Below are 56,247 nucleotides of genomic sequence, written 5' to 3' on the forward strand. Positions count from 1 at the left end.
GCTGATCGATTTCGTGGGTATGCCGTTTTCCGAGCGGTTCGCGGCCTGCGGACCCCAGGACAACAGGACCGAGGGAGCGGACATGACCATCGGGGGGATCTTCACCGCCATCATCTTCGGCGCGATCATCGGCGCACTCGGCCGGCTCATCGTCCCCGGCAAGCAGAACATGCCGATCTGGCTCACGATCGTCATCGGCATCGTGGCCGCGTTCGCCGGCACCGGGGTGGCGCACCTGTTCAACCTGAAGACCAGCGGGTGGAACTTCTGGGAGACGATCTTCCAGGTCGCGTTCGCCGTCGTCGGCGTCTACCTGGTGACCGCCTTCTGGCCGAAGAAGAGCGGCGGTTACTGACCGCGCGCACCGCGAGACGACACGACACGACACGACACGGCCCGGCCGCGCGGCGGCCGGGCCGCGTGCGGTCAGGGCGCCGCGGGCGGCGGCGGCACGGGCCGCAGCACGGGCCGCAGCACGTCCAGCACCACCGGGTCCTCGATCGTGGACGGCACCACGACCTCGGCGCCGTCGGCGATGCCCCGCATCACCCCGCGCAGGATCTTGCCCGAGCGCGTCTTGGGCAGCGCCGGCACCACCGCGACCTCCTTCAGCGACGCGACCGGCCCGACCTGCTCGCGCACCATCGCCACCAGCTCGTCGCGCAGCTCCGCCGGATCGGGCCCGGCGCCGCTCTTCAGCACCACGAAGGCGCGCGGCACCTGCCCCTTCAGCGGGTCCGCGACGCCGATCACCGCGCACTCGGCGACCGCCGGGTGCGCCGCGACGACCTCCTCCATCGCGCCGGTGGACAGCCGGTGCCCGGCGACGTTGATGACGTCGTCGGTGCGGCCCATCACCCACAGGTAGCCGTCGGCGTCCACGTGCCCGCCGTCGCCGGTGAGGTAGTGGCCGGGGTGGCGGGTCAGGTAGGACTCCACGAACCGCTCGTCGTCCTGCCAGAGGGTCGGCAGCGTGCCCGGCGGCAGCGGCAGCCGGATCACGATGTCGCCGTCCTCGCCCGGCGGCAGCGGCGAGCCGTCGGGTGCCAGCACCCGCACGTCGTAGCCGGGCACCGGCACCGACGGCGAGCCCGGCTTGACCGGCAGCGGCTCCAGCCCGCGCGGGTTCGCCGCGATCGGCCAGCCGGTCTCGGTCTGCCACCAGTGGTCGATGACGGGCCGCTCCAGCATCCGCGCGGCCCACCGGTAGGTCTCGGGGTCCAGCCGCTCGCCGGCCAGGAACAGGGTGTCCAGCGCCGACAGGTCGTACCGGCCGAGCATCAGGCCGTCGGGGTCCTCCCTCCTGATCGCGCGCAGCGCGGTCGGCGCGGCGAACAGCGCCTTGACGCGGTGCTGCTCGGCGACCCGCCAGAACGCGCCCGCGTCGGGGGTGCCGACCGGTTTGCCCTCGTACAGCACGGTGGTGCAGCCGGTCAGCAGCGGCCCGTAGACGATGTAGGAGTGGCCGACGACCCAGCCGACGTCCGAGGCCGCCCAGAACACGTCGCCGGGGCCGACACCGTAGACGTTCTCCATCGACCAGCGCAGCGCGACCGCGTGGCCGCCGTTGTCGCGCACCACGCCCTTCGGGCGGCCGGTCGTCCCCGAGGTGTACAGGATGTACAGCGGGTCGGTGGCCGCGACCGGCACGCACCCGGCGGGCTCGGCGCCGGCGACCGCCTCGTCCCACTCCACGTCGCGCGGGCGCACCAGGTCGGCGTGCAGCTGCGGGCGCTGGCGGATCACGCACCGGTCGACCTTGTGCGACGCCAGCTCCAGCGCCCGGTCCAGCAGCGGCTTGTAGGGCACCACCCGCGTGCCCTCGATGCCGCAGGACGCCGACACCACGACCTTGGGGCGGGCGTCGTCGACGCGGGCGGCCAGCTCCTTGGCGGCGAACCCGCCGAACACCACCGAGTGCACCGCGCCGAGCCGGGCGCAGGCCAGCATCGCCACGACCGCCTCGGGGATCATCGGCAGGTAGATCACCACCCGGTCGCCGCGGTCCACCCCGAGCGCGCGCAGCGCCCCGGCGAACCGGGCGACCAGCCCGGTCAGCTCGCGGTAGCTGTAGGTCCGCGCGGTGCCGGTGACGGGGCTGTCGTAGACCAGCGCGGCCTGCTCGCCGCGGCCCTCGTCCACGTGCCGGTCCAGGGCGTTGTCGCAGGTGTTCAGCTCGCCGCCGGTGAACCAGCGGTAGAACGGGGGCGCCCCGTCGTCCAGCACCCGGTCCGGCGGGACCAGCCAGCGGACGTCCCGCGCGGCCAGGCCCCAGAACCGGGTGGGATCGGCGATGCTGCGTTCGTACGCTGCGGCGTAGGCGCCCATGTCGTCCTCCGAACCTCGGCACGTCCCGATGACGGTTTCGGGGCGTACCCCCTATAGGGCAGGTCCGGCACGCCGCGCGTCAAGGGCCCGCGCCGGGGATCCGCGCCGTCAGGCGTGCCGCGCGTGCCGCAGGCCGTGCGCGACCGCGACCGCGGCGGCGAGCGCGGCGCCCGCGGCCACGATCCAGAAGCACGCCTCGTAGGCGCGCAGCGTGGGGACCTGGGTGCGCGCGATGGTGTGGCCGCTCAGCACCGCCGCGGTCACCGCGCCCGCGATGCTGCCGCCGGTGGTGCGCACCAGCGAGTTGATGCCGCTGGCGATGCCGCTCTGGTCCATCGGCACGTGCTGGACGGCGAGGGTGCCGAGGGCGGCGTAGGCGATGCCGAAGCCGATGCCCTGCACGGCGCTGAAGCCGAGCATGTCGTAGCCGTGGGAGTTGGAGACCGCGAGCCACACGTAGCTGAGGCCGGCGAACACCGACCCGATGGCGAGGGTGAAGGCGGGGCCGATGCGGGCCGCGATCCGGCCGGCCATCGAGGAGAAGACCAGCATCGTGACGGTGCTCGGCAGCATGTACAGGCCGACGTCCAGCACCGAGCCGCTCAGCCCGTACCCGACCTTGTCCTTCGGGGTCTGCACGAAGCTGGAGATCAGGGTGAACGCGGCGAACATCGAGAAGCCGAGCAGGATCGAGGCCAGGTTGGCCGACAGCGACTGCGGGCCGGCCAGCAGCCGCAGCCGCACCAGCGGCTCGGCCACCCGCGACTCCACCACGACCCACACGGCGCAGAGCACGGCGGCGGCGGCGAACAGGCCGAGCACGCCGCCCGACGTCCAGCCCCAGCGGTTGCCCTGGCTGATGCCGAGCAGCAGGCAGACCAGCCAGCCGGCCAGCAGCACGGCGCCGAGGACGTCGGGGCGGCCGCCGGTGCGGGTGCCGACGTCGGGCGCGCTGACGGCGATCAGCACCAGCCCGGCCGCGGCGAGCGCGGCGGTGCCCCAGAAGACCGGGTGGTGGCTGGGGGTGTGGTCGGCGATGACGCCGGTGGCGAGCATGCCGAGGGTGCCGCCGACGCCCATGGTGGCGCTGACGATGCCGATCGCGGTCATCACCCGCTCGCGCGGGAAGGTGTCGCGGATCATGCCGATGGCCAGCGGGATGAGCGCCGCCGAGGTGCCCTGCAGGGCGCGCCCGGCGACCAGGACCGGCAGCGAGCCCGACACGGCGCACACCACCGAGCCGGTCACCAGCAGCGCCATCGCGACCAGCACCATCTTCTTCTTGCCGTACATGTCGCCGAACCGCGACAGCAGCGGGGTGGCCACCGCGCCGGCCAGCAGCGAGGCGGTGAACACCCAGGTCACCGCGGTGACCGAGGCGTCGAAGCGGGCCATCAGGCGGGGGAGCAGCGGGATGACGACGGTCTGCTGCACCGAGACCACCATCCCGGCGGTGGCGAGGGCGAGCAGGACCAGCCCGGGACGCACCGGGGGGCCGGCGGTCTCGGGCTTTTCGGAGACCGCCGTCGTGGCGCCGGCCATGGAACCTCCAGGAGAGGGGGAGCGCGCCGGGGGCCCGGCGACCACGCGATCGTACTCCTTACTTAAGTTAAGTAATATGGCTGTAAGGTGGATCACATGTCGCCGTCGCAGCAGGTCACCGTTCCCATCGAGGTGCCCGGGGAGATCGCCGAGATCGAGCGCGCGCTGACCCGGGTCGCGCATCTGCTCACCCGGGTCCGCCAGCACGACCGCACCGTCGCGGCGGCCGGCGTCCCGGTCGACCGCGCCGCCGTGCCGCTGCTGCGGCTGCTGGCCGACAACGGCGAGCCGATGCGCCCCGGCGAGATCGCCGCCCGGCTCGCGGTGGAGGCCCCGCACGTCACCCGGCAGGTGCAGCGGCTGGAGAAGGCCGGCTACGTCGACCGGGTGCCCGACCCCGACGACCGCCGCGCCCAGCGCGTCCGGCTCCGCCCGGCGGGCGCCGACGCCGTCGAGTGCGTGCGCGCCGCCGGCCGCCGCTGGATGGCCGGCGCCCTGGCCGGCTGGTCGCCCGAGGAGCGCGCGCGGCTGGCCGATCTCGTCCACCGGATGGTCGACGACTTCGTCGCCTACGCCGCCTCCGACTGCGACCACTTCGGCATTTCGGGCCGTCCGGGCGGCCCCGGCCACTGACGATCTCACTCCGCGGACAAGATCGCCTTCCGTGACGGGCCCGGCCTCCCTAGGGTTGGCTGGTGGACCAACGGCGTCTCGTCCCCCGCACCGACGCCGTCCTGGCCGACCCGGACCTGACCGCCGCCGCCGCGCGGCTCGGCCGCCGGATCGTCAAGGACGCCGTCACCGCCGCGCAGCGGCGTGCCCGCGCCGGCCAGATCCCGCCCGGGGCCGTCGCCGCCGAGGCGCTGCGCGCCCTGCCCCCGCACGCCGCCGCCCTGCGGCCGGTGCTGAACGCCACCGGCGTCCTGCTGCACACCAACCTCGGCCGCGCCCCCTGGTCGGCCGCCGCCCGCGACGCCGCCGCGGCCGCGGCCGGCTGCGCCGACGTGGAGTACGACCTGGCGACCGGCCGCCGCGGCCCGCGCGGCGCCGGCGCCCTCGCCGCGCTGCGCGCCGCCTGCCCGCCCGCGCGGGCCGCGCAGGTGGTCAACAACAACGCCGCCGCGCTCGTCCTCGCCGCCACCGCCCTGGCCGCCGGCCGCGAGATCGTCGTCTCGCGCGGCGAGATGGTGGAGATCGGCGACGGGTTCCGGCTGCCCGACCTGCTCGCCTCGACCGGCGCCCGGCTGCGCGAGGTCGGCACCACCAACCGCACCACCGCCGCCGACTACGCCGCCGCGATCGGCCCGGACACCGGGTTCGTGCTGAAGGTGCACCCGTCCAACTTCCGCGTCGTCGGGTTCACCGCCGAGGCCGCCGTCGCCGACCTGGCGTCCCTGCCGGTCCCGCTCGTGGCCGACATCGGCTCCGGCCTGCTCGCGCCCGACCCCGCCCTGCCCGGCGAGCCCGACGCCGCCACCGCCCTGTCGGCCGGCGCCGACCTGGTCACCGCCAGCGGCGACAAGCTCCTCGGCGGCCCGCAGGCCGGCCTGCTCCTCGGCGACCCCGCCGTCGTGGACCGGCTGCGCCGCCACCCCCTCTACCGGGCGCTGCGCGTGGACAAGACCACCCTCGCCGCGCTGGAGGCCACCCTGACCGGGCCGACGCCGCCCGTCACCCGCATGCTGCACGCCGCCGCCGGGGACCTGCGCGCCCGCGCCGAGACGCTGGCCGGGGACCTGGCCGCGCACGGCGTCGACGCCCGCGCCGTCGACTGCACGGCCGCCGTCGGCGGCGGCGGGGCGCCCGGCGTCGCACTGCCCAGCTCCGCCGTCGCGCTCCCCGCGCGCCACGAGGCCGCCCTCCGCTCCCACCGCGTCATCGGACGCGTCGAGGACGGGCGCCTCCTGCTCGACCTGCGCTCGGTCGACCCGGCCGACGACGCCGCCCTCCGCTCCGCCGTGCTCGCCTCCCTGGAAGGGCCCTGATGCAGGTCGTCGCCACCGCCGGACACGTGGACCACGGCAAGTCCACCCTCGTGCGGGCCCTCACCGGCATGGACCCCGACCGGCTCGCCGAGGAGAAGCGCCGGGGCCTCACCCTGGACCTCGGCTACGCCTGGACCGACCTGCCCTCGGGGGAGCGGCTCGCCCTCGTCGACGTCCCCGGCCACGAGCGGTTCGTCACCACCATGCTCGCCGGCGTCGGGCCCGTCCCCGCGGTGCTGCTCGCCGTCGCCGCCGACGAGGGCTGGATGCCGCAGACCGAGGAGCACCTGGCCGCCATCGAGGCCCTCGGCGTCCGGCACGCCGTGCTCGCCGTCACCCGCGCCGACGTCGCCGACCCCACGCTCGTGCTCCGCCAGGCCCGCGAACGGCTCGCCAAGACCGCGCTGCGCGGCGCCGAGGCCGTCGCGGTCGGCGCGCCGACCGGACAAGGCGTGCCCGAGCTCGCCGCCGCCCTGGACCGGCTCGCCGCCCGGCTGCCCATCCCCGACGCCGCCGCGCCGGTCCGGCTGTGGATCGACCGCGCCTTCACCGTCGCCGGCAGCGGCACCGTCGTCACCGGCACCCTGCCCGCCGGGACCGTGCGCACCGGCGACGAGCTGGTCCTCATGCCCGCCGGCACCCGGGTGCGGGTCCGCGCCATCGAGTCGGCCAAGCAGCCCCGCGACCTGGTCGAGGGCGTCGCCCGCGTCGCGCTGAACCTGCGCGGGATCGCCCGCGACCAGGTCGCCCGCGGCATGTGCCTGGTCACCGCCGACGCCTGGACGCCCACCACCTGCGTGGACGTGCGGACCCGCTTCGGGCAGGCCTCCGGCCGCCTGGCCCGCCAGATGACCCTGCACATCGGCTCGGCCGCCGTCCCGGTCCGGCTGCGCCCCCTCGGCCCCGACACCGCGCGCCTCACCCTGAACGCCCGGCTGCCGCTGCACGTCGGCGACACCGCGCTGCTGCGCGACCCGGACCGGCGCACCGTCGCGGGCGTCAGCGTCCTGGACGTCCGCCCGCCCACCCTGGTCCGGCGCGGCGCCGCCGCCGCCCGCGCCCGCGAGCTGGCCGCCTGGCCCGACCGGCCCGACGGCGCGGTCCTGCTGCGCCGCCACGGCATCCTGCGCCGCGCCGACCTGGCCGTCATGGGCTGCGCCGAGCCGCCGCGCGCCGTCGCGCTGGACGGCGGCTGGCTCGCCGACCCGGCGCACTGGGAATCGCTGCGGCAGCGGCTGGCCGACGAGCTCGAACGGCACGCCGCCGACCGCCCCCTCGCCCCCGGCATCCCGCTGGAGACGGCGCGGCTGAAGCTCGGCCTGCCCGCCCGGCAGCTCGTCACGGCCCTGGTGCGGCCGCCGCTGCGCGTGGAGGCCGGCCGCGTCCACGCGCCCGGGCTGCCGCCGCAGATCACCGAGGCCGTCGACCGGCTGCGCGCCGAACTGGCCCCCGCCCCCTTCCAGGCCCCGACGAGCGACCGCCTCGCCGAACTGGGCCTCACCCCGGGCGTCCAGGCCGCCGCGGCGCAGGCGGGCCTGGTCCTGCGGCTGCCGGACGGGATCGTCCTGCTCCCGGGCGCCGACCGGGCCGCCCTGCGGATCCTGGACGGCCTGCCGCAGCCCTTCACCGTCTCCCAGGCCCGCACGGCCCTGGACACGAGCCGCCGCGTGGCGATCGCGCTCCTGGAGCACCTCGACCGCGAGGGCCTCACCCGCCGCCTCGGCGACGGCCGTCAGACGGCGTAGTTGCGCATCACCTGAAGCGCCGCCTTCGCATACGGCCCCTCGGCGGCGAGCGAGGTGTCCTCGGGGCGCAGGCGGCGCGCGCCCACCCGGCAGAACTCGGCCGCCGAACCCCGGATCACCGACTCGCCGTCCCCGAACCGCCACTCCTCCCCGCCGGGACCGGTGAGCTCGCACCGCACCGGGCCGCCCGGCACCCCCGCGACCTTGAACGCGTACGGCAGCGTCCGCTGGGCGAGCCGCGCGATGTGCCGCAGCCGCGCGGTGTCGGGGTAGCCGATCCCGAGCGGGCCGGTGATGTCGAGGGCGTGGGCCCAGTGCTCGGCCATGCGCGTCGCGGCCAGCGTGCGCGGCGACAGCGGAACGGCGGCCCAGGACAGGCGCGCCCCGTCCGGGCAGGCCCGCAAGGCCGCGACCGAAGCGGTCCGCGCGTCCCGCCACCGCGCGAGCACCTCCGCGCCGGACGCGCCCCGCTCCTGCCGGACCCGGCCGTCCATCAGCTCGTCCAGCGGCACGCCCTCCTCCCGGGCGAAGGCCCCGTCCCGCCCGCCGGCCGACAGGACGACCATCTCCTCGGACTGCGTCAGATGGAGCACCACGTCGCAGACCGTCCACCCGGCGGCCGCGGACGGCGCGTCCCACTGCCCGGGCGCCAACCCGGCGAGGACCCCGTCGAGCCGCTCGTACTCGGCGGCCAGATCGTCGAAAATAGCTGTGTCGGCCATCACAGCACCCTACCGAACCAGATTCGGCTTGATGACTGCAGATGTGAGGTCATCGAGATGCTCCGGGCTGCTTTCCGTGCGTGCCCTGGAGCATCCAGCGCCTCATCTGGATGCTCTTCTCGGTGCGCCCCAGTGACTGAGCGGCATCGGGGATCGTCATGCTCCAGATGGCGGCGTCCTCCGCCTCGGTCCATCTTCTGCGAGCTGAGCGGGCCCGCATTCCGGGCGGTCGAGACCAGGTGGATATGGAAACGGCGCGCGCAGCCTTGCGCTCGAGAGCGAGGCAGTCCTTGTAGTACATCCAGTCGGCCATCTCCAGGGCGGCCTCCATGGTGACCATCAGGTTGTACACACCGTCACGCTTGTTGCGGTTCACAACCCGCTGTCGTCCGGTGACCTCGAAGACTTTTTCGCAGAAGTACTCGATCATCGCGGAACTTGCGGTCGTGAAGCCGATGAACGGATATCCCCTTGCCGTGAAGCCGAGCGAGCCGTCGGCATCGACCAGGCCGCGTGTGTAGTCACGTTCGCTGAACGGCGGAACCGGCGGTCGGACCGTCATGGATTTCCGGCCGGGTGGAAGTCCTAGGAGGCTCAGCGCCAATCGTGCCTCAAAGGAGTGGAAGGACCATGTCGCCGACGAGTGATCGCCTTCCGTGAAATTCGTCCTCCTTGTGCGATGGGAAATAGTGGATCGACACGGTATCAACTCTTGAAATTTCTGCAGCAAGGGTGCATCGGAGGCTTTGATCTCGATGGAAACACGTCCTCGATGCCGGGAACCCAGCGAATGTGAACCGTCGGCCTGCAGGAAGCCGAACAGATACGCCATGTCAGGCCTGGTTATATCGAACAGTGATGACAGGGACGTGACGCTCATGGCCTTCGGCCGGGACTTTTCTGGCGGTGGGCGCTCGCTTTTGGGCGTCGCCTTGGTCCACCGCTTGTAGTGCATCCTGCACATCCCGCGTGCTGCGACGGGGCGTTGGCAACCGACTTCGGCGCAGCCGGAAGCAGACATGATGACCTCGCTCTCCTGGGTAACGTCCGTAGAGGGACATGTCATTTTCCTCGGCAGGCAAGATCGCTGTGGTGGATCGCGGTAATCGGCCTCTGCGGCGAGGTGTGCATGTGAGGCTCGGACGCGAAAACAGGTTGACCTCATTCGAGGCTTCTGGCCTCATAGAGGCCGGTTCGATCACCGCCGCAACGGAGAGGAGCAGGTGATGCCGTACCAGACGCTCAAGGGCGGCCGCGTTCCCATCCGAATGTGGACCGACCCGGACACCGTCGAGGACGTCGCGCTCGAGCAGCTGCAGAACGTCTCGAGCCTGCCGTGGATCGAGGGCCTCGCGGTCATGCCGGACGTGCACTACGGCAAGGGCGCGACCGTGGGGTCGGTCATCGCCATGCGCGACGCGGTCTCGCCGGCCGCGGTCGGCGTCGACATCGGCTGCGGGATGACCGCCGCCAAGTCCTCGCTGACCGTGGAGGACCTGCCCGACGACCTGGCGCTGCTGCGCCACAAGCTGGAGCGCGCCATCCCGGTCGGCCGGGGCTCCCACAAGGATCCGGTGGACCCCTCGGGACTGCCGGGGCTGAAGGAACGCGGCTGGTACGACTTCTGGAAGCGCTTCGACGATCTCCATCCTGCTGTTCGGGGTCGCCTTGGGCGCGCCCGCGCCCAGATGGGCTCGCTCGGGGGCGGCAACCACTTCGTCGAACTTTGCGCCGATGATGACGGTTCGATCTGGCTCGTCCTGCACTCGGGGTCGCGCAACATCGGCAACGAGCTCGCCGAGCACCACGTCGAGGCGGCGCGCAAGCTCCCGCACAACCAGGACCTCCCGGACAAGGACCTCGCCGTCTTCCTCGCCGGCACGGCGAAGATGGAGGCGTACCGCCGGGACCTGTTCTGGGCGCAGGACTACGCGCGGCGCAACCGCGCCGTCATGGCCGCCATCGCGCAGGACGTGGTGACCCGCTACTTCGGCGCCAAGCGCTGCACGTGGGGCGAGGTCATCAGCTGCCACCACAACTACGTGGCGGAGGAGACCTACGACGGCGTCGAGCTGCTGGTCACCCGCAAGGGCGCGATCCGGGCGGGCCGGGGCGACCTCGGCATCATCCCGGGGTCGATGGCGACGGGCACCTACATCGTGCGCGGCCTCGGCAACGAGTCGTCCTACAACTCGGCCTCGCACGGCGCGGGCCGCCGGATGAGCCGCAACAAGGCGCGCAAGGCGTTCACGGTCGAGGACCTGATCCAGCAGACGGCCGGTGTGGAGTGCCGCAAGGACGGCGGTGTCCTCGACGAGATCCCGGGCGCCTACAAGGACCTGGAGGCGGTCATCGAGGCCCAGTCCGACCTGGTGGAGGTCGTCGCCCACCTCCGCCAGCTGATCTGCATCAAGGGCTGACCCGGTGCTCCGCGCCCCGCAGGGCGCGGAGCACCTTTCGTGAAGGAGATCCCCGTGTCCGGCCCGACGACGACCCTGTGGCGCCCGACCGGCCCCAGGGAGCTGGAGCTGGTGCGGGAGCTGGGGTGGCGGGCCTGGCCGCCGCGCCTGCCCGAGCAGCCGATCTTCTATCCGGTGCTGAACGAGGACTACGCGATCAAGATCGCGCGTGATTGGAACGTGCCGCACGACGGCGTCGGCTACGTGACCCGGTTCGAGGTCGAGACCGAGTTCCTGGGCCGCTACCCCGTCCAGCAGGCGGGCGGCCGGACGATCCTGGAGCTGTGGGTCCCGGCCGAGGAGCTGGCGGAGTTCAACGCCCACATCGTCGGCGAGATCGAGGTCGTCCACGAGTTCCGGCCTGGGGGCCGCTAGCGGAGCGGGATCTCCTGGCCGCGCTCGCTCTCGGGCCGGGGGCCGAAGTAGCGGCGCTCGGAGGGCCGGATGAGGGTGTCGTTGATGCTGGCCTCGCGGCGCCGCATGAGCCCGTTGTCGGTGAACTCCCACAGTTCGTTGCCGTAGCTGCGGTGCCACTGGCCGGCGGCGTCGTGCCATTCGTACTGGAAGCGGACGGCGATGCGGTCCTGGCCGTGGCTCCACAGGCTCTTGCGCAGCGCGTAGTCCTGCTCGCGCTCCCACTTGGCGGTGAGGAAGTCGATGATCTCCGCGCGGCCGGTGAGGAAGACGTCCCGGTTGCGCCAGACGGAGTCCTCGGTGTAGGCGCGGGCGACGGCGTGCGGGTCGCGGGTGTTCCAGGCGTCCTCGGCCGCCTGGACCTTGGCGAGGGCGGCGGCGTGGTCGAACGGCGGGAAGGGCGGGCGGGCCTCGGTCATGGGACGTCCTAGCGTGGCGGCGAGGGGCGGGTGCTGCACCCCTTTTTCTAATGCCTCTGGTCATCTAAAGGCGTTAGATACGCTGGCATGCCGCGGACGCCCTGTCAAATGGTTGGCAGGTACCTGGCTCATTAGGAAATGCCTCAGGGACGATCGCCGGGCGCAGCACGGGCGACCGGGCTCGGTGCCGGCGCCGAGGGGATCCGCGCCCTGGGGCCGTGACGCGGGCGGAAAACCGGTTGCGGCGGGTGGTTAGGGTTTTTGCATGATCGAACTTTCCGGGGCCCATGCCTGATCGGCAGCGGCCCGCCAACGCCCGCGACGTGGGCGACGGCATGAAACTGCACCGCCGGGTGCTGCGGCTGAACGGACGCGACCACACCGTCATCGGCCTGCGCCCCGGCACCACCGCGCGGTTCAGCACGAACCGCTACCACGGCACCTGGCACGTGCTGTCGGACCAGCACGGCGCGCGGCTCCTCGGGCGGCTGCTGTGGGGGCTGTCCTACCAGGCCCGGCCCGGCACCCTGCTCCTCATCGACCGCCCCTTCATCGTGCCGACGCCGTTCGACGCCGACCCGGCCGACCCGGTCGTCATCGCGCCCGGCTGGGCGACGCCGTTCGGCGAGCCCGCCGCCCGCGACCTCGCCCGGCGGCTGCCGCTGGCCTCGCCCTCGGAGGGCACCGTCCGCTGGCACACTCGCGGGCTGGACGCCGCCCTGGACGGCAGGCGGCCCAGGGAGCTCGACATCGCGCCCTGGTGGGACGAGCGCAGCGGCCGGGTGGAGCGCTTGAAGGGCATGATCGTCCTGACGCCCTGCAACGCGCGCGAGGCCCGGGAGTGGGCGTTGCGGGCCGCCCGTCTGAACCCCGCCAACCGATGGGGCATGGCCCATGAATACGTGGGCGGATGGGAAGAGGGCGAGATCCAGGTCTTCCGCTCCTTCCGCCGCAAGGTGGGGATGGCCGCGCGCGCCCGTGCCGACGTGCTCGCCCGCCCCGACGCCCCCGCGGATCCGGACGAACTGCGCCCGCTCATCTGGGACCGCCATTACGAGATCGACCGCGCCATGAGGCGCCTTCGACGAAGCGGATGATTGAACGTCCTCACCACCTTCCACTGCGCGAACTGCGACGCCGTCCTCACCGCCCCGGTCATCCGGGTGCGGCTGCCTGAGCCCGGCATCACGCCGGATCACATGGACTTCCTGCGGACCGACTTCCCGGCTCTGATGCCTTCCGGCACCTACGCGGTGGAGCCGTCGGGGACCTGTGTGCTGTTCCCCGGCGACGTGCACGGTGCCCGTCTGGTCCCTGAGCGGTGCGGGGAGGGCTGCCTGGGGTTCGGCGACTCCGAAGGGCCCAACCTCGTTTGCGCGTCCTGCGGTACAGACCTCGGCGGCCGTGTCGACGACTGCCAGGCGTGGCAGAAGACCCGCCTGTACGCCGACCTGGTCCGCGCGCATGACGAACCCACCGCCGCCGAGCCGTGGGAGGGCCCCGGATACGGGCTCGGCTGTGCGCCCATCGGCGACGACGGCCGGTCCGACTGGCTCTGGTTCGGGCGCCTGGCGGTGAGCGCGGCGGCGATCCTGGCCTGTGCGGGCGAGGACGGCCTGCGTTTTGAAGGACCAGGCCTGATGCCGGTCGCGGAGTTCCTCAAGGTGTCGCTGCGCGGCACGCCGCGCGCCGCCCTCCTGCGGCCTGACGCGCCCGTCGTCTGCGCGCTGCCCGACGACGCCGCGCAGGCCGCCGGGGCGGCGCGGCTGCTGGTCCCCGTCCCGCAGGACCGCCCCTGGCGGGCGCCGGACGGCGTGACCTTCGAGGCCGTGCCGATCGAGCCGCACGTGTGGACCTACCTGGCGAACCCCCCGAAGGCCCCTTTTGTGGGCACCCGCTGGCGGAAGCCGGGTCTGGCCGCGGCCGAGCATCGCGAGGAGCCGGTCCATCGCCTGGCCGCCCCCGAGGTCGCCTGGCCGGCCCGCTGGCGGGGGCTGGTGGGAATGGGCCTGTGAACTTGGAGGTTCCGCCAAAAGGAGCCGCCTCCGAGCGGCCCGATACCGTCTCCCGCGATGCGTCCGATCGCCGGGCGGCGCAATAGGCTGAGTACTCAGGCAACAACGAAAGGGGTCCGCGTGCTGGTCGACACTTTCGGGCGCACCGCCACCGACCTGCGGGTCTCCCTGACCGACCGGTGCAACCTGCGGTGCGGCTACTGCATGCCGCCCGAGGGGCTGGACTGGCTGCCGAAGCCCGAGCTGCTCACCGACGACGAGATCGTCCGGCTGGTCACGATCGGCGTCCGCGACCTCGGCGTCACCGAGGTCCGCTACACCGGCGGCGAGCCGCTGCTGCGCCGCGGACTGCCCGGCATCGTCGCGCGCACCACCGCGCTGGCGCCGCGCCCCCAGGTCTCGCTGACCACCAACGGCATCGGCCTGGCCCGCCTCGCCGCGCCGCTCGCCGAGGCCGGGCTGGACCGGGTGAACGTCTCCCTGGACACCCTGGACCGCGCCACCTTCCAGCGGCTGGCCAACCGCGACCGGCTGCCGGACGTGCTGGCGGGCCTGCGCGCCGCCCGGGAGGCGGGCCTGAGCCCCGTGAAGATCAACGCGGTGCTGATGCGCGGGATCAACGACCACGAGGCGGTGCCGCTGCTGCGGTTCTGCCTGGAGCACGGCTACCGGCTGCGGTTCATCGAGCAGATGCCGCTGGACGCCCAGCACGGCTGGACCCGCGAGAACATGATCACCGCGGACGAGATGCTGGACCGGCTCGGCACCGCGTTCACCCTCACCCCGGACGAGGCGCACGACCGCGGCAGCGCCCCCGCCGAGACCTTCCTGGTCGACGGCGGCCCCGCGACGGTCGGCGTGATCGGGTCGGTGACCCGGCCGTTCTGCGGCGCCTGCGACCGGGTCCGGCTGACCGCCGACGGCCAGGTCCGCAACTGCCTGTTCGCGACCGAGGAGTCCAACCTGCGCGACGCGATGCGCGCCGGCGCGTCCGACGCCGAGATCGCCGGGCGGTGGCGGGCGGCGGTGCGCACCAAGCGCGCCGGGCACGGCATCGACGACCCGAGCTTCCTGCAGCCGGCCCGCCCCATGTCGGCGATCGGCGGCTGAACCCCGCCCGGCCTGGCGCGTCGTGCGACGATGGCGGGGTGAGCGAGGAGCCGCTGGAACACCGCGTCGAGATCACCGTTCCGCCCGAGCACGAGGTCGGCGCGTTCGCCGGGTTCGCCTCGGTATGGCGGACCCAGGACGGGCTGGTGCTGGACTTCGCCACCGAGGTGCGGCCGCCGGAGGTGTCGCAGGACCCCGAGACGGGCGAGCGCTACGTGCACGTGCCCGCCAAGGTCGTCGCCCGGGTGCGCATCCCGCCCGCCCAGGTGTGGGAGCTGATGAAGTCGCTGGAGCAGGGCCTCAGCGCCTACGAGCGCGAGAGCACCGCCCGCCGGCGCGGCGATGGCTGAGCGGGCCTTCGACGCCGTCGTGCTGGCCGGCGGGCAGGCCCGGCGGCTCGGCGGCGCCGACAAGCCCGGCGCGCCGGTGGCGGGCCGGGCCCTGGTCGAGTGGGTCGCCGATGCCGTCGCGGCCGCCGGCCGGCTGATCGTGGTCGGGCCGCCGCGCGCCGCGCTGCCGCACGCGGTCGCCGTCCGCGAGGACCCGCCCGGCGCGGGACCGGTCCCGGCGCTGCGCGCGGGCCTGGCGGAGGTGCGAGCGCCGTGGCTGGCGCTGCTCGCCGCCGACCTGCCGTTCCTGCGGGCCGGGCACGTCGCGGCCCTGCTGGACGCGGCGCGGGGCGCGGACGGCGCCGTCCTGCTGGACGACCAGGGCCGCGAGCAGTGGCTCGCCGGATGCTGGCGGACCGGGGCCCTGCGCGCCGCGCTCGCCGGTTACCGGCGCTCGTCGCTGTTCGGGCTGCTCGGGCCGCTGCGCCCCGTCCCGGTCCGGCTCGCGGCGGGGGAGCGGCCGCCCTGGTACGACTGCGACACCCCGGACGCCCTTGCGGACGCCGAGCGGCTGGCCCGTGGTGGAATGTGACAGCGGCCGCGCCCGCCGGCCAGGGGAAGGACACGATGCTGGAAGAGTGGCTGGAGGCGGTCTGCCTCGAACTGGGGCTGTCCCGCGAGGACGTCGACCGGGACCTGGTGCTGAACCTGGCCCGCGACGTCGCGCATGGGGTGGCCCGGCCGGGCGCCCCGCTGACCACCTACCTGCTCGGCCTGGCGGTCGCGCGCGGCGCTCCCGCCCGCGACGCCGCGGCCCGCGTCACCGAGCTGGCCGAAGGCTGGACGAAGCCCGAGGCCGGGTGACCCGCTAGGCGTCCAGCTCGCCGACCGGCACCACGTCGCACAGGAAGCTCCGCCGGTCCAGGAACGAGGACAGGCTCGCGCGGTGCTCGTCGCAGGCGAGCCAGACCTTCCGCCGCTCCGGGGTGTGGATCTTGGGGTTGTTCCAGCGCAGCGCCCACACCGCCGCGGCGCGGCAGCCCTTGGCGGAGCAGATCGTTTCCTGGGGTTCGGTCACGCTCCACCTTGGCACAGCCGCGCCGCGATCACCGAACCCGGCCGCGGCGCCGGGCCAGCGCGCGCAGCGCCGTCCCGGCCAGGACGCCCCCGGCGACGGCGGCCCCGGCCAGGATCCGGTTCTGCCGCCGGATCCGCGCCGGGATCTCGGCGTAGGGCAGCGTCGTGAACGACACCAGCTCGTACCGGGAGACGTAGCGGCCCGACAGCCACCGCTCCAGCGCGTGCTGCCCGGCCATCTTGGCCCGGTACACCGGCGAGGACACCCGGTCGCGCATCTCGACGAAGTTGTCCAGCGCCATCTCGGCGATGGCGTCGGTGTTGCCCTTGCGCCGCTCCTGGTAGCGCGCGAGCGCGCGCTGCCAGTCCCCGCCGGTCTCCTCCAGGCAGCGGTCGATCTCGATGCAGTCCTCGAACGCGCAGTTGGCGCCCTGCCCGAAGAACGGCACGATCGCGTGCGCGGCGTCGCCGACCAGCGCGACCGTCGCGCCCGCGCCCTGGCGCACCCACGGCCGGCAGCGGACGGTGACCAGCGAGCCGACCGGGTTGTGCGCGAAGTCGGCGGCCAGGTCCGGGATGAGGCCGGCGACGTCGGGGTAGTGCGCCGCGAAGTGCGCGCCGACCTTGGCGGCGGTGTCCAGCGCCTCGAAGTCGCGCTTCGGCCAGAACAGCGTGCAGGTGAACGACCGGTCCAGGTTCGGCAGCGCGATCATCATCGAGGTGCCGCGCGGCCAGATGTGCAGCGCGTCGGGGTCCAGGGCGAACTCCCCGCCCCGCGGCGGGATCGTCAGCTCCTTGTAGCCGTGCTCCAGGAAGTCCTGGGCGGCGTCGAACCCGCCGATCGGCAGCACCGCCCGCCGGATCGCGCTGTAGGCGCCGTCGGCCGCCAGCACCACCGAGGCCGGCTCGGCGGGCGCGCCGTCCAGCAGCACCCGCCCGGCGGCGGCGTCGACGCCGGTCACCCGCGCGCCGAAGCGCAGCGTGACGCCCGGGGTCGCCTCGGCGGCGTCCAGCAGCGCCTCGTTCAGCTCGGCGCGGCTGATGGAGTTGATCGCGCGCCGGCCGTCGGAGCTGTAGGGCTGGAAGTTGCGGGCGCGGTTCAGCGGGTGCACCATCCGCCCGTGCATGGGCAGCGCCCGCTTCAGCGCCAGGTCGCGCAGCCCGACCTGCTCCAGCGCGGCCAGGCCGCGCGCCGACAGCGCCAGGTTGATGGAGCGGCCGCGCTCGGCGCCGGTGACGCGCGGGTCGGCGCGCCGCTCGTACACCGTGACGGCGATGCCGCGGCGGCCGAGCAGGGTGGCCAGTAGGCTGCCGGCCAGGCCGGCGCCGACGATGGCGACCCGGGGGGTGTCAGGCGTCATGGACGACGGTCTCCTCGATCTGGGACCGGACCTCCCACAGGTCCGGGAAGGCCGGGGTGAACAGGGTGCGGCGCAGGTACTCGGCGCCGTCGGAGCCACCGGTGCCGATCTTGGCACCGATGGTGCGCTCGACCATCTTCACGTGCCGGTAGCGCCACTCCTGGACGCCCTCGTCCACGTCGACCAGGGCCTCGCACACCTCGGCGGCCGGGCCGGTGTCGTCGGCGTACACCGCCAGCAGCACCTTCTGCACGCCGGGGTCGGGCCGCCACGGCGCGGCCGGGTCGCGCTCCAGGACGGCGGCGGGGACGGCGTGCCCGTGCGCGGCCAGGTAGCGCAGCAGCGAGTCCAGCAGCGAGCGGCGGCCGAGCGCGGCGCGCAGCCGGTCGTCGTCGCGGACGTCGGAGGCGGGGAAGGAGCGCCGGCCGAGCACCGCCTCGATCTCGCGGAACTGCGCCGACTGGAAGCCGCTGGAGGTGCCGAGCGCGTCGCGGAACGAGGCGAACTGGCGCGGCGTCATGGTCTCCAGGACGTCCAGCTGGCCCACCACCGTCTTCAAGATCTTGGCGATGCGGCGGGCGGTGCGCAGCGCCCCGGCGCTGTCGCCGGCCTCCAGCCGGCGCTGCAGCAGGGCGGCCTCGTGCAGGATCTGCTTGAACCACAGCTCGTAGACCTGATGGATGATCACGAACAGCAGCTCGTCGTGCGCCCCGGTCCGGGGTTCCTGGCAGGCCAGCAGCTCGTCCAGCCGCAGGTAGCCGCCGTAGGTGACGGCCTGCGCGTCGTCCATCGACGTCGTCCCTCCCGCGGGCCCGCGGCGACCCGGCACACCGTTGTACCGGGGACATCCGCCGCAAGACCGGCACCAAACGGTATACACCGGTCAGGTGACCTATCCGACATCCGGGGGTGCCCGGCGTGGCGCCGGTGAGCTGCGACACTGGGCGGCAACGACCGGCGGGCGCCAGGGAGCGGGAGTGCAGGAGACGGACCGGCTGCGCAGGGCCGCGGCGTTCTACCGCCCGCCCGCGCGCCGCCCCTACGCGCGCGCCGAGCTGAGCTTCCTGCGCTGGGCGTCCGCCCGCGGGGTGATGGACGAGCGGACCGGCAGCCCGTGGTGGCGGGCCGTCAACGACCGGCTGCTGCGCGACAAGGCGGCGGCGGACGCGGCCGGGGACGGCGCGCCCGCGCCGAGCGTCCGGCTGTGGCGGGAGTTCACCGCGGCCCCGTCCCCGGCGTCCTGGTACCGGGCGCACAACGCCAGCGTCGTCGCCGGCTACCTGGACAACCTGCCGCTCGCCGAGGCCGAGCTGCCCGCCGAGCGGTTCATGATGAACGTGGCCCTGCTGCGGGTGCTGTACGCCCACGCGCTGGTGGCCCGGCCCCGCCTCGCGCTCGGCCCGTTCGCGCGGCTCGGGCCGCCGCTCGGCGACCCGCGCGGCGGCTCGGTCGGGTTCTTCCTGGACCTGCGCAGTTCCTTCCCCGCCCGCTACCCGCTGACCGGCCTCACCGCCGAGCGGCTCATCGAGACCGAGGGGCGGGTGGCGCGCGCCCTGGACTACGGCCTGATCGCGCCCCGGCTGGCCGGTGTCTACGGCTTCGCGTCCCGCACGCTCGGCGAGCCGCGGGTCGCCGGGCTGATCCACGACGGGGCGCCCTGCTACGCCTGGCCCGCCGCGCGGCGCTCGGTCTGGCCGTCGGGCGCCCTCGGCCTCGCCCGGCTGGTCGCGCTGGCCACCGGCGCGCCCGCCCGCTAGGGCTTCAGGACGAGGCGGATCGGGTTCCCCTCCTTGCGGATCAGCCGGTCCACCGCCTCGCGCGCGTCGGCCAGCGGCAGCACCCCCGAGACCGACCGGGAGAAGTCCAGCCGGTGCCCGCGCACCAGCGCCAGCAGCTCGGGCAGGTCGGTGAACTCCGAGCCGTAGTGGCCCCTGATCTGCTGCTGCAGGTAGCTGAACGCGGTGCCGTCGCTGATGGTGAGCGGCTGGTGGGTGAGGCCCACCAGGACCATCCGGCCGCGCGGGCCGAGGCACCGGGCGGCCTGCTCGCGCACCGGCGCGACGCCGGCGAAGTCGAAGGCGATGTCCAGCCCGATCCCGCCGCTCGCGGCGCGGATCTGCTCGACCGCGTCCTCGGCGGCCGGGTCGACGGCCACGTCGGCGCCGAAGTCCAGGGCGCGGTCGCGGGCGGCCGGCAGCGGGTCGACGGCGATGATCGGCGCGGCGCCGGCGACGCGCAGCAGCTGCACGGCGTGCGCACCGAGCCCGCCGGCGCCCCACACCCCGGCGGGCCGCCCCGGCCGGGTCCGGCCGGTCGTGGTGATGGCCGCCCACGGCGTGGACACCGCGTCGGGGATGATCGCGGCCTGCTCGAAGGGCAGGTCGTCGGGGATGGCCAGCAGGGTGCCCGCGGTGGCGAGCGCGTACTCGGCCCAGCCGCCGTCGTAGTCGACGCCGCGTGTGTGGACGACGCCGTCGCGCTCCTCGCCGGCCGCCAGCAGCACTCGCTGCCCCGGCCGCCAGGCGGTGACGCCGGGTCCGAGCGCGTCCACCGTGCCGGCGACCTCGTGCCCGAGGGTCACCGTGTCGCCGGGCAGGAACAGCGGCTTCAGGCCGCCGTCGATCAGGTGCACGTCCGACAGGCACACCCCGGCGGCCTCGACCCGGATCCGGACCTCGCCGGGGCCGGGCTCGGGCACCGGCACCTCGGTGACCTGGAAGTCCAGCGTGGCGACGTTCAGCCGTCCGGCGAGCATGGTGGCGGTCATGGGGGGACGATCCCCCCCATCGGGGTCAATCCACGGCAAGGCGGGGGCGATGTTACGCCCTAGGGGGCGATCTCGCCCGCCGAGACGCGGACGGCGCGCAGCGCCTCGGTGATGCCGGCGGCCTGCTCGGCGGTCAGGTCGGCGAGGCCGAACTCGCCGTCGTGCAGCGCGGTGGTCGCCTGCTCGGCCAGCTCGCGCCCGGCCGGGGTGATGGAGGCGAGCACCACGCGCCGGTCGTCGGGGGAGGGGGCGCGGCGGGCCAGGCCGCGCTGCTCCAGCCGGCCGATCACGTTGGTGACCGAGGCCGGGTGGACCATCAGCCGCACCCCCATCTTGCCCATCGGCAGCGTGCCGGTGCGGCTGAAGGCGAGCAGCCGGAGCGCCTCGTAGGCGGCGAAGGTCAGCCCGTAGGGCTTCAGCACCGCCTCGATCCGGCTGAGCAGCAGCTGCTGGGCGCGCATCACCGAGGTCACCGCCGCCATATGGTCGGCGTGCTCGGGCCACCGGGCGCTCCACTGGCGGTGCGCCTCGGCGATCGGGTCGAAGGGGGCGTCGGGGCCGGTCACAGGGTCACCGTATGCCACCGGGGCCGCTTGACGGGGTCGCGCACGGAAACTACTTTAACTTCCAAATATTGGATGTCCAAGAGTAGGTACGGAGGTCGCGGTGACCGGCTCGGCAGGAAGCACGGCGGGAACGCTGCACACCCCGGTCCACCCGGTGCGGTTCGTGACGGCCGCCGCGCTGTTCGACGGGCACGACGCCGCGATCAACATCATGCGGCGCATCCTGCAGTCCCAGGGCGCCGAGGTGGTGCACCTCGGCCACGACCGGTCGGTCCGCGAGGTCGTGGACGCGGTGCTGGAGGAGGACGCCCAGGGCGTGGCGATCAGCTCCTACCAGGGCGGCCACGTGGAGTACTTCGAGTACCTGGCGCGCGCGCTGAAGGAGGCGGGCGCCGGGCACGTGAAGGTGTTCGGCGGGGGCGGTGGCGTCATCGTCGCCGACGAGATCGCCCGGCTGCGCGCCGCCGGGGTGCGGATCTTCTCGCCCGAGGACGGCCAGCGCCTCGGCCTGCCCGGCATGATCAACGAGCTGGTCCGCGACTGCGACGTGGACCTGGCCGCCGAGCCGCCGCGCGCGGCCGCCGTCCTCGCGGGGGAGCGCCATGCCCTCGCCCGCGCCATCACCTGCCTGCAGGAGGGCCGGCTGCCCGCGGAGGAGCTGCGCGCGCTGCGCGAGGCCGCCGCCGGGCGCCGCGTCCCGGTCCTCGGCATCACCGGCACCGGCGGCTCGGGCAAGTCCTCCCTCACCGACGAGCTGGTCCGCCAGCTGCGCGCCGACCAGCAGGACAAGATGCGCGTCGCGGTCATCGCGGTCGACCCGACCCGGCGGCGCGGCGGCGGCGCGCTGCTCGGCGACCGCATCCGGATGAACTCCCTGGACGGCGAGCGCGTCTTCTTCCGCTCCCTGGCCACCCGCGGCGCCCGCGAGCTGCCCGACCACGTCGAGGACGTGATCGGCGCCTGCAAGGCCGCCGGGTTCGACCTGGTGATCCTGGAGACCCCCGGCATCGGCCAGGGCGACGCGGCCGTCGCGCCGCTGGTGGACCGGGCGCTGTACGTGATGACGCCCGAGTTCGGCGCCGCGTCCCAGCTGGAGAAGATCGACATGCTCGACTTCGCCGACGCCGTCGCCATCAACAAGTTCGAGCGGCGCGGCGCCGCCGACGCGCTGCGCGACGTGTCGCGCCAGCTGGTGCGCAACCGCGAGGCGTTCGGCGCCCGCCCCGAGGACATGCCGGTCTTCGGCACCAGCGCCGCGACCTTCAACGACGACGGCGTCACCGCGCTCTACCAGCACCTGGCGCGCGAGCTCGGCATCGAGCCGGGCGTCCTGCCGGCCGTGGAGACCAGGATCTCCACCGGGGCCGCGCAGATCATCCCGCCCGCGCGCGTCCGCTACCTGTCCGACATCGCCGAGACCGTGCGCGGCTACCATGCCGAGACCGAGCGGCAGGTCGCGGCCGTGCGCCGGGTGCAGCGCCTGGCCGAGGTCCGCGACGAGCTGGCCGAGCCCGCCGAGGTGGAGGGGCTGCTGGAGCGGGCCCGCCGCGACGTCGACCCCGCCAGCACCGAGCTGGTCGAGCGGTGGCCCGCCGTCGTGGAGGCCTACTCCGGCGACGAGCAGGTCGTGCGCGTCCGAGACAAGGAGCTGCGCACCGCCCTCACCCGCGAGTCGCTGTCGGGCAACCGGATCCCGCGCGTCGCGCTGCCGCGCTACACCGACCACGGCGAGCTGCTGCGCTTCCTGCGCGCGGAGAACCTGCCGGGCCGGTTCCCCTTCACCGCCGGGGTGTTCCCGTTCAAGCGCGACAACGAGGACCCGGCCCGCATGTTCGCGGGGGAGGGCGACCCGTTCCGCACCAACCGCCGCTTCAAGCTGCTGTCGGAGGGCCAGCCCGCGACCCGGCTGTCCACCGCGTTCGACTCGGTCACCCTCTACGGCCGCGACCCGGGCGAGAGCCCCGACGTGTACGGCAAGGTCGGCACCTCCGGGGTGTCGGTGGCGACGCTGGCGGACATGAAGGCCCTCTACGACGGCTTCGACCTCGCCTCGCCCACCACCTCGGTATCGATGACGATCAACGGTCCGGCGCCGGCGATCCTGGCGTTCTTCCTCAACACCGCCGTCGACCAGGGCCTGGACGCCTTCCGCGCCGAGCACGGGCGCGAGCCGTCGCAGGACGAGACCGCCGAGATCCGGGCGCGGGTGCTGGCGACGGTGCGCGGCACCGTCCAGGCCGACATCCTGAAGGAGGACCAGGGCCAGAACACCTGCATCTTCTCCACCGAGTTCTCGCTGCGGATGATGGGCGACATCCAGGAGTGGTTCATCGCCAACAAGGTCCGCAACTTCTACTCGGTGTCGATCTCCGGCTACCACATCGCCGAGGCCGGCGCGAACCCCATCAGCCAGCTCGCCTTCACCCTCGCCAACGGCTTCACCTACGTGGAGTCCTACCTGGCGCGCGGCATGGACATCGACGACTTCGCGCCGAACCTGTCGTTCTTCTTCTCCAACGGCATGGACCCCGAGTACAGCGTCCTCGGCCGCGTCGCCCGCCGCATCTGGGCGATCGCGATGCGCGAGCGCTACGGCGCCGGCGAGCGCAGCCAGAAGCTGAAGTACCACGTGCAGACCTCGGGCCGCTCGCTGCACGCCCAGGAGATGGACTTCAACGACATCCGCACCACGCTGCAGGCGCTGATCGCCATCTACGACAACTGCAACAGCCTGCACACCAACGCCTACGACGAGGCCGTCACCACCCCGACCGCCGAGTCGGTGCGCCGCGCCCTGGCCATCCAGCTCATCATCAACCGCGAGTGGGGCCTGGCGATGAACGAGAACCCGCTGCAGGGCTCGTTCGTCATCGATCACCTCACCGACCTGGTCGAGGAGGCGGTGCTGGCCGAGTTCGACCGGATCAGCGAGCGCGGCGGGGTGCTCGGCGCGATGGAGACCGGCTACCAGCGCGGCCGCATCCAGGACGAGTCGATGCTGTACGAGCAGCGCAAGCACGACGGCACGCTGCCGATCATCGGCGTCAACACCTTCCGCGGCCCCGGCGGCGGCGAGGAGGCCGGCCGCGCGCTGGAGCTCGCCCGCGCCACCGAGCAGGAGAAGAAGTCCCAGCTGGAGCGGGTGCGGGCGTTCCAGGCCGAGCACCGCGGCGAGGCGGAGGCGGCGCTGGAGGCGCTGAAGGAGGCCGCCCGCGGCGGCGAGAACGTGTTCGCGGTGCTGATGGACGCCGCCCGGGTGTGCAGCCTCCAGCAGATCACCGACGCGTTCTTCGAGGTCGGCGGCCAGTACCGGCGGAACGTGTGACCGTCCCGCTCGACGACACGGTGTTCGACGACACGGGCGCGCCCGTCCCGCTGCCGGGCCGGGTGCGCCGGGTCGTGTCGCTCGTGCCGTCCCTGACCGAGACGATCGCGGTCACCGCGCCCGGCCTGCTGGCGGGCGCGACCGACTGGTGCACCCACCCCGAGGGGCTGGACGTGCCGCGGGTGGGCGGCACCAAGAACCCCGACGTCGCGCGGATCATCGGGCTCGCGCCCGACCTGGTCGTCGGCAACACCGAGGAGAACCGCGCCTCCGACGTCGAGGCGCTGCGCGCGGCCGGCGTCCCGGTCTGGATGACCGGGATCCGCACCGTCGACGAGGCGCTCGCCTCACTGCGGCGGCTGCTCACCGAGGGCTGCGGGCTGGCCGTGCCCGGCTGGCTGGACGAGGCCGCCCGCGTCTGGGCGGACCTGGAGCCCGGCCCGCCGCGCACCGCGATCGTGCCGATCTGGCGGCGGCCCTGGATGGTCGCCGGCCGCGCCACCTTCACCGGCGACGTCCTGGCCCGCCTCGGCGTCCGCAACGTCTACGCCGGCCATCCCGAGCGCTACCCCAAGATCCCGATCGGGGAGCTGAACGCGGCCGGCGCCGACCTGGTGGTACTGCCCGACGAGCCCTACCGGTTCACCGCCGAGGACGGCCCCGAGGCGTTCCCCGGCCTGCCGGCGGCACTGGTCAGCGGCCGGTACCTCACCTGGTACGGGCCGTCGCTGGTGGACGCGCCGCGCGTCCTCGCCGAACGGCTCGCCGCGGCGCGCTAGGGCTTGGCTGCGAACAGGTCGCCGAGGCCGCGCGCGACCCGCTCGTCCAGCTCCTCCAGCGGCACGCCGAGCTCGCGCGCCAGGTTCTCGCGCAGCAGCGTGTAGCCGTAGACGGCGGAGGCGAGCACAGCGTGCACCGCGTCCACGTCGTCGCCCGCCAGGTCGCCGCGCTCGGCGTCGCGCGCGAGCGCCTCGCGGCCCCGGCCGCGGTTCGGCAGCACCTGCACCCGCTCGTCGCCGTCCAGGACCAGCAGCGTCGTCAGCCGGATCGCCTCGGGCCGGCGCACGTTGGACCACAGCAGCCGGGCGAGGCGCTCGCGCAGCGGCAGCCCCGCGCCCGACGCGGCGTCGGCGGCGTTCACCCGGGACCGGTGCAGCAGCGCCGACCGCAGCAGCGCCCGGCGCGAACCGAAGTACTGGTAGACCAGCCCCCGGTTCACGCCGGCCGCGTCGGCGACCTCGCGCAGGTTCAGGCCCGCCAGGACGCCGCCCTCGGCCAGCAGCCGGCCGGCCGCCGCCCGCAGCGACTCCTCGGTGGCCTCGCGCCCGCGCGTCCCGCCGGTCACGCCTTCGGACCGCCCGCCACGTAGATGACCTGCCCGGACACGAACGAGGCGTCCTCGCTCACCAGGAACGCCACGGTGCCGGCGATGTCGGCGGGCCGCCCCACCCGGCGCACCGGGATCTGCTTGGCCGCCTCGGCCTGGAACGTGGCGAAGTCCACGCCGACGCGCTCGGCCGTCGCCGCCGTCATGTCGGTGACGATGAACCCGGGCGCGATCGCGTTCACCGTGATCCCGAACCGGCCGAGCTCGATCGCCAGGGTCTTGGTGAAGCCCTGCAGCCCGGCCTTGGCCGCCGCGTAGTTGGCCTGGCCGCGGTTGCCGAGCGCCGAGGTGGAGGACATGTTCACGATCCGCCCCCACCCGGCGGCCGTCATGTGGGCCTGCACCGCGCGGCTCATCAGGAACGAGCCGCGCAGATGGACCGACATGACCGCGTCCCAGTCGTCCTCCGACATCTTGAACAGCAGGTTGTCGCGCAGGATGCCGGCGTTGTTCACCAGCACCAGCGGCGGGCCGAGTTCGGCGGCGACCCGCTCCACCGCCGCGTCGACCGCCGCCCCGTCGGCGACGTCCACGCCGACGGCGAGCGCGCGGCCGCCCGCCCGCTCGATCTCGGCGACGGCCGCCGCGCAGGCGGCCTCGTCCAGGTCGCACACCGCGACCGCGAAGCCGTCCAGCGCGAGGCGCAGCGCGGTGGCCGCGCCGATGCCGCGCGCCGCCCCAGTGACGATCGCGGTCCTGCTCTCGGGCGTGATGTCGTCCACGGTCATGCCGGTCCCCTTCCGCGGGTCAGACGCCGAGGTCCTTGGCGATGATGGTCTTCAGCACCTCGCTGGTGCCGCCGTAGATGCGGCTGACGCGCGCGTCGGTGTACAGCCGCGCGATCGGGTACTCCAGGATGTAGCCGTAGCCGCCGTGCAGCTGCAGGCACTTGTCGACGACGCGGGCCTGCACCTCGGTGCAGAACAGCTTGGCCTTGGCGGCGTCGGCGGGGGTGAGCTCGCCGGCGTCCAGGGCCTCCACGGCGCGGTCGATGAGCGACTGGGCGGCCTCGACCTCGGTGGCGCACTCGGCCAGCACGAACTTGGTGTTCTGGAACGAGGCGACGGGCTTGCCGAACACCTTGCGGTCGCGGACGTAGGCCTTGGCGAAGTCGATCGCCGCCTGCGCCGAGGCGTAGGAGGTGGTCGCGATGCCGAGCCGCTCCTCGGCCAGGTTGTGGGTGAGGTACTCGAAGCCGCGGCCCTCCTCGCCGAGCAGGTCCTCGACCGGGACGCGCACGTCGGTGAACGACAGCTCGGCGGTGTCGGAGCTGCGCAGGCCGATCTTCTCCAGCTTGCGGCCGACCGAGTAGCCCTCGCTCTTGGTGTCGACCACCAGGATCGACAGGCCGGTGCGGCGGTTCTCCGGCGAGGGCGGGGAGGTGCGCGCGACGACCAGCATCCGGTCGGCGAGCACGCCGCCGGTGATGAAGGTCTTGGCGCCGTTCAGGACGTAGTGGTCGCCGTCGCGCTTGGCCGTGGTCTGCATGCCGGCCAGGTCGGAGCCGGTGCCGGGCTCGGTCATCGCGATCGCGGTCATCATGTCGCCGGACACGAAGCCGGGCATCCAGCGCTTCTTCTGCTCCTCGGAGCCGAACTTCAGCAGGTAGGGCTGGACGAGGTTGACGTGCACGCCGTAGCCGCCGAAGCTCACGCCGGCGCGGGCGCACTCCTCGGAGATGACCAGCTGGTACTTGAAGCTGGTCTCGCCGGCGCCGCCGTACTCCTCGGGCACGGTGATGCCGAAGACGCCGAGCTCGCCGAGCTTGTTGTAGAAGTCGCGCGGCGGGTGGCCGGCGTTCTCCCACTCCTCGTACACCGGGGCCACCTCGGCGTTGATGAAGTCCCGGATGGTGGACCGGAAGGCCTCATGGTCCTCGTTGAACACGGTGCGGCGCACGTTCCGCCCCTCTCGATCATGAATCTAGCGTTCCGCTAAATCGCTTCGAACCTGATTCTAATTCATTCGGGACGAACCGGAGGTAAAGGTTGCGGAAGTGCCGCCACCGGGCACTGTGCGTACATGAGCCGCTTCACTCGGTACGCGAACGACCACTGGACGGCCGTCGCGCCGGTGCTGGCCCTCGTCGCGCTCGTCCTCACCTGGGGCCGTGCCCTGCCGGTCGCCGTCGTGGTGCTCGTCGCGGCGCTGCTGGCCACCGCCGTGCTGGCCGCCGTGCACCACGCCGAGGTCGTCGCCGCCCGGGTGGGCGAGCCCTTCGGCTCCCTGGTGCTCGCGGTGGCGGTGACCGTGATCGAGGTGGCGCTGATCGTCAGCCTGAGCGCCTCGGGCGCCAAGGGCGGCGAGACGCTGGCCCGCGACACCGTCTTCGCCGCCCTCATGATCACCTGCAACGGCATCGTCGGGTTCAGCCTGCTGACCGGCGCGCTGCGCCGCCGCGTCGCGGTCTTCAACGCCGAGGGCAGCGGCGCCGCCCTCGGCACCGTCGCCACGCTCGCCACCCTGTGCCTGGTGCTGCCGACCTTCACCACCGGCCGCGCGGGCCCCGAGTTCGCCCCCGCCCAGCTGGCCTTCGCCGCCGTCGCCTCCCTGGTGCTCTACGGCGCGTTCGTGCTCACCCAGACCGTCCGGCACCGCGAGTACTTCCTGCCGGTCACCGCCGCCGGCGAGGTCGTGGACGACGAGGAGCACGACCGGCCCGCCGCCCGCCACGCCCTGGTCTCCCTCGGGCTGCTGTTCGCCGCGCTGGTCGGCGTGGTCGGCCTCGCCAAGGTGGAGTCCCCGGTGATCGAGGACGGGGTGGAGGCGGCCGGGCTGCCGCACGCCGTCGTCGGCGTCGTCATCGCGCTGCTGGTGCTGCTGCCCGAGACCCTCGCCGCGCTGCGCGCCGCCCGCCGCGACCGCGTGCAGACCAGCCTGAACCTGGCCCTCGGCTCGGCCATGGCCAGCATCGGGCTGACCATCCCCACGATCGCCGTCGCCTCGATCTGGCTGCCGGGGGCGCTGGTCCTCGGCCTCGGCGCGACCCACATGGTCCTGCTCGCCCTCACCGTCGCGGTGCTGATCCTCACCGTCGTGCCGGGCCGCGCCACGCTGCTGCACGCGGTGGTCCACCTGATGGTCTTCGCCGCGTTCCTGTTCCTGGCCGTCAGCCCCTGAAAAGTTCGGGCCGGCGGGGTTTCGGTCCGTGGCCCGATCAGGCCACGGCGAACCCTTGCCAGGCAAACACGAATCGGCTATGGGTGCGGGGATTCAGACATGAAAAAGCGGCGCCGGGTGGATACGGGGGCAATCCACCCGGCGCCGCACATCGGTGTTCCGACGGGGGCCCGGAACACCGGCACCGGCGCTCCGACGGGGGACCAGAGCGCCGGAACAAATCGTACACCGAAACCCCCCCGTACTAGTCAAGAGAAAGTCACGACCCGATTTCCCGGTGCTGTCCGGAAATCCCCTTGTGGTGCGGGCTTTGCGGCTCGGAGAATCGCGCCTGGGCGGTCGGCTCCCGCCCGCCGTTGGCGATCACCACGCTGATGTAGGGCAGGAACAGGGCCCCGGCGACCAGCAGCCCGAGCACCCACAGCGGGGCCCCCGCGACGCCCGCCAGCACGGCGGCGACGAAGCAGCCCGTGCGGATGCCCATCGAGACCAGGTAGCGGCGCTGCCGGTGGCCGATGTCCTCCGACAGGGGCTTCGGCGCATTGGTGACCGTGTAGATCTCGGTCTGCCGGCGGGGATTGACCTTCACATCTCCACGGTAATCCCCTAGGTGACAAGTGGCGACACCAGGAGGGCACATGAGCGACCGCACGTACCGGGTGACCGAGATCGTCGGCACCTCGCCCGAGTCCGTGGAGACCGCGATCCGCAACGGCGTCCGGCGCGCCTCGCAGACGCTGCGGCATCTGGACTGGTTCGAGGTGACCGAGGTGCGCGGGCAGATCGAGGACGGAGAGGTGGCGCACTTCCAGGTCGGCATGCGGGTCGGGTTCCGCCTTGAGGACTCCTGAGGGGGCCGCAGGGACCCACAGGCACGCACAGGCACGCGAAGGGGCGCTCCCCGCCACCCGAGGGCGGGGAGCGCCCCTTCGCCGCGTCAGGACGCCTGGGAGACCGTCGACATGTGGAAGTCGGGCACCCGGATCGGCGGCATCGCGGCCCGGGTGAAGTAGTCCGACCACTCGCGCGGCAGCGTCGGCGCCGTCGCGCCGACCTCGCCGAGCCGGCCGAGCAGGTCCACCGGGCTCTCGTTGAACCGGAAGTTGTTCACCGCGCCGACGACCTCGCCGTGCTCGACCAGGTAGACGCCGTCGCGGGTAAGGCCGGTCAGCAGCAGCCGCTGCGGGTCCACCTCGCGGATGTACCACAGGCAGGTGAGCAGCAGCCCGCGCTCGGTGCCGGCGACCATCTCCTCCAGCGACGCGCCGCCGCCCGGCCCCGTCATGACCAGGTTGTCGATCGCCGGGGTGAGCGGCAGCCGGGTGCGCCCGGCCGACTGCCGGGTCTGGGTGAGCGCGGCGAGCGCGCCGTCCTTGATCCAGTCGGTGGCGCCGAGCGGCAGGCCGTTGTCGAACACCGAGGACTCGCGGCTGGAGGCGTGCGCGAGCACGAACGGCGCGCACTGCAGGCCCGCCGCGGCCGGGTCGCTGGACAGCGTGACCGGCACCTCGGCCAGCCGCTCGCCGACGCGGGTGCCGCCCGGCGCGCTGAACACGGTGCGGCCGTCCTGGGCGTCCTGGGCGCCCGCCGACCAGTACAGGTAGATCATCAGGTCGGCGACGGCGCTCGGCGGCAGGATCGTCTCGTAGCGCCCGGCGGGCAGCTCCACCCGCCGCTCGCCCCACTGCAGCCGCCGGGCCAGGCCGGCGGTGAGGTCGGCGACGTCCACGTCGGTGAAGTCGCGGGTGCCGACGCCGGCCCAGGCCGAGCCGCCGGCGCCCTTGGCGTTCAGCTCCAGCAGCCCGGTCGGCTGGTCGTGGCGCAGCCGCAGCCCGGCGGAGGTGCCGAGGAAGGAGGAGGTCACCGTGTGGTTGGCGAACCCGTACAGCAGCCGGCCCGCCGACTCGGCCTGCGCGAACGCCTCGCCGAGCGCGGGCGCGAAGCCCTCGTAGACGCCGATGCCGGTCTCGGCGGGCGGCTCGTCCCAGCCGGGGGAGGCCGCGCCGGTGACGAGCGGGGCCGCGTCGTCGGCGGCCTCGCCGTCCGCGGCGACGGCCTCGGCGGCGCGCACCAGGTCCTCGATGCCGTCGGCGGTGACGGCCGAGCGCGACACCACGCCGGTGGCGACGCCGCCGGGGACCTTGCGCAGGGCGATCACCGTCAGCCGGGACGCGCGGGTGACGCCGTTGGTGGTGAGGGTGTTGCCCGCCCAGCGCAGGTTGGCGGTGCCCGACGCCTCGGCGATGACGATGCAGTCGTCGGCGCGCGACAGCGCGAGCGCCCGCTCGACGGCCTCCTGTGGCGCGATGCCGGTCACTGGCCGCCCTCCTTGATGGCGTTGAGGATCTTCACTCCGCGAAACAGCGCCGACGGGCAGCCGTGGCTGACCGGGGCGACCTGGCCGGGCTGGCCCTTGCCGCAGTTGAACGCGCCGCCGAGCACGTAGGTCTGCGGGCCGCCGACGGCCTCCATGGAGTTCCAGAAGTCGGTGGTGGTGGCCTGGTAGGCCACGTCGCGCAGCTGCCCGGCCAGCCGGCCGTTCTCGATCCGGTAGAAGCGCTGGCCGGTGAACTGGAAGTTGTAGCGCTGCATGTCGATCGACCAGCTCTTGTCGCCGACGATGTAGACGCCGCGGTCCACCCCCGAGATCAGCTCCTCGGTGGAGGGCCCGTCCGGCGCCGGCTTCAGCGACACGTTGGCCATGCGCTGCAGCGGCATGCTGGAGGCGGCGTCGGCGAACGCGCAGCCGTTGGAGCGCCCGGCGCCGGTGAGCCGGGCGATGCGCCGGTCGGTCTGGTAGCCGGTGAAGCGGCCCCCGGTGACGATGTCGAACGCCTGCGCCTGCACGCCCTCGTCGTCGTATCCGACGGTGGCCAGGCCGTGCTCGGCGGTGCGGTCGCCGGTCACGTTCATGACCGGCGACCCGTACTGCAGCGTCCCGAGCTTGTCGGGGGTGGCGAACGAGGTGCCGGCGTAGGCGGCCTCGTAGCCGAGCGCGCGGTCCAGCTCGGTGGCGTGCCCGATCGACTCGTGGATGGTCAGCCACAGGTTGGAGGGGTCGACGACCACGTCGTAGACGCCGGCCTCCACCGACGGCGCGGCCAGCTTCTCGGCGAGCAGGCCGGGGATGCGCTCCAGCTCGCCGGCCCAGTCCCAGTGGTCGCCGGTCAGCCACTCCCAGCCGCGCCCGGCGGGCGGCGCGAGCGTGCGCATGGTGTCGAAGGCGCCCTCGGCGATGCCGACGGCGTTGACGACCGGGTGCACCCGGACCCGCTGCTGGGTGATGGCGTTGCCGGCCAGGTCGGCGAAGAACTTGTTCTCCTTGACCTGCAGCAGGGTGGCGTCCACGTGCTGGACGCGCGGGTCGGCGAGCAGGCCGCGGCTCCACCCGGCCAGCAGCGCGATCTTCTCGGCGGTCGGCACGGCGAACGGGTCGGTCTCGTAGGCCGACACCCAGGTGCGCTCGCCGTGCACCGGTTCGGGCGCCAGCTCGATGGGCTCGCGGTTGACCGCCGCGGCGACGGCGGCGACCCGCACCGCCTGCTCGGCGACGCCCGCGGCGCCGTCGGCGGTCAGGTCGATGCCGGCGGCGAAGCCCCAGGTGCCCTTGACGACGACGCGGACCGACAGTCCGAGGTCGTTCGCGTCCAGGTTGGTCTCCAGGGTGCCGTCCTGCAGGCGGAGGGTCTGGCTGCGGATGCGTTCCAGGCGGAAGTCGGCGTGCTCGGCGCCGAGCTCGCGCGCCCGGCCGAGCGCCGCGTCGGCCAGCGCCCGCAACGGCAGCGCGGTGAAGTCGGGATCGATGTCATGCACCTTCCGCAACCTACCCGCCCGGCATCCGCCCGACGCGAACAAACACAGGCGCTTAGATCTTGTGGGAAGGGCACATCCTCGCCCGGCCCCGGGGCCGATACGCTCGGACGCTGTTGCAGTGCGGCGCCGCGGCGCCGGGCGCTCCGGACAAGCTGAATCGAGAGGTACCCATGAGTCGCTCCGTCCTCGTGACCGGTGGAAACCGGGGCATCGGGCTGGCCATCGCGCGCGAGCTGGCGGCCGCCGGCGACGCGGTCGCGGTCACCTACCGCTCCGGCGAGCCACCCGAGGGCCTGTTCGGGGTGCGGTGCGACGTGACCAGCAGCGAGGACGTCGACGCGGCGTTCGCCAAGGTCGAGGCGGAGCAGGGCCCGGTGCAGGTGGTGGTCGCCAACGCCGGGATCACCAAGGACACCCTGCTGGCGATCATGAGCGAGGAGTCGTTCACCTCGGTCCTGGACACCAACCTGACCGGCGCGTTCCGGGTCGCCAAGCGGTCGGTGAAGGGCATGATGCGCGCGCGCAAGGGCCGCATCATCCTGGTCTCCTCGGTCGTCGGCCTGCTCGGCTCGGCCGGCCAGGCCAACTACGCCGCCTCCAAGGCCGGCATGGTCGGCTTCGCCCGGTCGCTGGCCCGCGAGCTCGGCTCGCGCAACATCACCGTCAACGTCGTCTCGCCGGGCTTCGTCGAGACCGACATGACCGCCGTGCTCAGCGAGGACCAGCACAAGGCGATCAAGGGCGTGATCCCGCTCGGCCGGGTGGCGCAGCCCGAGGAGATCGCCAAGACCGTGCGGTTCCTGGCGAGCGACGACGCCGCCTACATCACCGGGGCCGTGATCCCGGTGGACGGCGGCCTGGGAATGGGGCACTGAGCACCACCATGGGAATCCTCGAAGGCAAGCGCATCCTGGTCACCGGCGTCCTCACCGACGCCTCGATCGGCTTCCACGTCGCGCGGGTGATCCAGGAGCAGGGCGGCGAGGTCGTCCTCACCGCCTACCCGCGCCCGACGCTGACCGCGCGCACCGCCAAGCGGCTGCCGACCGGCCGGGACAACCCGCCGCCGGTGATCGAGCTCGACGTGATGAACACCGGGCACCTGGACGCGCTCGCCGGCAACCTCGCCGAGCACGGCTGGGACCGGCTGGACGGCGTCGTGCACGCGATCGGCTTCGCGCCGCAGACCGCGCTCGGCGGCAACTTCCTGAACACGCCGTGGGAGGACGTGGCGATCGCGATGCACGCCTCGGCGTACTCGCTGAAGTCGCTCACGATGGCGTGCCTGCCGCTGCTGGGCGAGGGCGGCTCGGTCGTCGGGCTGGACTTCGACGCGACCAAGGCCTGGCCGGTCTACGACTGGATGGGCGTGGCCAAGGCCGGCCTGGAGTCGTGCGCCCGCTACCTGGCCAAGTACCTCGGCCCCAAGAACATCCGGGTGAACCTGGTCGCCGCCGGGCCGCTGGCCACGATGGCCGCCAAGAGCATCCCCGGCTTCGAGGGGATGACCGAGCTGTGGCCGCAGGTGGCGCCGCTCGGCTGGGACGTCAAGGACACCGAGCCGACCGCGCGGGCCGTCGCCGCGCTGCTGTCGGACTGGTTCCCGGCGACGACCGGCGAGATCGTGCACGTGGACGGCGGCATGCACGCCGTCGGCGGCCCCTCCGAGGACGTCGGCCAGGCGTAGCGACGACGGCGGCCCCGCTCCCCGGAAAGGGGGGAGCGGGGCCGCCGTCGTTCCGGTGCGCCGTCGTGTCAGCGGCGCGCGCGGCGCAGCCGCCGCCCGAGGTAGCTGATGTGCAGCGCGCCCGCCGCGCCCGCGGCGCCGGCCGCGACGGCGACCCACAGCGTCTGGGAGGGCTGCTGGTCGGAGGCGGCCATCGGGGCCATGAGCCGGGTCTGCGGCTGCGGGGCGCCCGGCTGCTGCAGGTAACCGTTGGGGTCGGCGGCGACCTGCGGGGTCGGCAGGACGCCCGGCAGCGCCGGCGCGGTGCGCGGCGCCGGCGTGTAGGGCTGCAGGCCGCCCGGGCGCGTGAGCGTGGTGGCGCCGTTGCCGATGGGCACCGTCCCGCCGCCGCCGTTGTTGCCACCGCCGTTGTTGCCGGACCTGTTCCCGCCGTTGCCGCCCTTGCTCTTCTCACCCTTGTGCGGAGTGCCCTTGCCGGCCTCGGGGGTGGGTTTCGGCGTCGGCTTCGGCGTGGGCTTCGGCGTCGGCTTGGGCTGCATGCGGTCGCGCAGGTTGTCGAGCTGGCACTTCCAGTTGTCGATCGTGGTCGCGGGGTCGGTGCCCTTCGCGCAGGTCTTCGGTGCGGCCGCGCTCTGGGCGTAGGCCGCGGGGGCGCCGAGGAACACCAGCGCCAGGGTGCCCGCCGACACCGCCGTCGCCGTCGAACCGAGCCGCCTGAAGCGTCGCTGCTGGGGCATCTCACTCCTTCGCTGCCGCGGGATGCAGTTGTTGACGATCAGTCCAACGAGATCATACGTGATCGGGGTCACCCGCACATCCCCGCACACCGCTCGATCGTGCCGCAATTGCGCACTTCGGTAAACGCCGACACGGTGATTTCTCCCAACCCACCCGTTTTGTTTGGCAATCGGCGCGCGTGGTCCCCGTCCGCGCCGCCGCCCGGGTCACTGCACGACGAGCCGCGCCAGCCGGGTCCGCCGCGCCGGCGCCTCCGTCTCGCGCACCGCCCGCGCCAGCGCCGGGCCCGCCGCCTGCACCACCGACAGGTGCCGCCGGGCGAGGCCGAACGCGGCGGCCACGAGCGGCCGCGACAGCGCCGCGTCGCCCGCGACGACCGCGACCACCGCCGGGCGCGGTGTCCCCCGGCCGAGGGAGACCGGCAGCGCCCAGCCGTGCCGCAGCCGGGGCACCGCGGCGGGCGGCACGGTGGCGGCGCCGCCCGCGAACGTCACCCGCAGCCCCTCCGGCCCGGCGCCGGCGACCGTGCCGGTCTCGCCGACCGCGGCCTGGGGGAGCGGGGCGGCGACCACGACCCGGTCGCCCGCGTCGAACCCGCCGAACGCGCCGGAGCCGGGGTTCAGCCGCTCCTTCAGCGCGGCGTTCAGCGCCCCGGCGCCCGCCTCGCCGCCCGCCGCCAGCGCGATCACCTGCACGTCCTCCACCGCGATGCCGAGGGCGCGCGGGATGGAGTCGGCGACCAGCTGCACCGCGCGGTGCACGGTCTCGGCGGGGGAGGCGGCCGGGACGATGACGACCTCGCGGTCCGGGGCGTCCACCGCGATCAGCTCGCCGCCGCGCACGGCCGCGGCGAGGCCGGCGAGCGGCCCGCCCGGCCCGGCCGGGTCCAGCTCCACGACCGGGACGGTCTCGGAGGCCTCCAGGTCGTGCAGGACCGCGCCCGGCCCGGCCGGCGGCAGCGCGCCCGGCGCGGCCCCGAGCACCAGGTGCGTCCCGTCCGCGCACGCCTCCACCAGGACGGCGGCCAGCTCGACGTCGAGCCCGGCGGCGTCCGGCAGGATCAGCAGGTCCAGCTCCAGCGGCCGCTGCTCGCCGCGCGCGAACGCCACGCCGCCCGCCGGGGCCGCCTCGGGCAGCGGTTCCAGCAGGTCGTGCAGCCCGGCGGCGGCGAACCCGGCGTCCGCCGCCGGCGCCAGGGCGGCGGCGGCCCGCGCGGTGGGCGCGGCCACCGCGACCCGCAGTTCCTGCCCGGCGGCCGCGCCGGCGATGGCGAGCGCGGTCGCGGTCACGTCGGCCGGGGCGCCGCGCAGCATGGTCACGCCGGTGCGCAGCGTCGCGGTGAGCGCGAGCGAGCGGTCCTCGGGCAGGCCCGCGCGCAGCGCCCGGATCGTGTCGTCGTCCAGCAGCGGGGCGCCGGTCGCGGTCAGCCGCTGGAAGCCCTCGGCGGCGGTCTCCTCGGCCATCGCCCAGCGCGCGAGCCCGAGGGTCTCCTCGGGCTCGGGGAGCTCGGCGTCCTCGTCGAACGCCGCCTCGTCGAACTCCGGCTCCTCGGTGAGCGCGAGCACCTCGGCCTCGTCCAGGGCGTCCTCGACGGCCCGGCGCGGATCGGCCACCTTCATCCGCTCCAGCGCGGCGAGCACGTCCGCGACCGGCGTGACGGTGTGGCCCTGCCGGGCGGCCTCGGCCATCAGGTGCTCCACCAGCGCGCGGCCCCGGCGCGGATCATCGGGCCGCGCCTCCTCGCCCAGGTGGCCCCGGGCGAAGTGGTCGGCCTGCGCGGGCGTGACGCCGGGGACGCGCAGCAGCCGCCACGGGTCGGCGCGCAGCCGCGCGGCGGCGTCCGGGCCGAGCCGCGCGGCGGCGCGCGCGGTGAACGAGGCGGGCACGCCGGTCGCGGCGAACAACCCGGCGAGGTCCTCGCCGCTGGTCGGGTCGGTGCTGGCTGGCGAATCGGTCACGGGCTCCCCGTCACGGCTGGTCGCTTGCAGGTCTGGCGGAAGAGGCGGGTCACGGGTGCGGCGGCGCCATGTCGGACACGTCGTCGAGCGCGCGGCGGATCTCCCGCGGCAGCGTCAGGTCCTCGCTGCCGAGGGCCTGCGCGAGCTGCGCGGCGGTGCGCGCGCCGACGACCGGCGCGGCCACGCCGGGCCGGTCGCGCACCCAGGCCAGCGCCACGGCGAGCGGCGACACCCCGAGCCCCTCGGCGGCGGTCACCACCGACTCCACGATCCGCCCGCACTCCTCGTCCAGGTAGGGCTGGACGAACTCGGCGAAGTGGTCGTTGGCGGCGCGCGACCCGGCCGGGATGCCGGTGCGGTACTTGCCGGTCAGCACCCCGCGCCCGAGCGGCGACCACGGCAGCAGCCCGGCGCCCGCGTCCAGCGCGGCCGGCACCACCTCGCGCTCCACGTCCCGGCTGAGCAGCGAGTACTCCACCTGCACCGACACGATCGGGGCGCGGCCCGGCCAGGCGCGCTGCCAGGCGGCGGCCTTGGCGACCTGCCAGCCGGCGTAGTTGGACACCCCGACGTAGCGGGTGCGGCCCGAGGCGACGGCCTCGTCCAGCGCCGACAGCGTCTCCTCCAGCGGCGTCGCCGGGTCGTAGACGTGCACCTGCCACAGGTCCACGTGCTCCAGACCGAGCCGGTCCAGCGAGGCGTCCAGCGCCCCGATCAGGTGCCGGCGCGACGCGTCGTAGCGGCCGTTCGGGCGGATCGCGGCCTTGGTCGCCACCACCAGCCCGTCGCGGTCCACCAGCTCGCGCAGCAGATGGCCGAGGATCCGCTCGCTGTCGCCGTCGCAGTAGACGTCGGCGGTGTCCACCAGGGTGCCGCCCGCGTCGGCGAACGCGCGGAGCTGGGCGGCCGCCTCGCCGGGGCCGGTGTCCTCGCCCCAGGTCATGGTGCCGAGGCCGAGCCGGGACACCAGCAGGCCGCTCCGCCCGACGTGACGCTCTTCCATGGTCGGCCAATTTATCGCCCCGGCGGAGCGCCGCACCCGTCCGCGTCCGGGCCCGGCGTCCGCCCGCGGCCGATACGCTGCCTTTGAGATCGCGTAGGAGTTGAGGGGAACCACCACCTGTGAACGTCGTGGAAGCGACCGTGCTCGGCATCGTCCAGGGACTCACCGAGTTCCTGCCGATCTCCAGCTCGGGGCACCTGCTGATCGTGCCGAGGCTGGCCGGCTGGGGCGACCCGGGAGCGGCGTTCACCGCCGTCATCCAGCTCGGCACGATGGCGGCGGTCATCATCTATTTCTGGCGCGACCTGGTCAACATCATCACGACCTGGACCAAGAGCCTGTGGACGCCGGACCTGCGCACCCACCAGGACGCCCGGATGGGCTGGTACATCGGCCTCGGCACGATCCCGATCAGCGTGGTGGGACTGGCGTTCAAGGACTTCATCGAGGGCCCGTCGCGCAACCTGTGGATCAACGCGACGTCGCTGATCGTGATGGGCCTGGTGCTGATGGTCGCCGAGTGGGCCGGCGCCCGCAAGCGCGAGGTCGCCGACCTGAACCTGCGCGACGGCCTCATCATCGGCGGCTTCCAGTGCCTGTCGCTCATCCCCGGCTCCTCGCGGTCGGGCTCGACGATGACCGGCGCGCTGTTCCTCGGCTACACCCGCGAGGCGGCGGCCCGCTACTCGTTCCTGCTGTCGGTGCCGGCGGTCGTGTTGTCGGGCGCGTTCGAGATGCGGCACGCCTTCGACGGCAACCTGCAGCTCATGCCCACCGTGATCGCGACGATCGTGTCGTTCGTGGTCGGCTACGCCTGCATCGCCTGGCTGCTGAAGTACCTCACCCGGCACTCCATGGCGATCTTCGTCTACTACCGGGTGGCGCTCGGCGGCATCCTGCTCGGGCTGCTGGCGGCGGGCGCGCTGTCGGCCACCTGACCTGCGCACCCGCATTGTCACCGCGGCATATATCGTTTTACGGCCGTCCGGGTTAGAGTTCGCAGCCATGGCGCCACCCCAGTTCTCGATGTACTCGCCGAACCTGCCCGACGGCGAGGAGGGCGACGCGGCCGCCGAGCCGGTGCCCGGCCTCGGCCCGCAGAGCGACCCGGGGTTCGCCGCCTCGCTGCGCTCGGGCACCTTCCTCGGGCAGTGGCGCCGCACGGTGCTGGTGCTCGCGGTCGCGCCGGTGCTGATCCTGGCGATCACGCCGCTGATCGTGCAGGACGGCCGGGGCCGGCTCGGCGACGCGCCGCCGTGGATCTACCTGCCGCTGCTGCTCGCCGCCGTCGCCGCCGCGCTGATCGGCCCGCGGGTCCCGGCGCCGCTGCCGCCGGGCCTGGCGCCCGCGCGGGCGGCGCGCACCGCGCTGCTGGCGTTCCGGCAGGCGGTGCTGGTGCGGTTCGCGCTCGGCGAGGGCGTCATCCTGCTCGGCATCCCGCTCGCCATGGTCGGGCACAGCGAGCTGGTCTTCGTGGCCGGCTTCGCGCTCGGCTACCCGGTGCTGCTCTGGCTGACCCTGCCGACCGCGGGCGCGGTGGAGCGGATGCGGCGGCGGCTGGAGGCCGGCGGCGCCGAGTCGCACCTGTGGGCGGCGCTGCTGTCGCCGGTGCCGCGCCAGCCGGGCGGCTGACCGCCCGGGGGCGAACACGGGCCAGAGCCCGTGGCCGCTAGAGCCACCCGTTCTTGCGCAGCTTGTAGAAGACGATCCCCATGGCGGCGGCCATCACCACGATGACCAGCAGGTACCCGTACCTCCAGTGCAGCTCGGGCATGTGCTCGAAGTTCATGCCGTAGATCCCGGCGATCGCGGTCGGCACCGCGATGATGGCCGCCCACGCGGAGATCTTGCGCATGTCCTCGTTCTGCTGCTTGCCCTGCAGCGCCAGGTGCGCCGACAGCACGCTGGTCAGCAGCTCGTTGTGCGCGTCGACCTGGCCGTCCACCCGCAGCAGGTGGTCCAGCACGTCGCGGAAGTACTCGCGGGTGCCCGCGCACTCGGCCACCCGGCCGCGGGCGATCTCCTGCATGACCGGGACGAGCGGGTCCTCGGCGGTGCGGAACTCCAGCACCTCGCGCTTGAGGGAGTAGATGTCGGCGGTGACGTCGCGGCCCTGCGGGTCGAACACCGCCCGCTCCAGCCCGATGATGTCGACCTCGACCTCGTGCGCGACCACCCCGTAGTGGTCCACCACCTCGTCGCACACCGCGTACAGCACCGCCGCCGGGCCGTGCTCCAGCAGCTCCTTGTCCTTCTCCAGCCGGTGCCGGACGGGCCCGAGCGGGTTGCCGGCGCCGTGCCGGACCGTCACCACGAAGTCGCGGCCGAGGAACAGCATGATCTCGCCGACCTCGATGTCGGAGGTGTCGTCGAGGTAGGACAGCGTCTTCAGCACCACGAACAGGGTGTCGTCGTAGCGCTCCAGCTTCGGCCGCTGGTGCGCCGACACCGCGTCCTCGGCGGCCAGCGGGTGCAGCCGCAGCTCGTCGCGGATCAGCTCGAACTCGTCCTCGTCCGGCTCGAACAGGCCGATCCACACGAAGCAGTCGCCCCGGCTGCGGGCCAGGTCGACGGCGTCGCTGATGTCGCCGTCGATGTCCTGCCGGCGTCCTTCGGCGTAGATGGCCTTGTCCACGATCACATCCGGCATTCTCGCGCACGCCGTCAAGTCAGGGTAATGATCACGCCGGGCGGGCGCGTCTCGTAGAGTGCGTGGCGTGACGACGCTCCTGCTGGTCCGGCACGGCCTGACCGAGATGACCGGGCCGCGGCTGGCCGGGTGGACCCCGGGCCTGGCCCTGGACGAGCGGGGCCGCGCGCAGGCCGCCGCGGTCGCCGCGCGCCTGGCGCCGCTGCCGCTCGCCGCGCTGGTCTCCAGCCCGCTGGACCGCTGCCTGCAGACCGCCGGGGCGATCGCCGCCGGCCGCGCCGGCGCCGCCGCGAAGGTCGAGGTGGACGACCGGTTCGGCGAGGTCCGCTACGGCGACTGGACCGGCCGCGAGCTCGCCGAGCTGGCCAAGGAGCCGCTCTGGCGGGTGGTGCAGGCGCACCCGAGCGCGGCGGTCTTCCCCGGCGCCGAAGGCGAGGCCCTCGCCGCCGCGCAGCACCGCGCGGTCACCGCGGTGCGCGAGTGGAACGCCCGGATCGCCGCCGAGCACGGACCGCACGCCGCCTACCTGGTGTGCAGCCACGGCGACATCATCAAGGCGATCGTGGCCGACGCGCTCGGCCTGCACCTGGACCAGTTCCAGCGCATCCAGGCCGACCCGGCGTCGGTCACCGCGATCCGCTACACCGGGCTGCGCCCGTTCGTGGTCCGCCTCAACGACACCGGCGGCGGCGTCGAGGGGCTGCTGCCGGCCCCCGACACGGATCCGCCGGGCGATGACGGTGACGCGCCCGTCGGCGGCGGCGCGTAGGGTCAGTGGCATGCCGGTCATCTCCTATGAACTGCCCGACAGGTTCGTCGCGGGCGCCGTCGGCCAGCCCGGCGAGCGCGCCTTCTACCTGCAGGCCCGCGACGGCCGCCGGGTCACCAGCGTGGGGCTGGAGAAGTTCCAGGTGACGCTGCTGGCCGAGCGCCTGGAGCAGCTGCTGGACGAGGTGCTGCGGCAGAGCGGCGGCGAGACCGCCGTGCCGGCGGTCGCGCCGGTCGAGCTGCGCGACGACGGCCCGCTGGACCAGCCGGTCGAGGAGGAGTTCCGGGTCGGCGCGATGGCGCTCGGCTGGGACCCCGAGGACGAGCGGGTGGTCATCGAGGCGCAGGAGGCCGGCGAGGACGACGAGGCCGTGGCCGAGGCCGGCGACCCCGACCCGGCGGTGGCGGTGCTGCGGGTCAGCATCACCGCCGCGCAGGCCCGCGCGTTCGCCGAGCGGGCGCTGCGGCTGGTCGCCGCGGGCCGGCCGCCGTGCCCGCTGTGCGGGCTGCCGCTGGACACGGCCGGGCACATATGCCCGCGCCAGAACGGGTATCTGGGCTGACATGCCGCTCTACTGGATCATGACCGTGGCGGCCGGGAGAATGGGCCCATGACGCAGTCCTCCCGGGATCGCACCCCCGCAGACGAGGCGCTGGAACCCGTGGTCTCCCCGCGCGACGCCGAGACCGCCGAGCGGCTGCTGCTGAACGGGCGGCTCACCGTGGAGGGGCGCCTCGTGCAGGCCTCCAACGCCACCCTGTACTGCGCCGTCGAGCACGAGGGCCGGTACGCGGCGTGCGTGTACAAGCCCGTCGCGGGGGAGCGGCCCCTCTGGGACTTCCCCGACGGCACCCTGGCCGAGCGCGAGGTCGCCGCCTACGCGGTGTCGCGGGTGATGGGCTGGGACATCGTCCCGCCGACGGTGCACCGCGACGGCCCCTACGGGCCCGGCATGGTGCAGCTGTGGGTGGAGCCCGACCCCGACATCGACCTGGTCGCGCTGTCGCGCTCGGAGGACGAGGCGATCCGCCGGATGGCGGTGTTCGACGCCGTCATCAACAACGCCGACCGCAAGATCGGCCACCTGCTGCCGCCCGGCGACGGCCACGTCTACGGCTGCGACCACGGGGTGTCGTTCTCCACCGACTACAAGCTGCGCACGGTGCTGTGGCAGTGGCGCGGCCAGCGCCTCACCGGCGACGCGCTGCGCGCGCTCGGCCGGGTGGAGGAGGCGCTGCGCGACGGGCCGCTCGCGCAGCGCCTGGCCGACCTGCTCACCGCCGAGGAGGTGGAGGCGACCCGCCGCCGCGTCGCGATGATGCTGAAGCACCGCATCCACCCCTACCCGCCCGAGGACTGGCCCGCCATCCCCTGGCCCCCGCTGTAGGGCGCCGCGGGGCGCGGTGGTCGAATATGGGCCATGTGCACGGCGATCATCAGCGTTGTCCCCGCGTCCCCCGTCCCCGTGCTGCTGGCCGGCGTCCGCGACGAGTTCGTCGGCCGCCCCTGGGAGCCGCCCGGCGCGCACTGGCCGGACCGGCCCGCCCTGCTCGGCGGGCGTGACCTGCAGGCCGGCGGCACCTGGTTCGCCGTCGACCCCGGCGCGCCGCGCGCGGCGTGCGTGCTGAACGGCCGCGGCCGGCCCGCCCCCGAGGCGGCGCGGCTCTCGCGCGGCGGCCTGCCGCTGCTGATGGCCGCCGAGGGCGGGCTCGGCGACCTGGACCCGGCCCGCTACGACCCCTTCCACCTGGTCTGCGCCGAGCCCGCGCTGGTGCGGCTGTGGAGCTGGGACGGCACGGACCTGGCCGAGCACGAACTCGGCCCCGGCCTGCACATGATCGTCAACAGCGGGCTGGAGGGCGAGGGCGCGCTGGAGGGCGGCAGCGAGGACGCCTACATGAGGGCGCGCCTCACCCACTTCCGGCCCCGGCTCGCCGCGGCGCCGCGCCCCGAGCCGTGTCCCGGCCAGGACGTCCGGCAGGCGTGGGAGCCGTGGCTGCCGCTGCTGGAGGGCGACGGCCTGGAGCGTTCCGACGTGCGGGCGCTGCTGCCGCTGCTGGACCTCGGCGGCGGCCGCGTCTGGGGGACCGGCTCGATCAGCCTGGCCGCGCTGCGGCACCCGGGCCCGGACGGCCCGGGCCTGCGCTACGACTTCAGCGGCGCGCCGGGCGATCCGGCGGGCTGGACCGCCGTCCGCTGACGCGCCCCTGACCCCCTTCGGGGACCCGCATGCGCCATCCCGTCACTCTCGGTGCTAATTTGACTACCTGATGCGATCTCCGTGGGCCGCCAGGGGGCAGCCCATCACGAGATGACGCGTCAAGGTCATCACGCGGACGGGGGAGTTGCAGATGGCGGGACGACGGACGGTGGCGATCGCCGCGGGGCTCGGGGCGGCCGTGCTCGGGCTCGGCGCCTGCGGCGGCGACAGCGGCGGCGGCGGTGGCGGCGGCAAGGACGGCACCCTGAAGCTGGTCGGCTCGGCCGACGTGGACCACCTCGACACCGCGTCCGGCTACAGCACCTTCAGCAGCCTGCTGACCCGCCAGTACGCGCGGACGCTGTTCAACTTCAAGGCCTCCAACACCTTCGAGGAGGCGATCAAGGTCCAGCCCGACCTGGCGGCCGAGATCCCCGCCACCGGCAACGGCGGGATCAGCGCGGACGGCAAGACCTACACGATCAAGCTGCGCCAGGGCGCGCAGTGGAACACCCAGCCGCCGCGGCCCGTCGTCGCCGGCGACCTCGTCCGGGGGCTGAAGCGCCTGTGCAACCCCGCCAGCCCGTCCGGCGGCAAGGGCTACTACATCCAGACGATCGTGGGGATGGACGCCTACTGCAAGGGCTTCGGCAAGGTCGACGCCAAGAGCGCCAAGGCCATCGCCGACTACCAGAACGGCCACCAGATCCCCGGGCTGCAGGCCAAGGACGACGCCACGCTGGTCATCAAGCTGACCGCGCCCGCCAGCGACTTCACCAACATCCTCGGCATGCAGTTCGCCGCCGCGGCGCCCAAGGAGTACGACAACTACGTCCCCGACAGCCCCGACTACCGCAAGCACACCGTCTCCGACGGGCCGTACCAGATCACCTCCTACACCCCGAACAAGCAGTACACGCTGGACCGCAACCCGGCCTGGAAGGCCGAGTCCGACCCGCTGCGGGCGCAGAAGCCGGCCCGGATCACCATCACCATGGGGCAGGACTCGCCCGACGTCGTCCAGCAGCAGATGGAGCAGGGCGCGGCGGACCTGGCCTGGGACCAGCCGGTGCCGACCGCCCGGATCCCCAGCCTGAAGTCCAACGCCAACTTCAAGATCATGGAGGGGTCGACCAGCAACCCCTACCTGGTCTTCAACACCCTCAGCCCGAGCAACGGCGGGGCGCTCGGCAAGAAGCAGGTGCGGCAGGCGATCGAGTACGCGATCGACAAGTCCGCCCTCATCCAGATCTACGGCGGCCCGGACGTCAGCGAGGTGCTGAACCAGGTCATCCCGCCGCGCAGCGTCGGCTACCAGCCGTTCAACCTGTACCCGACGCCGAACAACAGCGGCGATCCGGCCAAGTGCAAGCAGATGCTCGCCGCCGCGGGCCACCCGAACGGGCTGCGGCTGAAGTTCCCCTACCGGGTGTCCAGCAACCACCCCAAGATCGCCCAGTCGGTGCAGGCCAACCTCAAGGCGTGCGGCATCACCGCCGACCTCACGCCCGACACCAACGGCACCTTCTACGGCACCACGCTGGTGACCCCGTCGGACGCCAAGAGCGGCAAGTGGGACATCGCCGCGCCGGGCTGGGTGCCGGACTGGTACGGCAACAACGGCCGCACCAACATCGTGCCGCTGTTCGACGGCCGGCAGTACGGGGCCAACTCCACCGACTACGGCGGCTACAACAACCCGCAGGTCAACGCCGAGATCGACAAGGCGCTGGCGGCCAAGGACGCGGGCGCCGCGGCGGCGTCCTGGGCGGCGGCCGACAAGCTGATCATGCAGGACGCCGCGGTGGTGCCGTTCATGAACCAGAAGTACCCGATCTTCCACTCGTCCCGGGTGAAGAACGCGCTGTACCTGCCGTCGCAGCAGGCCTACGACCTCAACCAGATCGAGCTGTCCTGACCGCCCGCAGCACGGACGCGAAGGGGCGTCGATGAGTCTTCTCGAGGTGACCGATCTGCGGGTCTCCTTCCGTACCGCCGACGGTGTGGTGCGGGCCGTGCGCGGGGTGTCGTTCTCGGTGGACGCGGGCCGTACGCTCGGCATCGTCGGCGAGTCGGGCTCGGGCAAGAGCGTCAGTACGCAGACGCTGATGGGCCTCACCCCCGGTGCGCAGGTGTCGGGTGAGGCGTGGTTCGACGGGCAGGACCTGCTGGCGATGCCCGAGCGGCAGATGCGCAGGGTGCGGGGCGCGCAGATCGGCATGATCTTCCAGGACCCGCTGTCGAGCCTGCACCCGCTGTACAAGGTCGGCTGGCAGATCGAAGAGATGATCAAGGCGCACGAGCCGGACATGAGCAAGGAGCAGGCGCGCAAGCGGGCGGTGGAGATGCTGGGCCTGGTCGGCATCCCGCAGCCGGACCGGCGGGTGGACGACTACCCGCACCAGTTCTCCGGCGGCATGCGGCAGCGCGCGATGATCGCGATGGCGCTCGCGCTGAACCCCAAACTGATCATCGCGGACGAGCCCACCACGGCGCTGGACGCCACCGTGCAGATGCAGATCCTGGACCTGATGCGGCGGCTGCAGGGCGAGTTCGACACCGCGCTGATCATGATCACGCACGACCTGGGCGTGATCGCCGACATGGCCGACGACGTGCTGGTCATGTACGGCGGCCAGGCCGTCGAGCACGCCGGCCGCCGCGACCTGTACTACCGGCCGCACCACCCCTACACGGTCGGCCTGCTGGAGTCGGTTCCGTCGGCGGCGGCAGGCCGGGGGGCGCGCCTGAAGGCCATCGCGGGCCAGCCGCCGAGCCTGATCAACCTGCCGTCCGGATGTGTGTTCCATCCGCGCTGCGAGTACGTCATGGAGCGCTGCCGCGTCGACGAGCCGCCGCTGGACGAGGTGGGCGGCGAGCCGCTGTCGCCGGGCGCCGCGCACCGCTCGGCGTGCTGGCTGCCGCACCGGATCACCGGCCTGGACGAGCAGGCCGCCCAGGCGCGCCGCCGCGCCTCCGACGAGGGCCGCTCCGTGGGCGGGGACGAGCGGTGAGCGAGCTGCCAGAGGGCCTGCACGCGCTGCCGGAAGGCCTGCACGCGGCGACCGCGCGGCCGGCGGAGGCCGCTCAGGACGACGTGCTGGTGTCGGCCGAGGGCGTGGTGAAGTACTTCCCGATCAAGCAGGGGATCGTCTTCAAGAAGGAGGTGGCGCGGGTCCACGCCGTGGACGGCGTCGACCTGCGGGTGCGGCGCGGCGAGACCCTCGGCATCGTGGGGGAGTCGGGGTCGGGCAAGTCGACCCTGGCGCGCTGCATCACCGGCCTGCACCCGGTCACCTCGGGCCGGATCCTGTTCGAGGGCACCGACATCACCAAGCTGTCCAAGTCGGGCCTGAAGGCGTTCCGCCGCGATGTGCAGATGATCTTCCAGGATCCCTACGGGTCGCTGAATCCGCGGCGCCGGGTGGGGTCGATCATCGGGGATCCGTTCGCGATCCACAACATCGCCGACGGCGCCGACCGCAAGAAACGCGTCCAGGAGCTCATGGAGCTGGTCGGGCTGAATCCCGAGCATTACAACCGGTTCCCGGCCGAGTTCTCCGGCGGGCAGCGCCAGCGCATCGGCGTCGCCCGCGCCCTGGCCCTGAAGCCGAAGCTGATCGTGTGCGACGAACCGGTCTCGGCCCTGGACGTCTCCATCCAGGCCCAGGTCATCAACCTCCTCAAAGACCTGCAAGACGAACTCGGCCTCACCTACATCTTCATCGCCCACGACCTGTCGGTCGTCCGCTATGTCAGCGACCGCGTCGGTGTCATGTACCTCGGCAGGATCGGCGAGTCCGCCGCCGCCGAGGAACTCTACGAGCGGCCGCGGCACCCGTACTCGGCGGCGCTGTTGTCGGCGGCGTCGATCGCCGACCCCGACGAGGCCGAACGCGCCGAACGCATCGTCCTCATCGGCGACGTGCCCTCGCCGATCGACCCGCCGTCCGGCTGCCGCTTCCACCCGCGCTGCCCGAAGGCACAGGAACGCTGCGTCGCCGAGGAGCCCGCGCTGGTGGTCCGCGACGGCGACGCCGCCGACCACCTGACCGCCTGCCACTTCCCGGTCGAGCCCGGCGAGGTCCTCGCCCACGAGCACGCCGGGATCTCCCAGGTCTCCACCGAGCCCGAGCTCCCGGAGGTCGAGCAATGAGCAGCTTCACCGAGCTGGACTCCGAGATCGTCCCGGTCGACGCCGAACCGCGGCGAGTGCAGGGCCGCACGCCCTGGCAGCTGGCCTGGACCCGGTTCCGGCGGGACAGGCTGGCGGTGGCGTCGCTGGTGGTGCTGGCGCTGATGGTCGTCTTCGCGGCGCTGGCGCCGCTCTGGGCGCACTGGACCGGGCACCCCTACGACGCGACGTTCCCCAAGACCGCGCTGGACCCGAGCGGGCAGCCGGTCGGCCCCGGCCGGCACTTCTGGCTCGGCGCCGACCAGCTCGGCCGCGACGTGCTGGTGCGCGCCGCCTACGGGGCGCGGATCTCCCTGGTGGTCGGCGTCGCGGCGGCGGTGCTGGCCTCGGTCATCGGGGTGGCGGTCGGCGTGCTCGCCGGGTTCGTCGGCGGGGTGCTGGACACCGTGCTGGCCCGGATGATGGACATCACGCTGGCGCTGCCCTACCTGCTCGTGGCGATCATGCTGGCGACCACCTTCCAGCTCACCTCGGTCGCCGCGAGCGTGTCGCTGACCATCGTGGTCATCGCGTTCTTCTCCTTCGCCGCCTTCGGCCGCATCATCCGCGGCCAGGTGCTGTCGCTGCGCGAGAAGGAGTTCATCGAGGCGGCCCGCTCCCTGGGCGCCGGCAACCTGCGGATCATGGCGGTGGACGTGCTGCCGAACCTGATGGCGCAGGTCACCGTGCTGACCTCGCTGCTGATCCCGACCTCGATCGTGTTCGAGGCCACCCTGTCGTTCCTCGGCGTCGGAGTCCGGCTGCCGATGCCGAGCTGGGGCTCCATGCTCGGCGAGGGCAGCGACGTGTTCCAGACCGCGTGGTGGCTGCTCGCCGTGCCCGCGTTCCTGCTGCTGCTGACCACCCTGTCGTTCAACCTGCTCGGCGACGGGATCCGGGACGCCCTCGATCCGCGCGGCGACCGGCACTCCGGGAAGAAGTGATCACGCCATGCTGCGCTTCGTCATCCGCCGGCTGCTGTACTCGGTCCTGGTGCTGTGGCTGGTGGCCACCCTGGTCTTCGTCTTCCTGCACATCTCGCCGGTGCCGGTGGAACGGGTGATCGGCGGCCCGCGGGCCACCACCGACACCCTCGCCCAGATCCGCGCCAACCTCGGCCTGGACCAGCCGGTGATCGTCCAGTACGGGCGGTTCCTCGGCCGGCTGCTGCGCGGCGACCTCGGCGACTCCTACATCAACGGCACCTCGGTCGCCGCGCTGGTGCGCGACCGGTTGCCGACCACGCTGTGGCTGGTGGCCGGCGCCGGCGTCATCTGGTTCGTCGGCGGCGTCGTCACCGGCGTGTACAGCGCCACCCGCGCCCGCGGCGCCGGCGACCGGCTCGTCACGCTGTTCGTGCTGATCGGCCTGTCCACCCCGCCGTTCGTGATGGCGCTGGTGCTGCTCTACCTGTTCTCCACCAAGCTCGGCGAGGCGGGCGTGCCGTTCTTCGAGGCGGGGCCGCCGCTACAGGAGCACTTCCTGCAGCGGATGATCCTGCCCTGGATCGCGCTGGCGTTCCTGATGGTGGCCGCCTACACCCGGCTCACCCGCGGGGCGATGCTGGACGTGCTCGGCGAGGACTACATCCGCACCGCCCGCGCCAAGGGCATCTCGCCCAAGCGTGTCGTCTACCGGCACGGGCTGCGCTCGGCGCTCACCCCGGTCGTCACCCAGTTCGGCATCGACCTCGGCGCGCTGATCGGCTCGACGATCGTCACCGAGAAGGTGTTCGGCCTGCAGGGCGTCGGGCAGCTGGTCTACCAGTCCATCAACCTCGGCGACACCCCGGTGATCATCGGGGTGACGCTGATGGTGACGCTGTTCGTGGTGCTGGCCAACCTGCTGGTGGACGTCGGCTACTCGTTCCTGGACCCGCGGGTGCGGCTGTCGTGACCCCGCCCGATGATCTCGGCGTTATCGCACATGCCGGACATGGATAAGCTCTGCTCATGCGATCGTGGCCCGTTCCGAACGTCCCTGGCCTGACCACCGCGGGGCTGCCCGCGGCGGACCGGCCGCTCAGCCTGCACGACACCGCGACGGGCGGGACGCGGCCCACGGCGCCGGGCGAGACCGCCCGGATGTACGTCTGCGGGATCACCCCCTACGACGCCACCCACCTCGGCCACGCCAACACCTACCTGGCGTTCGACCTGGTGAACCGGGTGTGGCGCGACCTCGGCCACACCGTGCACTACGTGCAGAACGCCACCGACGTCGATGACCCGCTGCTGGAGCGCGCCGCGCAGACCGGCGTGGACTGGCGCGAGCTGGCCGACCGGGAGATCGAGCTGTTCCGCGAGGACATGACGGCGCTGCGGGTCCTGCCGCCCGACCAGTACGTCGGCGCCGTCGAGGCGATCCCGCTGATCATCGAGATGATCGAGAAGCTGCGCGCCAAGGACGCGACCTACCGGGTGGACGGCGACGTCTACTTCCCCGTCGCCGCCGACCCCGGCTTCGGCGCGGTGAGCGGCCTGGACCGGGCGGCGATGCTGCCGCTGTTCGCCGAGCGCGGCGGCGACCCGGACCGGCCCGGCAAGCGCGACCCGCTGGACGCCCTGCTCTGGATGGCGCAGCGCCCCGGCGAGCCCGGCTGGGACTCGCCGTTCGGCACCGGCCGCCCCGGCTGGCACGTGGAGTGCTCGGCGATCTCGGTGCGCGAGCTCGGCATGTCCTTCGACGTGGAGGGCGGCGGCTCGGACCTGGCGTTCCCGCACCACGAGATGGGCGCCTCGCACGCCCAGGTCGCCACCGGCGAGCGCCCGCACGCCAAGGCCTACGTGCACGCGGGCATGGTCGGCCTGGACGGCGAGAAGATGTCCAAATCGCGCGGCAACCTGGTGTTCGTGTCCCGGCTGCGCCGCGGCGGCGCCGACCCGATGGCGATCCGGCTGGCGCTGCTGGCCCACCACTACCGCGCCGACTGGGAGTGGACCGCCGCCGACCTGGACGCCGCGTCCGCCCGGCTGGAGCGCTGGCGCGCCGCCGCCGCGCGCCCGGCGGCCCCGGCGGCCGCGCCCCTGCTGGCCACGGTGCGCGAGCACCTGGCGGACGACCTGGACGCCCCGGCCGCGCTCGCCGCGATCGACGCCTGGGCCGCCGCCGAGGGCACCGACGAGGCCGCCCCCGCCCAGGTCGCCGCGATCACCGACGCCCTGCTCGGCGTGGCGCTGTAACCCCGCTCACCCGGATCGGGCGGCGGCGTGCCTGCGCGCCCGCCGCTCGATCCGCCGGCGCGTCCGCCACAGCATCAGCGGGACGCCCGCGCGGCGCAGCCGCCCGGGCACCAGCCGGTATCCGAACGCGCCGAGCCGGAGCAGCAGCCACAGCACCCGCTCGCGGCGCGGCCCCCACGGCAGCCCGTACTGGTCGCGGACGCGCGGCGGCAGCAGCCCGGCGGTGACGAACCGGTTGAACCAGAGCGCGGGCCCGAGCAGCCGCAGCCTGCGCGACCACAGCACCGCCCGGGCGACGTCCCGGCCGGTGCCGGTGACCTCCAGCGAGCCGGTCATGTCGTCCATGTAGCGGCGGAACGAGGCCAGGTCGGCCGGCTGGGCGCCCGGCGGGCAGCCGAGCACGTCGGCGACGAACCGGGCCTGGTCGACGTAGCGCGCGGCCAGGTCGCCGCTCGGCGACCGCAGGATCTCCTCGTAGACGAACAGGGCGGCGTCGATCAGCGTGGCGTTCACCCAGACCTGCAGGTCGGGGTCGTTGCCGCTGTAGCCGGGCCCGGTGATCCGCTCGTGCATCCGGCGGATCGCGCGCCCGGTCCGCCACGCCTCCTCCTCGGTGCCGAACGCCACGATGGTGAGGAAGTCCAGGGTGCCGAAGAGCCGGTCCAGGGGCCGGTTCCGCAGGTCGCTGTGGTCGGCCACGCCCTGCGCGATCCTGGGGTGGGCGACCTGCAGGAGCAGCGCCCGCCCGGCCGCCAGCATGACGGCGGGCTCGGCGGCCACCAGCCGCAGGACGGTCCGGTCCCGCTCGGGAACGACAGCGCTCACGGGCATCCCTCCGCCGCCACCCTACCTATTGGCGCCCCGCCAACGAGAGCACCGGCCGCCCGCCCCGGCCGTGACGGATTGCGATCGACCGCACACGGGCAGGTATATCACCACGAAGTGATCACGAGGATGGGACCACGATGATCCTGGAACTGCTGGTGGTGATGGTGCCCGGCGTGCTGCTGGCGCTGTGGGTCCTGGCCTGGATCCGCACTTCCGAAGGCCCCGACCGCCAAGACCGCGGACCCCGGTGACGAACGGCCCCGGCCACCTTGATCCCGTCAAGACTCCGGGTCCGCGGTCAGGGGACGCGGGGCCGCCCCCGCGATCACCCGTCCCGGCGGCGCAGATAGCGCTCGAACTCCCGGGCGATGGCGTCGCCGCTCGCCTCCGGCAGTTCGGTCGCGTCCTTCTGCTCCTCCAGCGTGCGCACGTACTCGGCGACCTCGGAGTCCTCCTCGGCCAGCTCGTTCACGCCGTGCTCCCAGGCGCGGGCCTCCTCGGGCAGCTCGCCGAGCGGGACGGTGAGGTCCAGGATGTCCTCGATGCGGCGGACCAGCGCGAGGGTGGCCTTGGGGGAGGGCGGCTGGGCGACGTAGTGCGGGACGGCGGCCCACAGCGACACCGTGGACAGCCCGGCCTTGGCGCAGGAGTCCTGCAGCACGCCGAGGATGCCGGTGGGGCCCTCGTAGCGGGTCGGCTCCAGGTTCAAGGTGGTGACCAGGCCGGTCTCGGAGGCGGCGCCGGTGACCGGGACGGGCCGGGTGTGCGGCGCGTCGGCGAGCAGCGCGCCGAGCAGCACCACCTCGCGCACACCGAGCTCCAGCGCCATGCCGACCAGCTCGCGGCAGAACGAGCGCCAGCGCATGTTGGGCTCGATGCCGTGCACCAGCACCAGGTCGCGGCCGGAGGGCAGCCGGGCGAGGGAGACCCGGGTGGTCGGCCACACGATGCCGCGGCTCTCCCCGTCGACCAGCTCGACGACCGGGCGGGTCACCTGGAAGTCGTAGTAGTCGTCGGGGTCCAGTTCGGCGACGGGCTCGGCGTCCCAGGTCGCGGCCAGATGCCTGATCACCCCGCTGGCGGCCTCGCCGGCGTCGTTCCACCCCTCAAAGGCGGCCACCAGCACCGGATCGACCAGCTCCGGCACGCTCTCGAGCTCGACCACGCGCTGCCTCCTTCCAGACGCCGGATACAGCGTCACCGCGGGGGGCGGGCATTCCCGGGCGGGGCCCGCTCATGATCGGTGCCGTTCAGCCTACGTCCTGGGAAAGGCCTACCCCGCCGCCGCGCCGCGCAGTCCTGCCCGGGCCGCCGCCGCGCGGGCGGGGGCGGCCCGGCCGGTCACTTGCCGTCGGTGGTGTGCACGATCAGCACGTCGCCGGGCGAGCGGTGCGACAGGTTGGCCGGGACCGAGCCGAGCAGCCGGCCGGCCAGGCTGTTCAGGCCGCGGTTGCCGACCACGACCAGCTCGGCGCCGCGGTCCTTGGCCAGCTTGGAGATCACGTCGACGGGGTCGCCCTCGACCGCGATCTCCTCGATGTCCTTGGCGCCCGCCGCGACCGCCCGCTCGCGGGCCGCGCGCAGCGCGTCCTCGGCCGGGGTGGAGCCCTGCACCTTGTAGGCCAGGTCGCCGAGCCGGTCGGCGGCGCTCAGCCGCTCGCGGGCGGGCATCTTGTGATAGGCGGAGGCGAGCAGCAGCGTGGCGCCGGTGGCGGCGGCAAGCTGGGCGGCCCTGTCGACCGCGCGGAACGAGGTGTCCGAGCCGTCGGTGCCGACGAGAATGGTGCGGTACGCGCTCATGCCGCTCCTTACCGGGGAGTAGTTGGGGGAACGCTATCGGTCCGGCGACCTATCCGTCACCGTTCTGGACGCACGTCAACCCGGCCGGGACAGTGAAGTGGATCTCGGTCCGCTGATAAGGGGCGTCCGCTATGCGGACGTTCCTGCCCGACTCCGGGACGCCCGATAAGCTGTGGCACCATGAGCACTCCCACATCTCAGTCCTTGCGTCAGGCCCTGAAGGAACGCGTCGTGGTGGCCGACGGGGGCATGGGGACGATGCTCCAGGACGCCGGCCCCACCCTCGACGACTTCGAGGGGCACGAGGGCTGCAACGAGGTCCTGAACGTCACCCGGCCCGACATCGTCCGGTCGGTGCACACCGCCTACTTCGACGCCGGCGTGGACTGCGTCGAGACCAACACCTTCGGCGCCAACCTCGGCAACCTCGGCGAGTACGGCATCACCGACCGGATCTACGAGCTGGCCGAGGCGGGCGCGCGGATCGCCCGCGAGGTCGCCGACTCCTACGCCACCCCCGACCGGCCGCGCTGGGTGATCGGGTCGGTCGGCCCGGGCACCAAGCTGCCGACGCTCGGCCACGTCTCCTTCGCCGAGCTGCGCGACGCCTACCAGCTGAACGCCCAGGGCCTCATCGACGGCGGCGCGCACGCCATCCTGGTGGAGACCTGCCAGGACCTGCTGCAGGCCAAGGCCGCGCTGATCGGCGCCCGCCGCGCCATCGAGGCCGCCGGCGCCGACACGGTGCTGATCGGCCAGGTCACCATCGAGCAGAACGGCGCGATGCTGATGGGCTCGGAGATCGGCGCGGCGCTGACCGCGCTGGAGCCGATGCGCCTGGACATGATCGGCCTGAACTGCGCGACCGGCCCGGCCGAGATGAGCGAGCACCTGCGCTACCTGGCCCGGCACGCCCGCATCGGATTGTCGTGCATGCCGAACGCGGGCCTGCCGCAGCTCACCGCCGACGGCGCGCACTACCCGCTGACGCCGGGCGAGCTGGCCGACGCCCACGACACCTTCACCCGCGAGTTCGGCCTCGGCCTGGTCGGCGGCTGCTGCGGCACCACCCCCGAGCACCTGCGGCAGGTCGTGGAGCGGGTCCGCGGCCGCGAGGTCGCCGCCCGCCGGCCCCGCCCCGAGGCGGGCGCGGCGTCGCTGTACCAGCACGTCCCGTTCCGCCAGGACACCTCCTACCTGGCCATCGGCGAGCGCACCAACGCCAACGGCTCCAAGGCGTTCCGCGAGGCGATGCTGGAGGGCCGCTGGGACGACTGCGTCAAGATCGCCCGGGACCAGGCCCGCGACGGCGCGCACCTGCTGGACCTGTGCGTGGACTACGTCGGCCGCGACGGCGTCGCCGACATGAAGGAGCTCGGCTACCGCTTCGCCACCGCCTCCACGCTGCCGATCGTGCTGGACTCCACCGAGACCGACGTGATCGTGGCCGGCCTGGAGATGATCGGCGGCCGCGCCGTGATCAACTCGGTGAACTTCGAGGACGGCGACGGCCCCGACTCGCGGCTGGCGCGCCTCATGCCGGCGGTGGTCGAGCACGGCGCCGCCGTCATCGGCCTCACCATCGACGAGCAGGGCCAGGCCCGCACCGCCGCCAAGAAGGTGGAGATCGCCGTCCGGCTCATCGAGGAGCTGACCGGAAAGTGGGGGATGCGGGTCGAGGACATCATCATCGACACCCTCACCTTCACCATCGGCACCGGCCAGGAGGAGTCGCGCCGCGACGCCCTGGAGACCATCGAGGCGATCCGCGAGCTGAAGCGCCGCCACCCGCAGGTGCAGACGACCCTCGGCCTGTCCAACGTCTCGTTCGGCCTGAACCCGGCCGCGCGGATGGTGCTGAACTCGGTGTTCCTGAACGAGTGCGTGGACGCCGGCCTGGACTCGGCGATCGTGCACGCCTCCAAGATCCTGCCGATGGCGCGCATCCCCGAGGAGCGGCGCAAGGTCGCGCTGGACCTGGTCTACGACCGGCGGAGCGAGGGCTACGACCCGCTGCACCGGTTCATGGAGCTGTTCGAGGGCGTCGACACCGCCGCGATGAAGGCCGACCGGGCCGCCGAGCTGCAGGCGCTGCCGCTGTGGGAGCGGCTGAAGCGCCGCATCGTGGACGGCGAGCTGGACGGCCTGCAGGCCGACCTGGACGCCGGCCTGGCCGAGCGCCCCGCCCTGGAGATCGTCAACGACGTGCTGCTGGACGGCATGAAGACCGTCGGCGAGCTGTTCGGGTCGGGCCAGATGCAGCTGCCGTTCGTGCTGCAGTCGGCCGAGGTGATGAAGACCGCCGTGGCCTACCTCGAACCGCACATGGAGAAGGCCGACGACGACGGCGGCAAGGGCCGCATCGTGCTGGCGACCGTCAAGGGCGACGTGCACGACATCGGCAAGAACCTGGTCGACATCATCTTGTCCAACAACGGCTACGACGTGGTCAACATCGGCATCAAGCAGCCGATGTCGGCGATCCTGGAGGCCGCCCGCGAGGAGCGCGCCGACGTGATCGGCATGTCGGGCCTGCTGGTCAAGTCCACGGTGATCATGAAGGAGAACCTGCAGGAGCTGAACTCGCGCGGGCTGGCCGACCGCTGGCCGGTGCTGCTCGGCGGCGCCGCCCTCACCCGCGCCTACGTCGAGCAGGACCTGGCCGAGCTGTTCCAGGGCGAGGTCCGCTACGCCCGCGACGCCTTCGAGGGCCTGCGGCTGATGGACGCCTTCATGGCCGTCAAGCGCGGCGAGGCGGGCGCGCAGCTGCCGCC

55 protein-coding genes (1 of these 55 cut by a window edge) are annotated in these 56,247 nt (G+C 73.5%); 32 read left to right on the forward strand and 23 right to left on the reverse strand.

What is annotated here, in order from left to right:
* Window positions 1–82: 82 nt before the first annotated feature.
* Window positions 83–355, forward strand: coding sequence for a GlsB/YeaQ/YmgE family stress response membrane protein (locus ACRB68_RS33450; protein WP_153539753.1), 273 nt, complete (start codon window positions 83–85; stop codon window positions 353–355).
* A 71-nt stretch (window positions 356–426) separates the two neighbouring features.
* On the opposite strand, the gene ACRB68_RS33455 is transcribed toward ACRB68_RS33450, so the two are convergent.
* Both ACRB68_RS33455 and ACRB68_RS33460 read right to left on the reverse strand, forming a co-directional pair.
* Window positions 427–2,328, reverse strand: a complete 1,902-nt coding sequence (locus ACRB68_RS33455) for a propionyl-CoA synthetase (protein ID WP_153539755.1) — start codon at window positions 2,326–2,328, stop codon at window positions 427–429.
* A gap of 108 nt (window positions 2,329–2,436) precedes the next feature.
* The gene (locus ACRB68_RS33460; protein ID WP_153539757.1) at window positions 2,437–3,870 is read right to left on the reverse strand and encodes an MFS transporter; all 1,434 of its coding nucleotides are present in this window, start codon (window positions 3,868–3,870) and stop codon (window positions 2,437–2,439) included.
* A 96-nt stretch (window positions 3,871–3,966) separates the two neighbouring features.
* On the opposite strand from ACRB68_RS33460, the gene ACRB68_RS33465 reads away from it, so the two are divergent.
* The 3 genes from ACRB68_RS33465 (at window position 3,967) to selB (ending at window position 7,600) form a co-directional block, all read left to right on the forward strand.
* Window positions 3,967–4,503 carry a MarR family winged helix-turn-helix transcriptional regulator gene (locus tag ACRB68_RS33465; RefSeq protein WP_153539759.1) on the forward strand — a complete coding sequence of 179 codons (537 nt, stop codon included), beginning with the start codon at window positions 3,967–3,969 and terminating at the stop codon, window positions 4,501–4,503.
* 62 nt (window positions 4,504–4,565) lie between these two features.
* Window positions 4,566–5,855: an L-seryl-tRNA(Sec) selenium transferase gene (gene selA / locus ACRB68_RS33470; protein ID WP_328595104.1), complete on the forward strand. Its 1,290-nt coding sequence runs from the start codon at window positions 4,566–4,568 to the stop codon at window positions 5,853–5,855.
* Window positions 5,855–7,600 (forward strand): selenocysteine-specific translation elongation factor, encoded by a 1,746-nt coding sequence (gene selB / locus ACRB68_RS33475; RefSeq protein WP_153539763.1) that lies wholly within the window; start codon window positions 5,855–5,857, stop codon window positions 7,598–7,600. The genes selA and selB overlap by 1 nt, the downstream gene beginning before the upstream one ends.
* On the opposite strand, the gene ACRB68_RS33480 is transcribed toward selB, so the two are convergent.
* Together ACRB68_RS33480 and ACRB68_RS33485 are read right to left on the reverse strand one after the other, a co-directional pair.
* Window positions 7,588–8,322 carry a maleylpyruvate isomerase family mycothiol-dependent enzyme gene (locus tag ACRB68_RS33480; protein WP_153539765.1) on the reverse strand — a complete coding sequence of 245 codons (735 nt, stop codon included), beginning with the start codon at window positions 8,320–8,322 and terminating at the stop codon, window positions 7,588–7,590. The genes selB and ACRB68_RS33480 overlap by 13 nt on opposite strands.
* A 49-nt stretch (window positions 8,323–8,371) precedes the next feature.
* A complete protein-coding gene (locus ACRB68_RS33485) occupies window positions 8,372–9,277 on the reverse strand; it encodes an LAGLIDADG family homing endonuclease (protein WP_207709919.1) in 906 nt (301 codons plus the stop codon).
* Window positions 9,278–9,548: 271 nt separating this feature from the next.
* Between ACRB68_RS33485 and ACRB68_RS33490 the strand changes: the two genes are divergently transcribed.
* Window positions 9,549–10,742, forward strand: a complete 1,194-nt coding sequence (locus tag ACRB68_RS33490; RefSeq protein WP_153539767.1) for an RtcB family protein — start codon at window positions 9,549–9,551, stop codon at window positions 10,740–10,742.
* Between the two features lie 54 nt (window positions 10,743–10,796).
* Window positions 10,797–11,156, forward strand: coding sequence for an ADP-ribosylation/crystallin J1 (locus ACRB68_RS33495; RefSeq protein WP_328595105.1), 360 nt, complete (start codon window positions 10,797–10,799; stop codon window positions 11,154–11,156).
* Here ACRB68_RS33495 and ACRB68_RS33500 read toward each other — a convergent pair.
* A complete protein-coding gene (locus ACRB68_RS33500; protein ID WP_153539769.1) occupies window positions 11,153–11,614 on the reverse strand; it encodes a nuclear transport factor 2 family protein in 462 nt (153 codons plus the stop codon). The two genes, ACRB68_RS33495 and ACRB68_RS33500, sit on opposite strands and share 4 nt — an antisense overlap.
* Window positions 11,615–11,901: 287 nt before the next feature.
* On the opposite strand from ACRB68_RS33500, the gene ACRB68_RS33505 reads away from it, so the two are divergent.
* The 6 genes from ACRB68_RS33505 (at window position 11,902) to ACRB68_RS33530 (ending at window position 15,932) form a co-directional block, all read left to right on the forward strand.
* Complete coding sequence (locus tag ACRB68_RS33505; protein ID WP_153539771.1) at window positions 11,902–12,711, forward strand: hypothetical protein; 810 nt, start codon at window positions 11,902–11,904, stop codon at window positions 12,709–12,711.
* Window positions 12,712–13,629: a hypothetical protein gene (locus ACRB68_RS33510; RefSeq protein ID WP_153539773.1), complete on the forward strand. Its 918-nt coding sequence runs from the start codon at window positions 12,712–12,714 to the stop codon at window positions 13,627–13,629.
* A gap of 120 nt (window positions 13,630–13,749) precedes the next feature.
* A complete protein-coding gene (gene moaA, locus ACRB68_RS33515) occupies window positions 13,750–14,739 on the forward strand; it encodes a GTP 3',8-cyclase MoaA (RefSeq protein ID WP_328595106.1) in 990 nt (329 codons plus the stop codon).
* A gap of 38 nt (window positions 14,740–14,777) precedes the next feature.
* The gene (locus ACRB68_RS33520) at window positions 14,778–15,089 is read left to right on the forward strand and encodes a DUF3467 domain-containing protein (protein WP_153539777.1); all 312 of its coding nucleotides are present in this window, start codon (window positions 14,778–14,780) and stop codon (window positions 15,087–15,089) included.
* A complete protein-coding gene (mobA, locus tag ACRB68_RS33525; protein WP_153539779.1) occupies window positions 15,082–15,660 on the forward strand; it encodes a molybdenum cofactor guanylyltransferase in 579 nt (192 codons plus the stop codon). Before ACRB68_RS33520 ends, mobA begins: the two co-directional genes overlap by 8 nt.
* Window positions 15,657–15,932, forward strand: coding sequence for a DUF6457 domain-containing protein (locus ACRB68_RS33530; RefSeq protein ID WP_407924324.1), 276 nt, complete (start codon window positions 15,657–15,659; stop codon window positions 15,930–15,932). Before mobA ends, ACRB68_RS33530 begins: the two co-directional genes overlap by 4 nt.
* A 4-nt stretch (window positions 15,933–15,936) precedes the next feature.
* Here the strand turns inward: ACRB68_RS33530 and ACRB68_RS33535 are convergent, their stop codons facing one another.
* The 3 genes from ACRB68_RS33535 to ACRB68_RS33545 are packed head-to-tail and all read right to left on the reverse strand — an operon-like array spanning window position 15,937 to window position 18,296.
* Window positions 15,937–16,146 carry a hypothetical protein gene (locus tag ACRB68_RS33535; RefSeq protein WP_153539781.1) on the reverse strand — a complete coding sequence of 70 codons (210 nt, stop codon included), beginning with the start codon at window positions 16,144–16,146 and terminating at the stop codon, window positions 15,937–15,939.
* Between the two features lie 28 nt (window positions 16,147–16,174).
* On the reverse strand, window positions 16,175–17,506 hold the full coding sequence (locus tag ACRB68_RS33540) for an FAD-dependent oxidoreductase (RefSeq protein WP_153539783.1): 1,332 nt from the start codon (window positions 17,504–17,506) through the stop codon (window positions 16,175–16,177).
* Window positions 17,496–18,296 carry a tryptophan 2,3-dioxygenase gene (locus ACRB68_RS33545; protein WP_153539785.1) on the reverse strand — a complete coding sequence of 267 codons (801 nt, stop codon included), beginning with the start codon at window positions 18,294–18,296 and terminating at the stop codon, window positions 17,496–17,498. The genes ACRB68_RS33540 and ACRB68_RS33545 overlap by 11 nt, the downstream gene beginning before the upstream one ends.
* Before the next feature lie 187 nt (window positions 18,297–18,483).
* Between ACRB68_RS33545 and ACRB68_RS33550 the strand changes: the two genes are divergently transcribed.
* On the forward strand, window positions 18,484–19,263 hold the full coding sequence (locus tag ACRB68_RS33550) for a hypothetical protein (protein ID WP_153539787.1): 780 nt from the start codon (window positions 18,484–18,486) through the stop codon (window positions 19,261–19,263).
* Here the strand turns inward: ACRB68_RS33550 and ACRB68_RS33555 are convergent.
* Window positions 19,260–20,273: a zinc-binding dehydrogenase gene (locus ACRB68_RS33555; protein ID WP_153539789.1), complete on the reverse strand. Its 1,014-nt coding sequence runs from the start codon at window positions 20,271–20,273 to the stop codon at window positions 19,260–19,262. The two genes, ACRB68_RS33550 and ACRB68_RS33555, sit on opposite strands and share 4 nt — an antisense overlap.
* 59 nt (window positions 20,274–20,332) lie before the next feature.
* The gene (locus tag ACRB68_RS33560; RefSeq protein ID WP_328595107.1) at window positions 20,333–20,839 is read right to left on the reverse strand and encodes a MarR family transcriptional regulator; all 507 of its coding nucleotides are present in this window, start codon (window positions 20,837–20,839) and stop codon (window positions 20,333–20,335) included.
* Between the two features lie 100 nt (window positions 20,840–20,939).
* Between ACRB68_RS33560 and icmF the strand changes: the two genes are divergently transcribed.
* Window positions 20,940–24,164 (forward strand): fused isobutyryl-CoA mutase/GTPase IcmF, encoded by a 3,225-nt coding sequence (gene icmF, locus ACRB68_RS33565; protein WP_328595108.1) that lies wholly within the window; start codon window positions 20,940–20,942, stop codon window positions 24,162–24,164.
* Window positions 24,161–24,943, forward strand: a complete 783-nt coding sequence (locus ACRB68_RS33570; protein ID WP_407924325.1) for a helical backbone metal receptor — start codon at window positions 24,161–24,163, stop codon at window positions 24,941–24,943. Before icmF ends, ACRB68_RS33570 begins: the two co-directional genes overlap by 4 nt.
* Here ACRB68_RS33570 and ACRB68_RS40670 read toward each other — a convergent pair.
* The 3 genes from ACRB68_RS40670 to ACRB68_RS33585 are packed head-to-tail and all read right to left on the reverse strand — an operon-like array spanning window position 24,940 to window position 27,450.
* Window positions 24,940–25,509 carry a TetR/AcrR family transcriptional regulator gene (locus ACRB68_RS40670; RefSeq protein WP_207709920.1) on the reverse strand — a complete coding sequence of 190 codons (570 nt, stop codon included), beginning with the start codon at window positions 25,507–25,509 and terminating at the stop codon, window positions 24,940–24,942. The genes ACRB68_RS33570 and ACRB68_RS40670 overlap by 4 nt on opposite strands.
* Window positions 25,506–26,279, reverse strand: coding sequence for a 3-oxoacyl-ACP reductase FabG (gene fabG / locus ACRB68_RS33580; RefSeq protein ID WP_153539791.1), 774 nt, complete (start codon window positions 26,277–26,279; stop codon window positions 25,506–25,508). The genes ACRB68_RS40670 and fabG (ACRB68_RS33580) overlap by 4 nt, the downstream gene beginning before the upstream one ends.
* A gap of 19 nt (window positions 26,280–26,298) precedes the next feature.
* A complete protein-coding gene (locus tag ACRB68_RS33585) occupies window positions 26,299–27,450 on the reverse strand; it encodes an acyl-CoA dehydrogenase family protein (RefSeq protein WP_328595109.1) in 1,152 nt (383 codons plus the stop codon).
* A 123-nt stretch (window positions 27,451–27,573) separates the two neighbouring features.
* Here ACRB68_RS33585 and ACRB68_RS33590 point away from each other — a divergent pair, with 123 nt between their 5' ends.
* A complete protein-coding gene (locus tag ACRB68_RS33590) occupies window positions 27,574–28,671 on the forward strand; it encodes a calcium:proton antiporter (RefSeq protein ID WP_153539793.1) in 1,098 nt (365 codons plus the stop codon).
* Between the two features lie 259 nt (window positions 28,672–28,930).
* Here ACRB68_RS33590 and ACRB68_RS33595 read toward each other — a convergent pair whose 3' ends face one another.
* The gene (locus ACRB68_RS33595; protein WP_328595110.1) at window positions 28,931–29,260 is read right to left on the reverse strand and encodes a DUF3099 domain-containing protein; all 330 of its coding nucleotides are present in this window, start codon (window positions 29,258–29,260) and stop codon (window positions 28,931–28,933) included.
* Between the two features lie 49 nt (window positions 29,261–29,309).
* On the opposite strand from ACRB68_RS33595, the gene ACRB68_RS33600 reads away from it, so the two are divergent.
* Entirely contained in the window at window positions 29,310–29,522 is a 213-nt protein-coding gene (locus ACRB68_RS33600; RefSeq protein WP_153539795.1) for a dodecin, read from the forward strand.
* Between the two features lie 86 nt (window positions 29,523–29,608).
* Here the strand turns inward: ACRB68_RS33600 and ACRB68_RS33605 are convergent, their stop codons facing one another.
* The gene (locus ACRB68_RS33605) at window positions 29,609–30,988 is read right to left on the reverse strand and encodes a metallopeptidase TldD-related protein (protein ID WP_328595111.1); all 1,380 of its coding nucleotides are present in this window, start codon (window positions 30,986–30,988) and stop codon (window positions 29,609–29,611) included.
* Window positions 30,985–32,484 carry a TldD/PmbA family protein gene (locus ACRB68_RS33610; RefSeq protein ID WP_328595112.1) on the reverse strand — a complete coding sequence of 500 codons (1,500 nt, stop codon included), beginning with the start codon at window positions 32,482–32,484 and terminating at the stop codon, window positions 30,985–30,987. The genes ACRB68_RS33605 and ACRB68_RS33610 overlap by 4 nt, the downstream gene beginning before the upstream one ends.
* Before the next feature lie 170 nt (window positions 32,485–32,654).
* On the opposite strand from ACRB68_RS33610, the gene fabG (ACRB68_RS33615) reads away from it, so the two are divergent.
* Window positions 32,655–33,359: a 3-oxoacyl-[acyl-carrier-protein] reductase gene (gene fabG, locus ACRB68_RS33615; protein WP_153539799.1), complete on the forward strand. Its 705-nt coding sequence runs from the start codon at window positions 32,655–32,657 to the stop codon at window positions 33,357–33,359.
* 8 nt (window positions 33,360–33,367) lie between these two features.
* Window positions 33,368–34,171 (forward strand): enoyl-ACP reductase FabI, encoded by an 804-nt coding sequence (gene fabI / locus ACRB68_RS33620; protein ID WP_153539801.1) that lies wholly within the window; start codon window positions 33,368–33,370, stop codon window positions 34,169–34,171.
* 68 nt (window positions 34,172–34,239) lie between these two features.
* On the opposite strand, the gene ACRB68_RS33625 is transcribed toward fabI, so the two are convergent.
* The 3 genes from ACRB68_RS33625 to ACRB68_RS33635 form a co-directional block, all read right to left on the reverse strand.
* Window positions 34,240–34,908 carry a hypothetical protein gene (locus ACRB68_RS33625; protein ID WP_153539803.1) on the reverse strand — a complete coding sequence of 223 codons (669 nt, stop codon included), beginning with the start codon at window positions 34,906–34,908 and terminating at the stop codon, window positions 34,240–34,242.
* A 207-nt stretch (window positions 34,909–35,115) separates the two neighbouring features.
* Window positions 35,116–36,867, reverse strand: coding sequence for a helix-hairpin-helix domain-containing protein (locus ACRB68_RS33630; protein WP_328595113.1), 1,752 nt, complete (start codon window positions 36,865–36,867; stop codon window positions 35,116–35,118).
* 49 nt (window positions 36,868–36,916) lie between these two features.
* Entirely contained in the window at window positions 36,917–37,870 is a 954-nt protein-coding gene (locus ACRB68_RS33635) for an aldo/keto reductase (RefSeq protein WP_153539805.1), read from the reverse strand.
* Window positions 37,871–37,989: 119 nt separating this feature from the next.
* On the opposite strand from ACRB68_RS33635, the gene ACRB68_RS33640 reads away from it, so the two are divergent.
* Complete coding sequence (locus ACRB68_RS33640; protein WP_328595114.1) at window positions 37,990–38,808, forward strand: undecaprenyl-diphosphate phosphatase; 819 nt, start codon at window positions 37,990–37,992, stop codon at window positions 38,806–38,808.
* Window positions 38,809–38,875: 67 nt separating this feature from the next.
* Window positions 38,876–39,502: a hypothetical protein gene (locus ACRB68_RS33645; RefSeq protein ID WP_194293556.1), complete on the forward strand. Its 627-nt coding sequence runs from the start codon at window positions 38,876–38,878 to the stop codon at window positions 39,500–39,502.
* A gap of 37 nt (window positions 39,503–39,539) precedes the next feature.
* On the opposite strand, the gene corA is transcribed toward ACRB68_RS33645, so the two are convergent.
* Window positions 39,540–40,511 (reverse strand): magnesium/cobalt transporter CorA, encoded by a 972-nt coding sequence (gene corA / locus ACRB68_RS33650; RefSeq protein WP_407924326.1) that lies wholly within the window; start codon window positions 40,509–40,511, stop codon window positions 39,540–39,542.
* Between the two features lie 76 nt (window positions 40,512–40,587).
* Here corA and ACRB68_RS33655 point away from each other — a divergent pair, with 76 nt between their 5' ends.
* The 10 genes from ACRB68_RS33655 to mshC all read left to right on the forward strand — a co-directional run bounded on the left by ACRB68_RS33655 (window position 40,588) and on the right by mshC (window position 50,845).
* Complete coding sequence (locus ACRB68_RS33655; protein ID WP_328595115.1) at window positions 40,588–41,289, forward strand: MSMEG_4193 family putative phosphomutase; 702 nt, start codon at window positions 40,588–40,590, stop codon at window positions 41,287–41,289.
* A gap of 10 nt (window positions 41,290–41,299) precedes the next feature.
* Window positions 41,300–41,851: a DUF3090 domain-containing protein gene (locus ACRB68_RS33660; protein WP_153539809.1), complete on the forward strand. Its 552-nt coding sequence runs from the start codon at window positions 41,300–41,302 to the stop codon at window positions 41,849–41,851.
* A gap of 48 nt (window positions 41,852–41,899) precedes the next feature.
* A complete protein-coding gene (locus ACRB68_RS33665) occupies window positions 41,900–42,676 on the forward strand; it encodes an SCO1664 family protein (RefSeq protein WP_153539811.1) in 777 nt (258 codons plus the stop codon).
* A 33-nt stretch (window positions 42,677–42,709) separates the two neighbouring features.
* The gene (locus ACRB68_RS33670) at window positions 42,710–43,489 is read left to right on the forward strand and encodes an NRDE family protein (RefSeq protein ID WP_153539813.1); all 780 of its coding nucleotides are present in this window, start codon (window positions 42,710–42,712) and stop codon (window positions 43,487–43,489) included.
* Window positions 43,490–43,640: 151 nt separating this feature from the next.
* The gene (locus ACRB68_RS33675) at window positions 43,641–45,407 is read left to right on the forward strand and encodes an ABC transporter substrate-binding protein (protein ID WP_194293557.1); all 1,767 of its coding nucleotides are present in this window, start codon (window positions 43,641–43,643) and stop codon (window positions 45,405–45,407) included.
* Between the two features lie 31 nt (window positions 45,408–45,438).
* Window positions 45,439–46,503, forward strand: coding sequence for an ABC transporter ATP-binding protein (locus tag ACRB68_RS33680; protein ID WP_153539817.1), 1,065 nt, complete (start codon window positions 45,439–45,441; stop codon window positions 46,501–46,503).
* A 38-nt stretch (window positions 46,504–46,541) separates the two neighbouring features.
* Window positions 46,542–47,645, forward strand: a complete 1,104-nt coding sequence (locus tag ACRB68_RS33685; RefSeq protein ID WP_194293579.1) for an ABC transporter ATP-binding protein — start codon at window positions 46,542–46,544, stop codon at window positions 47,643–47,645.
* Window positions 47,642–48,607 (forward strand): ABC transporter permease, encoded by a 966-nt coding sequence (locus ACRB68_RS33690; protein ID WP_153539819.1) that lies wholly within the window; start codon window positions 47,642–47,644, stop codon window positions 48,605–48,607. The genes ACRB68_RS33685 and ACRB68_RS33690 overlap by 4 nt, the downstream gene beginning before the upstream one ends.
* A 7-nt stretch (window positions 48,608–48,614) precedes the next feature.
* Entirely contained in the window at window positions 48,615–49,559 is a 945-nt protein-coding gene (locus ACRB68_RS33695; RefSeq protein ID WP_153539821.1) for an ABC transporter permease, read from the forward strand.
* Between the two features lie 50 nt (window positions 49,560–49,609).
* Window positions 49,610–50,845, forward strand: coding sequence for a cysteine--1-D-myo-inosityl 2-amino-2-deoxy-alpha-D-glucopyranoside ligase (mshC, locus tag ACRB68_RS33700; RefSeq protein ID WP_407924333.1), 1,236 nt, complete (start codon window positions 49,610–49,612; stop codon window positions 50,843–50,845).
* Between the two features lie 6 nt (window positions 50,846–50,851).
* On the opposite strand, the gene ACRB68_RS33705 is transcribed toward mshC, so the two are convergent.
* The 3 genes from ACRB68_RS33705 to ACRB68_RS33715 all read right to left on the reverse strand — a co-directional run bounded on the left by ACRB68_RS33705 (window position 50,852) and on the right by ACRB68_RS33715 (window position 53,473).
* The gene (locus ACRB68_RS33705; RefSeq protein WP_328595116.1) at window positions 50,852–51,670 is read right to left on the reverse strand and encodes an oxygenase MpaB family protein; all 819 of its coding nucleotides are present in this window, start codon (window positions 51,668–51,670) and stop codon (window positions 50,852–50,854) included.
* A 328-nt stretch (window positions 51,671–51,998) separates the two neighbouring features.
* A complete protein-coding gene (locus ACRB68_RS33710; RefSeq protein ID WP_328595117.1) occupies window positions 51,999–52,838 on the reverse strand; it encodes a PAC2 family protein in 840 nt (279 codons plus the stop codon).
* 176 nt (window positions 52,839–53,014) lie between these two features.
* Complete coding sequence (locus ACRB68_RS33715) at window positions 53,015–53,473, reverse strand: universal stress protein (protein WP_153539827.1); 459 nt, start codon at window positions 53,471–53,473, stop codon at window positions 53,015–53,017.
* Window positions 53,474–53,653: 180 nt separating this feature from the next.
* Here ACRB68_RS33715 and metH point away from each other — a divergent pair, with 180 nt between their 5' ends.
* Window positions 53,654–56,247, forward strand: partial view of a methionine synthase gene (gene metH / locus ACRB68_RS33720; protein ID WP_153539829.1) — the 5' portion only. The gene runs 886 nt beyond the window's last position; 2,594 of the gene's 3,480 nt are visible here — the first part of the coding sequence; its start codon is at window positions 53,654–53,656; the stop codon falls past the right edge of the window.

The organism is Actinomadura macrotermitis (assembly GCF_009604375.1).
In the GTDB taxonomy this organism is placed as follows: domain Bacteria; phylum Actinomycetota; class Actinomycetes; order Streptosporangiales; family Streptosporangiaceae; genus Spirillospora; species Spirillospora macrotermitis.

Coding starts and splice junctions, on each gene's coding strand:
- ACRB68_RS33680 (WP_153539817.1), top strand. CDS start 45,439: ATGAGTCTTCTCGAGGTGACCGATCTGCGGGTCTCCTTCCGTACCGCC.
- ACRB68_RS33465 (WP_153539759.1), top strand. CDS start 3,967: ATGTCGCCGTCGCAGCAGGTCACCGTTCCCATCGAGGTGCCCGGGGAG.
- ACRB68_RS33540 (WP_153539783.1), bottom strand. CDS start 17,506: ATGACGCCTGACACCCCCCGGGTCGCCATCGTCGGCGCCGGCCTGGCC.
- ACRB68_RS33450 (WP_153539753.1), top strand. CDS start 83: ATGACCATCGGGGGGATCTTCACCGCCATCATCTTCGGCGCGATCATC.
- ACRB68_RS33625 (WP_153539803.1), bottom strand. CDS start 34,908: ATGCCCCAGCAGCGACGCTTCAGGCGGCTCGGTTCGACGGCGACGGCG.
- fabI (WP_153539801.1), top strand. CDS start 33,368: ATGGGAATCCTCGAAGGCAAGCGCATCCTGGTCACCGGCGTCCTCACC.
- ACRB68_RS33675 (WP_194293557.1), top strand. CDS start 43,641: ATGGCGGGACGACGGACGGTGGCGATCGCCGCGGGGCTCGGGGCGGCC.
- ACRB68_RS33590 (WP_153539793.1), top strand. CDS start 27,574: ATGAGCCGCTTCACTCGGTACGCGAACGACCACTGGACGGCCGTCGCG.
- ACRB68_RS33555 (WP_153539789.1), bottom strand. CDS start 20,273: ATGACCGCCACCATGCTCGCCGGACGGCTGAACGTCGCCACGCTGGAC.
- ACRB68_RS33490 (WP_153539767.1), top strand. CDS start 9,549: ATGCCGTACCAGACGCTCAAGGGCGGCCGCGTTCCCATCCGAATGTGG.
- ACRB68_RS33665 (WP_153539811.1), top strand. CDS start 41,900: ATGACGCAGTCCTCCCGGGATCGCACCCCCGCAGACGAGGCGCTGGAA.
- ACRB68_RS33500 (WP_153539769.1), bottom strand. CDS start 11,614: ATGACCGAGGCCCGCCCGCCCTTCCCGCCGTTCGACCACGCCGCCGCC.
- ACRB68_RS33715 (WP_153539827.1), bottom strand. CDS start 53,473: ATGAGCGCGTACCGCACCATTCTCGTCGGCACCGACGGCTCGGACACC.
- fabG (WP_153539791.1), bottom strand. CDS start 26,279: ATGACCGTGGACGACATCACGCCCGAGAGCAGGACCGCGATCGTCACT.
- ACRB68_RS33645 (WP_194293556.1), top strand. CDS start 38,876: ATGGCGCCACCCCAGTTCTCGATGTACTCGCCGAACCTGCCCGACGGC.
- ACRB68_RS33695 (WP_153539821.1), top strand. CDS start 48,615: ATGCTGCGCTTCGTCATCCGCCGGCTGCTGTACTCGGTCCTGGTGCTG.
- ACRB68_RS33670 (WP_153539813.1), top strand. CDS start 42,710: ATGTGCACGGCGATCATCAGCGTTGTCCCCGCGTCCCCCGTCCCCGTG.
- ACRB68_RS33635 (WP_153539805.1), bottom strand. CDS start 37,870: ATGGAAGAGCGTCACGTCGGGCGGAGCGGCCTGCTGGTGTCCCGGCTC.
- ACRB68_RS33460 (WP_153539757.1), bottom strand. CDS start 3,870: ATGGCCGGCGCCACGACGGCGGTCTCCGAAAAGCCCGAGACCGCCGGC.
- ACRB68_RS33455 (WP_153539755.1), bottom strand. CDS start 2,328: ATGGGCGCCTACGCCGCAGCGTACGAACGCAGCATCGCCGATCCCACC.
- ACRB68_RS33480 (WP_153539765.1), bottom strand. CDS start 8,322: ATGGCCGACACAGCTATTTTCGACGATCTGGCCGCCGAGTACGAGCGG.
- ACRB68_RS33660 (WP_153539809.1), top strand. CDS start 41,300: ATGCCGGTCATCTCCTATGAACTGCCCGACAGGTTCGTCGCGGGCGCC.
- ACRB68_RS33485 (WP_207709919.1), bottom strand. CDS start 9,277: ATGCACTACAAGCGGTGGACCAAGGCGACGCCCAAAAGCGAGCGCCCA.
- ACRB68_RS33545 (WP_153539785.1), bottom strand. CDS start 18,296: ATGGACGACGCGCAGGCCGTCACCTACGGCGGCTACCTGCGGCTGGAC.
- mobA (WP_153539779.1), top strand. CDS start 15,082: ATGGCTGAGCGGGCCTTCGACGCCGTCGTGCTGGCCGGCGGGCAGGCC.
- fabG (WP_153539799.1), top strand. CDS start 32,655: ATGAGTCGCTCCGTCCTCGTGACCGGTGGAAACCGGGGCATCGGGCTG.
- ACRB68_RS33690 (WP_153539819.1), top strand. CDS start 47,642: ATGAGCAGCTTCACCGAGCTGGACTCCGAGATCGTCCCGGTCGACGCC.
- ACRB68_RS33505 (WP_153539771.1), top strand. CDS start 11,902: ATGCCTGATCGGCAGCGGCCCGCCAACGCCCGCGACGTGGGCGACGGC.
- selB (WP_153539763.1), top strand. CDS start 5,855: ATGCAGGTCGTCGCCACCGCCGGACACGTGGACCACGGCAAGTCCACC.
- ACRB68_RS33600 (WP_153539795.1), top strand. CDS start 29,310: ATGAGCGACCGCACGTACCGGGTGACCGAGATCGTCGGCACCTCGCCC.